The organism is Methanoregula sp., from assembly GCF_041663825.1.
Lineage (GTDB): Archaea > Halobacteriota > Methanomicrobia > Methanomicrobiales > Methanospirillaceae > Methanoregula.
Genome location: NZ_JBAYLY010000008.1, coordinates 1 through 57,671, shown reverse-complemented (window position 1 = coordinate 57,671; position 57,671 = coordinate 1). Strand labels below are relative to the sequence as shown.

At 53.6% G+C, this 57,671-nt stretch carries 53 protein-coding genes and 1 tRNA gene (1 of these 54 running past the window's edge); 27 read left to right on the top strand and 27 right to left on the bottom strand.

All coding sequences use genetic code 11. From position 1 onward, the window contains the following. From WCX19_RS05450 to WCX19_RS05430, 5 genes are all read right to left on the bottom strand, one after another. Positions 1–87: the 5' portion of an AAA family ATPase gene (locus WCX19_RS05450; RefSeq protein ID WP_373005936.1), read on the bottom strand. It extends 777 nt beyond the left edge of the window; only the first 87 of its 864 coding nucleotides appear in the window; it begins with the start codon at positions 85–87; its stop codon lies off the left edge, out of view. Positions 88–89: 2 nt separating this feature from the next. Continuing rightward, positions 90–2,048 (bottom strand): anaerobic carbon-monoxide dehydrogenase catalytic subunit, encoded by a 1,959-nt coding sequence (cooS, locus tag WCX19_RS05445; RefSeq protein ID WP_373005934.1) that lies wholly within the window; start codon positions 2,046–2,048, stop codon positions 90–92. Between the two features lie 288 nt (positions 2,049–2,336). Continuing rightward, positions 2,337–4,475, bottom strand: a complete 2,139-nt coding sequence (locus WCX19_RS05440) for a thioredoxin domain-containing protein (protein WP_373005932.1) — start codon at positions 4,473–4,475, stop codon at positions 2,337–2,339. Between the two features lie 189 nt (positions 4,476–4,664). After that, the gene (gene lon / locus WCX19_RS05435) at positions 4,665–7,067 is read right to left on the bottom strand and encodes an endopeptidase La (RefSeq protein WP_373005930.1); all 2,403 of its coding nucleotides are present in this window, start codon (positions 7,065–7,067) and stop codon (positions 4,665–4,667) included. 55 nt (positions 7,068–7,122) lie between these two features. Further along, entirely contained in the window at positions 7,123–7,542 is a 420-nt protein-coding gene (locus WCX19_RS05430; RefSeq protein ID WP_373005928.1) for a MarR family winged helix-turn-helix transcriptional regulator, read from the bottom strand. 323 nt (positions 7,543–7,865) lie between these two features. Here WCX19_RS05430 and WCX19_RS05425 point away from each other — a divergent pair, with 323 nt between their 5' ends. From WCX19_RS05425 to WCX19_RS05385, 9 genes are all read left to right on the top strand, one after another. Then, on the top strand, positions 7,866–10,220 hold the full coding sequence (locus tag WCX19_RS05425; protein ID WP_373005926.1) for a PAS domain S-box protein: 2,355 nt from the start codon (positions 7,866–7,868) through the stop codon (positions 10,218–10,220). Between the two features lie 8 nt (positions 10,221–10,228). Continuing rightward, on the top strand, positions 10,229–11,578 hold the full coding sequence (locus WCX19_RS05420) for a response regulator (protein ID WP_373005924.1): 1,350 nt from the start codon (positions 10,229–10,231) through the stop codon (positions 11,576–11,578). A 681-nt stretch (positions 11,579–12,259) separates the two neighbouring features. After that, a complete protein-coding gene (locus WCX19_RS05415; protein ID WP_373005922.1) occupies positions 12,260–12,574 on the top strand; it encodes an Hsp20/alpha crystallin family protein in 315 nt (104 codons plus the stop codon). A 482-nt stretch (positions 12,575–13,056) separates the two neighbouring features. Then, entirely contained in the window at positions 13,057–13,776 is a 720-nt protein-coding gene (locus tag WCX19_RS05410) for an SRPBCC domain-containing protein (RefSeq protein WP_373005920.1), read from the top strand. A 261-nt stretch (positions 13,777–14,037) separates the two neighbouring features. Then, positions 14,038–14,355: a hypothetical protein gene (locus WCX19_RS05405; RefSeq protein WP_373005919.1), complete on the top strand. Its 318-nt coding sequence runs from the start codon at positions 14,038–14,040 to the stop codon at positions 14,353–14,355. A gap of 59 nt (positions 14,356–14,414) precedes the next feature. Further along, positions 14,415–14,660: a MarR family transcriptional regulator gene (locus tag WCX19_RS05400; protein WP_373005917.1), complete on the top strand. Its 246-nt coding sequence runs from the start codon at positions 14,415–14,417 to the stop codon at positions 14,658–14,660. A gap of 55 nt (positions 14,661–14,715) precedes the next feature. After that, on the top strand, positions 14,716–14,943 hold the full coding sequence (locus WCX19_RS05395) for a ferredoxin (protein ID WP_373005915.1): 228 nt from the start codon (positions 14,716–14,718) through the stop codon (positions 14,941–14,943). Between the two features lie 79 nt (positions 14,944–15,022). Next, positions 15,023–15,268: a hypothetical protein gene (locus tag WCX19_RS05390; RefSeq protein WP_373005913.1), complete on the top strand. Its 246-nt coding sequence runs from the start codon at positions 15,023–15,025 to the stop codon at positions 15,266–15,268. Between the two features lie 67 nt (positions 15,269–15,335). Continuing rightward, positions 15,336–16,955: a GMC family oxidoreductase gene (locus WCX19_RS05385; RefSeq protein WP_373005911.1), complete on the top strand. Its 1,620-nt coding sequence runs from the start codon at positions 15,336–15,338 to the stop codon at positions 16,953–16,955. Between the two features lie 298 nt (positions 16,956–17,253). On the opposite strand, the gene WCX19_RS05380 is transcribed toward WCX19_RS05385, so the two are convergent. The 4 genes from WCX19_RS05380 to WCX19_RS05365 form a co-directional block, all read right to left on the bottom strand. Further along, positions 17,254–17,838, bottom strand: coding sequence for a hypothetical protein (locus WCX19_RS05380; RefSeq protein ID WP_373005909.1), 585 nt, complete (start codon positions 17,836–17,838; stop codon positions 17,254–17,256). After that, entirely contained in the window at positions 17,825–18,304 is a 480-nt protein-coding gene (locus WCX19_RS05375; RefSeq protein ID WP_373005907.1) for a hypothetical protein, read from the bottom strand. Before WCX19_RS05375 ends, WCX19_RS05380 begins: the two co-directional genes overlap by 14 nt. Beyond that, positions 18,294–18,458: a hypothetical protein gene (locus tag WCX19_RS05370; RefSeq protein ID WP_373005905.1), complete on the bottom strand. Its 165-nt coding sequence runs from the start codon at positions 18,456–18,458 to the stop codon at positions 18,294–18,296. The genes WCX19_RS05375 and WCX19_RS05370 overlap by 11 nt, the downstream gene beginning before the upstream one ends. Positions 18,459–18,542: 84 nt before the next feature. Beyond that, positions 18,543–19,046: a hypothetical protein gene (locus WCX19_RS05365; RefSeq protein WP_373005903.1), complete on the bottom strand. Its 504-nt coding sequence runs from the start codon at positions 19,044–19,046 to the stop codon at positions 18,543–18,545. Between the two features lie 139 nt (positions 19,047–19,185). On the opposite strand from WCX19_RS05365, the gene WCX19_RS05360 reads away from it, so the two are divergent. Both WCX19_RS05360 and WCX19_RS05355 read left to right on the top strand, forming a co-directional pair. Further along, positions 19,186–19,830 (top strand): hypothetical protein, encoded by a 645-nt coding sequence (locus WCX19_RS05360; RefSeq protein WP_373005901.1) that lies wholly within the window; start codon positions 19,186–19,188, stop codon positions 19,828–19,830. Positions 19,831–19,867: 37 nt separating this feature from the next. After that, positions 19,868–20,815: a restriction endonuclease gene (locus WCX19_RS05355; RefSeq protein WP_373005899.1), complete on the top strand. Its 948-nt coding sequence runs from the start codon at positions 19,868–19,870 to the stop codon at positions 20,813–20,815. Positions 20,816–20,881: 66 nt separating this feature from the next. Here the strand turns inward: WCX19_RS05355 and WCX19_RS05350 are convergent, their stop codons facing one another. Further along, positions 20,882–21,970 carry a DUF5677 domain-containing protein gene (locus tag WCX19_RS05350; protein ID WP_373005897.1) on the bottom strand — a complete coding sequence of 363 codons (1,089 nt, stop codon included), beginning with the start codon at positions 21,968–21,970 and terminating at the stop codon, positions 20,882–20,884. A gap of 147 nt (positions 21,971–22,117) precedes the next feature. On the opposite strand from WCX19_RS05350, the gene WCX19_RS05345 reads away from it, so the two are divergent. Next, a complete protein-coding gene (locus tag WCX19_RS05345) occupies positions 22,118–24,019 on the top strand; it encodes an ATP-binding protein (RefSeq protein ID WP_373005895.1) in 1,902 nt (633 codons plus the stop codon). Positions 24,020–25,168: 1,149 nt separating this feature from the next. On the opposite strand, the gene WCX19_RS05340 is transcribed toward WCX19_RS05345, so the two are convergent. The 8 genes from WCX19_RS05340 to WCX19_RS05305 all read right to left on the bottom strand — a co-directional run bounded on the left by WCX19_RS05340 (position 25,169) and on the right by WCX19_RS05305 (position 31,933). After that, positions 25,169–28,318 carry a hypothetical protein gene (locus WCX19_RS05340; RefSeq protein WP_373005893.1) on the bottom strand — a complete coding sequence of 1,050 codons (3,150 nt, stop codon included), beginning with the start codon at positions 28,316–28,318 and terminating at the stop codon, positions 25,169–25,171. A 50-nt stretch (positions 28,319–28,368) separates the two neighbouring features. Beyond that, entirely contained in the window at positions 28,369–28,608 is a 240-nt protein-coding gene (locus WCX19_RS05335) for a hypothetical protein (protein WP_373005891.1), read from the bottom strand. Continuing rightward, positions 28,598–28,969, bottom strand: a complete 372-nt coding sequence (locus WCX19_RS05330) for a hypothetical protein (RefSeq protein ID WP_373005889.1) — start codon at positions 28,967–28,969, stop codon at positions 28,598–28,600. Before WCX19_RS05330 ends, WCX19_RS05335 begins: the two co-directional genes overlap by 11 nt. Then, positions 28,966–29,379 carry a hypothetical protein gene (locus WCX19_RS05325; protein WP_373005887.1) on the bottom strand — a complete coding sequence of 138 codons (414 nt, stop codon included), beginning with the start codon at positions 29,377–29,379 and terminating at the stop codon, positions 28,966–28,968. The genes WCX19_RS05330 and WCX19_RS05325 overlap by 4 nt, the downstream gene beginning before the upstream one ends. Continuing rightward, positions 29,376–29,780 (bottom strand): hypothetical protein, encoded by a 405-nt coding sequence (locus WCX19_RS05320; RefSeq protein WP_373005885.1) that lies wholly within the window; start codon positions 29,778–29,780, stop codon positions 29,376–29,378. Before WCX19_RS05320 ends, WCX19_RS05325 begins: the two co-directional genes overlap by 4 nt. Beyond that, on the bottom strand, positions 29,777–30,142 hold the full coding sequence (locus WCX19_RS05315; protein ID WP_373005883.1) for a hypothetical protein: 366 nt from the start codon (positions 30,140–30,142) through the stop codon (positions 29,777–29,779). The genes WCX19_RS05320 and WCX19_RS05315 overlap by 4 nt, the downstream gene beginning before the upstream one ends. Continuing rightward, on the bottom strand, positions 30,139–30,378 hold the full coding sequence (locus tag WCX19_RS05310; protein WP_373005881.1) for a hypothetical protein: 240 nt from the start codon (positions 30,376–30,378) through the stop codon (positions 30,139–30,141). Before WCX19_RS05310 ends, WCX19_RS05315 begins: the two co-directional genes overlap by 4 nt. 787 nt (positions 30,379–31,165) lie before the next feature. Further along, a complete protein-coding gene (locus tag WCX19_RS05305) occupies positions 31,166–31,933 on the bottom strand; it encodes an ABC transporter ATP-binding protein (RefSeq protein WP_373005879.1) in 768 nt (255 codons plus the stop codon). A 529-nt stretch (positions 31,934–32,462) separates the two neighbouring features. Here WCX19_RS05305 and WCX19_RS05300 point away from each other — a divergent pair. The 6 genes from WCX19_RS05300 (at position 32,463) to WCX19_RS05275 (ending at position 37,293) form a co-directional block, all read left to right on the top strand. Further along, positions 32,463–33,035 (top strand): flavin reductase family protein, encoded by a 573-nt coding sequence (locus WCX19_RS05300; protein ID WP_373005877.1) that lies wholly within the window; start codon positions 32,463–32,465, stop codon positions 33,033–33,035. Positions 33,036–33,302: 267 nt separating this feature from the next. Further along, positions 33,303–34,478: an ABC transporter substrate-binding protein gene (locus WCX19_RS05295; RefSeq protein ID WP_373005875.1), complete on the top strand. Its 1,176-nt coding sequence runs from the start codon at positions 33,303–33,305 to the stop codon at positions 34,476–34,478. 19 nt (positions 34,479–34,497) lie between these two features. Further along, the gene (locus WCX19_RS05290) at positions 34,498–35,544 is read left to right on the top strand and encodes a methyltransferase (protein WP_373005873.1); all 1,047 of its coding nucleotides are present in this window, start codon (positions 34,498–34,500) and stop codon (positions 35,542–35,544) included. Between the two features lie 25 nt (positions 35,545–35,569). Then, positions 35,570–36,643 (top strand): FecCD family ABC transporter permease, encoded by a 1,074-nt coding sequence (locus tag WCX19_RS05285; protein WP_373005871.1) that lies wholly within the window; start codon positions 35,570–35,572, stop codon positions 36,641–36,643. Positions 36,644–36,880: 237 nt separating this feature from the next. Continuing rightward, complete coding sequence (locus WCX19_RS05280; protein WP_373005869.1) at positions 36,881–37,039, top strand: hypothetical protein; 159 nt, start codon at positions 36,881–36,883, stop codon at positions 37,037–37,039. Positions 37,040–37,122: 83 nt separating this feature from the next. Beyond that, positions 37,123–37,293 carry a hypothetical protein gene (locus WCX19_RS05275; RefSeq protein ID WP_373005867.1) on the top strand — a complete coding sequence of 57 codons (171 nt, stop codon included), beginning with the start codon at positions 37,123–37,125 and terminating at the stop codon, positions 37,291–37,293. 475 nt (positions 37,294–37,768) lie between these two features. Here the strand turns inward: WCX19_RS05275 and WCX19_RS05270 are convergent, their stop codons facing one another. From WCX19_RS05270 to WCX19_RS05255, 4 genes are all read right to left on the bottom strand, one after another. Next, on the bottom strand, positions 37,769–38,800 hold the full coding sequence (locus WCX19_RS05270; protein WP_373005865.1) for an ABC transporter substrate-binding protein: 1,032 nt from the start codon (positions 38,798–38,800) through the stop codon (positions 37,769–37,771). A gap of 206 nt (positions 38,801–39,006) precedes the next feature. Continuing rightward, entirely contained in the window at positions 39,007–39,372 is a 366-nt protein-coding gene (locus WCX19_RS05265) for a hypothetical protein (RefSeq protein WP_373005863.1), read from the bottom strand. Positions 39,373–39,474: 102 nt separating this feature from the next. Then, positions 39,475–40,002, bottom strand: coding sequence for a type IV pilin (locus WCX19_RS05260; RefSeq protein ID WP_373005861.1), 528 nt, complete (start codon positions 40,000–40,002; stop codon positions 39,475–39,477). 2 nt (positions 40,003–40,004) lie between these two features. Then, positions 40,005–40,721 (bottom strand): type IV pilin N-terminal domain-containing protein, encoded by a 717-nt coding sequence (locus WCX19_RS05255; protein WP_373005859.1) that lies wholly within the window; start codon positions 40,719–40,721, stop codon positions 40,005–40,007. Positions 40,722–40,940: 219 nt separating this feature from the next. Between WCX19_RS05255 and WCX19_RS05250 the strand changes: the two genes are divergently transcribed. Genes WCX19_RS05250 through WCX19_RS05230 form a run of 5 tightly spaced genes read left to right on the top strand, consistent with a single transcriptional unit; the run spans position 40,941 to position 46,908 of the window. Then, entirely contained in the window at positions 40,941–41,741 is an 801-nt protein-coding gene (locus WCX19_RS05250) for a hypothetical protein (RefSeq protein WP_373005857.1), read from the top strand. Further along, positions 41,738–43,636 carry a type II/IV secretion system ATPase subunit gene (locus WCX19_RS05245; RefSeq protein ID WP_373005855.1) on the top strand — a complete coding sequence of 633 codons (1,899 nt, stop codon included), beginning with the start codon at positions 41,738–41,740 and terminating at the stop codon, positions 43,634–43,636. The genes WCX19_RS05250 and WCX19_RS05245 overlap by 4 nt, the downstream gene beginning before the upstream one ends. A gap of 5 nt (positions 43,637–43,641) precedes the next feature. Beyond that, complete coding sequence (locus tag WCX19_RS05240; protein WP_373005853.1) at positions 43,642–45,474, top strand: type II secretion system F family protein; 1,833 nt, start codon at positions 43,642–43,644, stop codon at positions 45,472–45,474. A gap of 10 nt (positions 45,475–45,484) precedes the next feature. Beyond that, positions 45,485–45,922: a type IV pilin N-terminal domain-containing protein gene (locus WCX19_RS05235; protein ID WP_373005851.1), complete on the top strand. Its 438-nt coding sequence runs from the start codon at positions 45,485–45,487 to the stop codon at positions 45,920–45,922. Continuing rightward, the gene (locus tag WCX19_RS05230) at positions 45,919–46,908 is read left to right on the top strand and encodes a hypothetical protein (protein WP_373005849.1); all 990 of its coding nucleotides are present in this window, start codon (positions 45,919–45,921) and stop codon (positions 46,906–46,908) included. The genes WCX19_RS05235 and WCX19_RS05230 overlap by 4 nt, the downstream gene beginning before the upstream one ends. Positions 46,909–46,945: 37 nt before the next feature. Here the strand turns inward: WCX19_RS05230 and WCX19_RS05225 are convergent, their stop codons facing one another. The 5 genes from WCX19_RS05225 to WCX19_RS05205 all read right to left on the bottom strand — a co-directional run bounded on the left by WCX19_RS05225 (position 46,946) and on the right by WCX19_RS05205 (position 53,255). After that, entirely contained in the window at positions 46,946–47,161 is a 216-nt protein-coding gene (locus tag WCX19_RS05225; RefSeq protein WP_373005847.1) for a hypothetical protein, read from the bottom strand. A gap of 203 nt (positions 47,162–47,364) precedes the next feature. Next, positions 47,365–47,449, bottom strand: a tRNA-Leu gene (locus WCX19_RS05220). A 54-nt stretch (positions 47,450–47,503) separates the two neighbouring features. After that, positions 47,504–51,421 (bottom strand): DNA-directed DNA polymerase II large subunit, encoded by a 3,918-nt coding sequence (locus WCX19_RS05215; RefSeq protein ID WP_373005845.1) that lies wholly within the window; start codon positions 51,419–51,421, stop codon positions 47,504–47,506. Positions 51,422–51,506: 85 nt separating this feature from the next. Continuing rightward, positions 51,507–52,043: a HEAT repeat domain-containing protein gene (locus WCX19_RS05210; RefSeq protein WP_373005843.1), complete on the bottom strand. Its 537-nt coding sequence runs from the start codon at positions 52,041–52,043 to the stop codon at positions 51,507–51,509. 93 nt (positions 52,044–52,136) lie between these two features. Then, positions 52,137–53,255, bottom strand: coding sequence for a DUF1646 family protein (locus WCX19_RS05205; protein ID WP_373005841.1), 1,119 nt, complete (start codon positions 53,253–53,255; stop codon positions 52,137–52,139). 161 nt (positions 53,256–53,416) lie between these two features. Between WCX19_RS05205 and WCX19_RS05200 the strand changes: the two genes are divergently transcribed. The 4 genes from WCX19_RS05200 to WCX19_RS05185 form a co-directional block, all read left to right on the top strand. After that, a complete protein-coding gene (locus tag WCX19_RS05200; protein ID WP_373005839.1) occupies positions 53,417–53,614 on the top strand; it encodes a hypothetical protein in 198 nt (65 codons plus the stop codon). Positions 53,615–53,624: 10 nt separating this feature from the next. Next, the gene (locus tag WCX19_RS05195; RefSeq protein ID WP_373005837.1) at positions 53,625–53,957 is read left to right on the top strand and encodes a V-type ATPase subunit subunit G family protein; all 333 of its coding nucleotides are present in this window, start codon (positions 53,625–53,627) and stop codon (positions 53,955–53,957) included. Between the two features lie 23 nt (positions 53,958–53,980). Further along, positions 53,981–55,897, top strand: coding sequence for a V-type ATP synthase subunit I (locus WCX19_RS05190; protein ID WP_373005835.1), 1,917 nt, complete (start codon positions 53,981–53,983; stop codon positions 55,895–55,897). 892 nt (positions 55,898–56,789) lie between these two features. Then, the coding region (locus tag WCX19_RS05185; protein WP_373005833.1) for a 6-bladed beta-propeller at positions 56,790–57,671 on the top strand (882 nt) is incomplete at its 3' end.

Here is a 57,671-nt window from a genome sequence, read left to right as displayed (position 1 = left end):
GGCAACGACAATCCTCATGCCACCGGTACGGCCGGAGGGATTTCCGGTTCCCGCAATATTTCCGGAAACGGGCATTCCTGCCGGCACGTTCAGATCCCCAGCTGGGTCCGCTTGAGTTCGATGTGGTCCGTGATGAGGACTGCCGCTTTGGACGGGTCTGGTTCGACAGCGAAAGTCGCGTTAACGACGCCTTTTAACCCATCGGTCAGGAGCGATACCGTGGCCGGACTTCCTTCGATATGCGGCATCACGCCAAGCACCGTGTAAACCCCCGAAGCAACGAAGTAAGCCCCGATCGAGACCGCCTTCTGGGAGTACCACTCCGGTGCTGCACCGGCAATGGGCAGTTTGTGGATCGGCACATTGAGCGCATTGGCAAGTTCTGCCGCAAGCACGAGAATGCGGGAATTGTCTACGCAGGAACCCATGTGGAGGACCGGCGGGATCTTTAAGGACTCGCAGACCGCCCGCAGGTCATCGCCGGCAAGCGCTGCCGCCTCGGGCCGGAGCAGCCCGGCCTTCCCGGATGCGACCGCGGCGCAGCCTGTCTCGACACAGAGAATATTTCTTTTGATCAGTTCCTTTGCGAGTGTGATATGCCCGGAGTCATGCTGCACATGGGGGTTGTTGCAGCCGACAATTCCGACCGCTCCCCGGATCTTCCCGGCAGCGATCAGGTCGATGAGTGGCTTGAACGAACCGCCGAGCGCGTTCTTGATCGCCTCGTTCGAGAATCCTGCCATGACCGGGACCGGTTCTCCCGGGATCAGGACCCGCTGGGGATTCCGGTTTTTATAATTCCCGACTGCCATCCGCACGATTGCCTTTGCCGTGAGATAGGCATCCTCTGCATGGAAGTCGAAGAAATACGAGCCCGGGATCGTGGCTTTTGAACTCGTGGAGATGATATGAGTGTGGTAACAGCTCGCGGTCCGGGGAAGCGAGGGGAAGATACACTGGTAGTCCACGACCATCGCTTCAAGGGCGCCGGTCGCGATGATCAGTTCCTGGTTGAGATGGTTGCCCGTCATCGGGATGCCCTGCCTCATGAGCAGTTCGTTCCCGGTACAGCACATACCGACAAGGTTGATCCCCTTCGCACCGTTTTTTTGCGCGAGTGCGACCAGTTCGGGATCCGCTGCCGCCTTCACGATCATTTCGGAGAGCATCGGGTTATGGCCATGCACCGAGATATTCACGTGGTCAGCTTTGAGCACGGCAAGGTTCATCTTCGAGCTCGTGATCTGCGGCGTGCCAAACAGGATGTCAGAGACCTCCGTACCGATCATCGACCCGCCCCAGCCGTCCGAGAGCGAGGTACGCAGTCCCTGGAGCAGGATATTGACATAATCCGCCCCGACCCCCATCTGGACCCGGTGCATGGAGTCCACCACTTCGCGGTCGATGCCCCGGGGGCTGATGCCGGCCTTGTCCCAGATCTCCCGGGTCGCTTTCGGAGCACGGTTGAGGAATGTGAGAGTGTTCTTCCTCATGCCGTACTCGTCGAGCATGGCGCCGCCTAATTCGGCGGCGAGCTCTTCAGGTTTTTTCCCACGGGTTTCGATACCATATTCCGTACAGATTCTCCCGAGTTTTGCTGCATCGGTGATTGCATAGTCTTTGGCCTTGCCGGTCCCAAGCAGCCAGAGCGTTTCGGCAATATCGCGGCCATGGTCCGAGTGGGCTGCGGCCCCGGTGGCAATCATGTCCAGCAGGTTGCGGGATACAATAAGATCGGCATCGGCACCACAGACACCCCGGATCCGGTGGGGCGGGATGATCCGGCAGGGCCCCATCGTGCAGCGCGAACAGGAGGTCCCGGTAAGACAGTACTTGCACGGGGGCTGCTGCATCTCGAACCGGTCCCAGACGGTCTCTATCCCCTCCCGCAGCATCAGGTCAAGGATCGGCTTCGCGTTCTCATCGATTGTCCGCTCGTTCTTCTTCTGCTCGATTAAAGCCGGGTTCATGAGCGACATTCTCGCCCGGTCAAGCTCGCAGACATCGAGTTTTTCCCGGATCAACCGGGGTTTGGGTTCTTCTTCCATCTCACTCACGCCATGATACTGGATAACTGGTAATCCATTATCGCAGGATATAACCCCTTGGGTTGTACCAACCGTCCTGCCAGCCCCATAAAAAATCCCGGTTGTTTTTAAAATTTTGTTTCATACTGTGGCTTTCAGGAATGGCTCTGCCGGGTCTGACAGGTTGACGGGACTTGGTGGAAAAAATTCAATTAAATGTGACTTTTTCCGACGTAATGAATTGAAGAAAATGTCATTGGTCCCCAAGAAGTTATCAGCACCGCGCAACAGAACCTTGCATTAAAATCTTTAAGAAGAGGCTCCGTCTTTTTTATTTTGCCTGACACCCAGCAGTCCCAGCAGGATTTCAGGATCAGTGGTTGGTTGTGCACAGGAATGACCTGAACAAAGAAATGCGGTTGCCTTTCCACATTTTGCCTCAAGATCCCGCGTAAAAGGCGCGATAGCCGCTAATGTTTGCGAGAAGTCCGGCTCCAGCAAAAGAATTGTGAGCGATGGGAGATACTGCTTGTTTATTGCATCGATCAATATCCTTGTGTCGTCTGCATCGCGTTTGCCGCAGATGACAACTTCCGTTGCCGGACCCGTGGCATAATCCAGTGCGCAAAGGAACCGTGTGTAACCGGCGGGATGCTCATTTACCGCCTCACCAGCCCATCGCGCGAGATTGTCTGCCTCACGTTCAGGCGCCGTTTCCCCGGTCAGACGTGACAGCCTGACCAGATTTTCCATCGCCAGGGAGTTAGCTGAGGGGACAGCACCATCATAGAGTTCCTTTTTCCGGATGAGGACCGGCTCTGACTCATCCGATACCAGGAAGAATCCTCCGGAACGGGCGTCAAGGAAGTGCTTAATGAAATATGTATTCAGCTCAAGTGCGGCTGTAAGGAACTGCGGGTCAAAACCGGCCTCATAGAGTTCGATTAGCCCGCTGATGGTGAAAGCATAATCATCGGCAAACCCGGGGATCGCTGCTTCCCCGTCACGATAGCGGTGAAACAACCCTCCATCGGGACTTCGCATCCGCGTGAGAACAAATTGTGCAGCCTTTTTTGCCGATCCAAGGTAGAGTTCGTTTCCGAAGGCCCGTGCGGACCGGGCAAGTGCTCCGATGAAAAGACCGTTCCAGTCCGCAAGAACCTTATCATCACAAAACGGTCGCCGGCGCTTTTCCCGGGCCGCATAGAGCCGTTCCCGGATCGAAGCCATCCGCTGTTCGAGTGTTGCAACGGAAAGACCCGTGAGTGATGCGCATTCTGTATCTGATCGTGTACAGTACAGAATGTTCTGCCCTTCCCTGTTTTCTGTGCCGGGAACATTTCCTTCGGGAACCATATTGTAGACCAGAGCGGTAAGGAGCGCGTCATCGGTTCCCAATACGCGGCGCACCTCCTCAGTTGTCCAGAGATAAAATGCGCCTTCCCCTTCAGGACTGTCTGCGTCTTCAGCGGACAGGAAAGCGCCCTCCGGAGACAACAGATGCCGGAATACATAGGTAATAATCTCTTCAGCAGTTTTCCGGAATTCCGGTGTGCCGGTGGCAAGGAACGTTTCAGTGTAGGCCGCCAGCAGGAGCGCCTGATCGTAGAGCATCTTCTCAAAATGCGGTACCCTCCACCGGGAATCGGTCGAATACCGGTGAAATCCTCCCCCGATGTGGTCATGGATACCTCCATTATGGATCTCTGCAAGGGTTTTTGTAACCATCTTAAGAGCACGCTGGTTCCCGGTCCGTTTCGCGTACCGTAAAAGAAAGAGAACCGTATGGGGTGCCGGAAATTTCGGGGCGGTCCCGAACCCTCCGTACGCTTCGTCAAACATCAGGGACAGGTTCTCATATCCTTTGGTAAGGACACGGGGGTCCGGTATCGATCCCGATGATTGTTCCAGAGGAGTGACAAGTTCAGATACAATTTTTTCTGCTGATGCGAGGAGGTCGTCGCGCTGATCTTTCCAGAGACGGGAAACCCGGGTGAGGATATCAACGAGCCCGGTCATGCCAAACCTGCCCAGTTTCGGAATGTATGTCGCAGCAAAGAATGGCTTTTTCCCGGGCGTCATAATAATAGTGAGCGGCCAGCCACCCTGCCCGGTCATCAGCTGGCATATCGTCATATAGGTACCGTCAATATCCGGGCGCTCTTCGCGGTCTACTTTGACCGCGACAAAATCCCGGTTCAGTAACGCCGCCACATCAGGGTCTTCGAAAGACTCGTGGGCCATCACATGGCACCAATGGCAGGTTGCGTAACCTATCGAGAGGAAGACCGGTTTGTCTTCCACGGCAGCCCGCAGGAACGCATCATCTCCCCAGGGATACCAGTCGACCGGATTGCGGGCGTGCTGGAGCAAGTAGGGGCTTTTCTCTTCAGATAACCTGTTACTCTGTCCTTTTTGCTCGCTACGGCCCGATTGCTCATGAGGCATTACAACCACTTGGCAGCGGTATGATAAGAGCTTTTCACCAGAGGGTGCTGTCAGATCTTCGGGAGATATGATTCAATCTACGTCGAGATGAGGGTTATTACCTCCCGACAACCTGACAGAACATGATCCAAAGAGGGAGGCGGATGGGAAGAAATGCGTCCCCCTCCCGCAAATCTTTGTCCCGTCTGTTCAGACATTCTGAACGGGAACAAAACTGTTTCCGGAATGCATCGCGACCGATCGGGGCATCTCGATACCCAGCGCTTCTTTTAAGACTTCCTCGATGGACTCCACCGGTACGAACACCAGTTCGTCCCTGACATCCCCGGGCACGTCCTGCAGGTCCCGCTCGTTCTCTTTAGGCAGGATAATCTTTTTAATTCCCGCCCTGTGGGCTGCAAGGATTTTTTCCTTGATCCCCCCGACCGGCAGTACTGCACCGCTCAGGGTGATCTCACCGGTCATCGCAAGATCCGGGTCAGCAGTCTTCCCGGTAATTAAGGAGGCAAGGGCCGTAAAGAGGGTCACGCCCGCTGAAGGACCGTCCTTTGGCGTCGCGCCTGAGGGAACATGGACATGGATGTCGCTTGTCATGAAGTTAAAGCCGTTCTCCGCGTTTCCGAGACGGGAACGGATGAGGGAGAGCGAGATCGTTGCCGATTCCTTCATCACGTCCCCAAGCTGGCCGGTCAGGGTGAGCTTGCCGGTGCCGGGCATGAACGTCCCCTCGATAAAGAGGATCTCTCCCCCGACCGGTGTCCATGCAAGACCGGTGACAACCCCGGGGACGGGCTCCTTGCGTGCCACTTCCTGACGGATCAGTTCCTTTCCGAGCACGTCCGGGAGATTTTTCGTAGTGACAACAAACGGAAGTTCGGCAGTCCCGGAGACAATTTTCTCGGATACATGGCGTGCCGCTTTGGCGAGCTGTTTCTTGAGCCACCTGACACCAGCCTCCCGGGTGTACTTTTCGATTATTACCATCAGGGCCTCGTCCTCAAACCGGAGTTTGTCCGCATCGAGACCATGCTCGCTGAGGATACCGGGAATGAGGTGGTCTTTTGCAATGGCGAACTTCTCGTTCTTCGTGTAGCCCGAGATCTCGATCAGCTCCAGCCGGTCGAGCAGCGGTGCGGGGATGGAGGCAAGGGAGTTCGCAGTCGCGATGAAGAGCACATCGGATAAATCGTAGGGGACCTCTAAGTAGTGGTCCGAGAACGTGTTGTTCTGTTCGGGGTCGAGCACTTCGAGGAGAGCGCTCGCCGGGTCACCGTTATACGACATCGCCAGCTTGTCGATCTCGTCAAGGACAAAGACCGGGTTCTTCGTACCGGCTTTCTGCATGCCCTGGATAATCCGCCCGGGCAGGGCGCCGACATAGGTCCTGCGGTGCCCCCGGATCTCGGCCTCGTCCCGGACGCCGCCAAGGCTGACCCTCACGTACTTCCGGCCGAGCGCCTCGGCAATGCTTTTACCCAGGCTGGTCTTGCCCGTGCCTGGCGGGCCGGCAAAGAGAAGAAGGGACCCCTGTTTCTCCTGCCGGAGTTTCATGACCGCAAGGTGCTGGATGATCCGCTCCTTGACCTTCTCAAGGCCGTTGTGGTGACTCTCAAGTACTGTTCGTGCTTCCGCAATGTCGATACTCTTCTTCTCATTGGTTGTCCACGGGAGATCGAGCAGGAGGTCGAGATAGTTCCGGATAACTGAACTCTCATGGTTCTGGCTGCCCCCGGTCTCAAGTTTTTTCACTTCCACGAGAGCTTTCTTGCGGACCTCGTCCGGCATCGCGGATTGTCCGATCCGTTCCCGGTAGCCCTGGTCACCGGGTGTTCCTTCACTCTCGTCAAGTTCTTCCTGGATCACCCGGAGCTGTTCCCGCAGCATTGCCTCACGGTTCGATTTGCTCACCCGGTCAGTAACTTTCTTTGCCATCTCGATCCGGATACTGATGTTCTCGCGCACCCGGATGAGAAGTTCAAGGAACGTAATGTACCGCTGCCGGACCGGGACTATCTCCAGGAGCATCTGCTTCTCGGCCAGCGGAACCGGCAGAAACGGTGTGACAAAGCCCATGATCTCATCGATGGATTCCATCCGGTCTATCGGGCCGGTAAACTGTTCCGAGCCGTTAAAGCGGCTGCTGATCTCGTGGATGGTGAGCCTGATGTCCGAGAGTATACGACTCCTTAAGTCATCTTCGAGGTCCAGTACGTCCGGGACCAGCTCGTACGTGGCATAGAACCGCCCGTTCTTTTCAATAACCGAGACCGTTTTTGCACGCCCGGTGACCATTACACTGACCAGGTACCCGCCATCTATTGGTTCCATATGCTGGATCCGTAACAGGTTACCAATCCTGTACAACGATTCCCGGGTCAGGTCCGCAGGCCGGGTACCGCTTTTCACGGAGAGACCCAGAGCATGAACCGCGTCTTTGTTCTCATTATCCATGGCGGCAAGCAAAAGTTCACCGGTGGCTTGGTCAACCGGGAATTTTGTCCGGCTGTACGGGTACACGACAATCTCAAAGAGGGGTATGATGATCTTTTCCGCTGAGTTTTCTTCTATACTCTCTGTGTTTTCTGGTTTCATGATTGCCTCAATAATTTAGTTCGAATTTACCTAACTAAAGTGCAGCACAAAAAAATTACCTGACTTTCTCAAGAATCTCCACCAGGAGTTCCTGCTCGCGTTCATCAAGTGTTTCCATCATCCGTTCAATCAACCGTCGCAGGGAGGCCTGTTCGGCCTGTGCAATTGTTCTCCCTTTTTCTGTCAGGCGGATGTAGAGGATCCGGCCGTCATCGGGACAGCGTTCGCGGTACACACATTCCATCCCGACGCATTTGTTGATCATCTCGGTGATCGTGGGCTTGGAGTTCTTCGTGATCTCCGCAAGCCGGCTGAACGTGACATCCCCCTCTCTGTCGATGACTTTAAGGTAGGCGATCTGTTTCACCGTCATATCGGAGAGCCCGCATTCAGAGAAGATCGAGCAGGAGCATTCGTTACGGATCCTGACCAGATGATCCAATACCTCGAACAGGTGCACCTCTCGTTCCTTCATGCTCTGATCCTCCGTTAGTTAGGACTTACCTAATTATAAAGATGGTGGTCTGGGTATATCCCAGTAGTCCCCGGTTTTTGCAGCCAATCTTTACAGAATTTGTAAAATACCCGCATCTTTTATATGTCACCGGTCAGGTTTTATCTAGGAGAGAAGGGGGCCGCACCTGTCCGGGGCTGTTCGTACGCCCGTTGCGGCACGTTTTTTTGGGGACTAAGGATTGCGAGGCCTGCCAGATGAGAAAAGGGAGCGGTAAAAAAATACAAACAGCCCCGCCGGATCCGGGCAGGGACAAAAAAAAGGGCAGCGATGCCGCGGAACTGATGCACGACTCTGAAGATCGGGCAATCCTCGCATCCATTGTCGAGTACTCTGACGATGCAATCGTTGGCAAATCGCTTGACGGCATTATTATGAGCTGGAACGCCGGCGCCGGGAAAATTTACGGATACACCGCAAAAGAGGCGATCGGCAGGGATATCAGGATGCTCGTGCCCCCCGGGGAAGAGGATGACATTGAATATATCCTCTCCCGGATCCGGAAAGGAGAGCCGGTCCTCCATTATACCACAGTCAGGATGCACAAAGACGGTGTGCAGATCCCGGTGTCCCTGACCGTCTCGCCAATCAAGGACCGGAACGGGACGCTGATCGGCGTATCGACGATCGCCCGGGATATTACTGTACAGAAACAAGCTGATGAGGCGCTCGGGAAGGCGAACGCGTATAACCGGAGCCTGATCGAGGCGAGCCTTGACCCACTGGTCACCATCAGCTCCGATGGCACGATCAACGATGTGAACGAGGCGACGATCCGGGTCACCGGGTTTTCCCGGAAGGAGCTGATCGGGACAGACTTCTCGTACTACTTCACGGAACCAAAAAAAGCAAAAGATGGCTACGAGAGGGTGTTCCGGGACGGGGCCGTCACTGACTACGCGCTGGAGATCCGGCACCGGGACGGGCATGTAACCCCTGTCCTCTACAATGCGACCGTGTACCGCGATGCATCGGGAACCGTCATTGGGGTTTTTGCCTCGGCGCGCGATATCACCGAACGAAAAAAAGCCGACGAAGAACTCCGCAAAGCAAAAGATCTCCTGGAAATCCGGGTAAAAGAACGGACGCAGGAACTGGTGAAGTCCAATGCCAGTCTCAGTACTGAAATCGAGGAACGCAGGAAGGTAGAAAACACCCAGCGTGAGACGAGCCAGTACCTTGAAAACCTGATCAACTACGCCAATGCCCCGATCATCGTCTGGGACCCGGAATTACGCATTACCCTTTTTAACCGGGCATTCGAGCACCTCACGGGCAGAAAAGCAAAGGAAGTCATCGGTCAGCATATGGAAATCCTCTTTCCCGTCTCCTATCTTGCCCCCGCAATGGAGCTTATTAAAAAGACCCATGAAGGGGAGCGGTGGGAAAGCGTGGAGATACCTATTCTCCACCGGACGGGGGATATCAGGACAGTGCTCTGGAACTCTGCCGCGATTTTCGGAGATGACGGCAAAACCATCGTTTCAACAATCGCGCAGGGTCAGGACATCACCGACCGGAAAAAGATCGAGTCCGAGTACCGGCTGCGGGCATCCGAATATGCAAAGATGAATATCGTACTCGAAGAAGAGGTCCGGCAGCGAAAACTATCCGATACAACACTGAAAAAAACCCTGTCGCTCCTCAATGCCTCCCTTGAATCCACCGCCGATGGAATCTTTGTGGTCGACCAGCAGGGAACAATCACCAGTTACAACCAGAATTTTATAAATATGTGGCGTCTCCCCCCCCGGTTGCTGGAACCAGGAAAAAATGGAATGGTGATGAAGTATGTCCTGCCGCAACTAAAAGACCCCGATGGATTCTTGGCGAGCCTTGACGATCTCCAGAACCCCTCGGGACGCGAAAGCTTTGACATGATCGAATTTTGTGACGGGAAAATCTTTGAACGCTACTCAAAACCGCAGAAACTCGGAGACCAGGTGGTTGGCAGGGTATGGAGTTTTCGGGATATTACCGACCGCAAGCATGCAGAGGAGAAACTTGTTGCCTCCCTCCAGGAAAAGGAAGTGCTGCTCCGTGAGATCCATCACCGGGTCAAGAATAATCTCCAGCTGATATCCGGCCTGCTGGACATGACCCGTATGCGTACCGGCGATGAATACACCAACAGTATCCTGACCGACATGATGCTCAAGATCCAGACCATGGCGCAGATCCACACGCGGCTGTACGAGAGCAAGCAGTTCGGGAAGATCAGCCTGACCGGTCAGATCGAAGACCAGATCGCCGGGCTCTCGAATATCTATTCCCTCAAGGGCCATGAGATCCGGTGCGAGATTCATTCCGAGGAAGTATTTCTCGCAGTAGACCAGGCGATTCCCTGTGCGCTTGTGGTAAACGAGATCCTCTCAAACGCGTATAAACATGCGTTTGCCGGGCGAAAAAAAGGCATTATCGACATTTCTGTCGTGCAGGAGAAAGACAGGATCCGCATCACGATCCACGATAACGGAACCGGGTTACCGGAAAACCTGGATATCAGCCGTACCAATAGTCTTGGCCTCAAACTGATAAGGACACTGGTTCAGCACCAACTGAAAGGATCGCTTTCTTTTAAGAACCGGAAGGGTACTGAAGTGAATGTGGAATTTCCCGTTATTCCCGTGGGGGCTTAAAAAAAATCATGTCAAAAATACTTGTTGTCGACGATGAGGCGATCATCACGATGCAGCTGGAAGAACGCCTGAGTAAAATGGGATATACCGTTGCCGGCATGGCTGCCTCCGGCGAAGATGCGGTCGAGAAAGCGCGGCGCATCCGACCGGATCTTGTGCTGATGGATATCGTAATGCCGGGAAAGATGAATGGTATTGAAGCAGCAAAAATTGTCACGAAGGAACTGGATATCCCGGTTGTTTTTATCACAGCGTATGCTGACGATGCCATCATCGAGCAGGCAAAAAATGCCCGGCCCTACGGCTATATCGTAAAGCCATTCAATGAACTGGAAATCAAAGCAGCCATTGAAGTGGCACTGTTCCGGAAAGCGACTGAACTGGAAGAACAGAAACCAGGAAAATCTGTACAGGGAAAAAATTTGCCGGGAAAAGAAGCAGACAACCGTGAACAGGATGGCCTTGCCTGTCTCGATCTGCCGGAAATTAAAACCGTATTATTACAGGATATCTTCACCGACATTGTCCTCTTTCTCTACACGGACCAGGTTACAAAAGAACCGATATTTAAATTTGCACTGGAACAGGGATTAAAGAAGGGAGGGCGCAACCTGTTTGCCTATTTCCAGTCCACGCTCCCGAAATACTTCCCAAAAGAGATCCAGAGAAAGGAACTGTACACCCGCCGTCTCAAACGAAAGGAAGTATACACCCTGCGGGCTGCCCTTGATAAATGTACAGACTCCCTGCGGGATACAGGTACACCGGCTTCCCTGCAGATTCTGCTTGACTTTTCTGAAACCGATGAGTTTGAGGATATTCTGGCAATCAGGAAATTACTTCTTTTAAAAAAGGAGAGCGGCATTTCCATCAACGGGATCATTGCCATAAATATCGGGAACATCGATCATACCCGGATACAATCCCTTGCTGAGGGGATCCCAAAGATCATCGTGTCTACCGGCAAAGAGACAACACTTTCGTTTGCCCATCATACTTTTCCTGCCGGTGCTGTTTCTGTTGTTCCCCAGTCAACCATCGATGATGTGGTAAAAAAATCCCTGGAACCGGTGGTTCTTTCTCTTCTGGACAAACCGATATCCGGGTATGATATCGTTCATGAAATCCATAACCGGTACAGGGTTCTTATCCCTCAGGCACGAGTTTACACACTCCTCCATGATCTTATGGAGGAAGGATACCTTGAGATCAGGGTCTCAGGAAAGTCCAAATTGTATTGCCCTACGGAAAAAGGGAAAAAACAGATCAGCCAGAAGCTCGATGACTACAAACGGGTCTTCCAGCATATCATGGGAGAGGGGACCGGGACGGATGCCGGCATTCCCGATACGAAATGAACCGGCAGGAGCATCGGTCAAATCCCGACAGATAAAGTTCCTCTCCCTTTTTTACTTGCGTGGGAAAAATACACGGTTTGCCCGTTCGTGCCGATCCCCTTAATTTGTCATGAAAATTTTGAAAACTTCAGTCGATAGAGCAGGCAAATGGAAATTCGAGTTTGGAGTGCAAAATTTTCATTGCTTTGGTGCGAAATCTTTGACTTCATGCGGGTTTTTTTAATGGAACAAGATTTGCAACATCCAGTCAGGTTTATCTGCATTCCAAAAGAGGTAGTCACGGGTAGATCGTTACCCGGTGGGAGTGGACGTTCATCAGTGGGAAAACACGTGCCCTCCCTGCACACGAAAAACCATGCAAAACACCACGCTGGATCATACCAGTTATGAGGATAGCCAAAAAAAGGGCCCGGTCCGGGGAAAACGGACGTGACGGGTTCCCTTTTACCTGGAAAAATCCTCCAAAGTTACCACAGACAAAAATCAGGCCGCACCGGGTTTTGCGGAGGTGTGCCTGCACTGCAACACCGCGTGAAACCCGGACAGAGCCAGGTTGCTGCCCGATACGAAATGCGTCCCATTCCGGAGTTACCGGCACACCGGTTAATCCTGGCGGGAACGACCTCCCATGAATTATCCGGGAAAATCACTGCACAAAAAGCCAGACAAGGATGAAGGAATATGCGATCACAAAACCCGAAACCAACTACGCCGGAAAAGGCCGTGGACCCGGCTCCGGTTCTCGAACCAGCAACGACTCTTCACGATGAAGGCAAGTTCCTTAGAATCCTCACAGAACTGCCCGGCATTGCTGAGGAAAGGATCAAAATCGATCTTGAAAATTACTCGACTTCGGTTACTATTCTTGCATCCGATGCCGTGGTACAATACAAAAAGGTAATTACCGTCCCCTATGAAGTAAGGTTCATCAAAAAGCGGTTTTCCGAAGGAGTCCTTGAATTGACCCTCGAAAAAACAAATCCTGCACCACTCTGATCGCTTTTTTTATCCCTCCCCGTTTTGGCAAGAGCAGGAATATTGTTCCAGAATTTGTTTCAAAATCTGATTTTTTCGCAAGATCCTATAAGATGATCCGTTCTATTCCCGAAACAGGTGAGATGAATTCCCCTGTTCCTGACTTCAGAAGGACTCTTCACCGCCGGAGAGGACATGAACCGGATCTGGCGTGATTTTTTTTACAAAACCGGTGACCCCCGGTGGGATACCCGGACAGTACTCCACCGGTACCGAACGGCATGCCCTGTACAGGGCTGTCACCAGTGCACAAACCCGGACTGTCCGTACGCGGATTTCATCCGGCACTGCTGGAGCCATCCGCGATGCGATTAGCAGGCCCGTTTACCCGGGCGGCCCCGGGCTTAAGGAGGACCGATGAGAGCCGGAAAAATCCGAAACGAGCCGCCAGGGCAAAAAGAGAACCGCAGAAGAACCGATCAGAATAAAAAAAGGAGTGTCCCATGCAGCAGATAACAAGCAGCAAAAAGTACCAGAACGGGATCCAGGTCTTCTGGACCGAAGAGGGAGGAGAGCAGTTCGCTTTCTTTACCTATGAAGAGATCGTCGACCAGAAGATCAATGGTCTGGACGTACTGAACAATCCCCGGCTCTACCGGGTGAATGCAGCCGGTCACAGGCTGGAATCGTCTGTCGCGGGGTGCAGTACTACAAAACCCTCGTGCGCGGGAGAGATCGTCGTCACGCGCTTCCTGGATGCACCGCGCGAGCTGGCCTGGAAGGTGTGGACCGAGCCGGCGCTTGTCATGCAGTGGTGGGGACCTAAAGGCTACACGTCGCCGTCCTGCACAAGCGATCTCCGGGTGGGCGGGAGGTATCTTTTCTGTATGCGATCCCCCGCGGGCCGGGATTTCTGGAGTACCGGGGTGTACCGGGAGATTGTCCGGCCGGAAAAAATCGTCTATACGGACAGCTTTGCCGATGAAAAAGGCACGGTGGTCCCGGCAACGTATTACGATCTGGGCCAGGAAGTTCCCCTCGAAATGTTCGTGACGGTGACGTTTGAAGTACAGGCCGGCAGGACACGGCTCACCCTGCAACATGCCGGTATTCCCGCCGGAGATATGAACGATTTGACAAAGGCAGGGTGGATCGAATCGCTGGACAAGTTCACGGGTGTCCTTGCGCAGGAAGTGTTCAGGGAGAGGGGCAGGGATAAATGAGCGGGACGATCTGCGGGGTGCTGGCCCTTCCCGGGCGATCTCCCTCGGTAAAAGGCAGCCCGGTTCCCTTTCAAACTGGTTCCTTCGGTGAAAAGGACCGGTCTTTTCCCCGGGGCCCTTGAAAAACCGCCGTATTTCAAATTTTGTCTCATTGTTTGAATTTCGGGAAAGGCCCTATACCCTCGTGTTGTGCATTTCCCTGCACGTGGGGAGGATGCCAGGACGGGCAATTCCCCGGTTTTTAAAAAGAGGTGAAAAATCATGCAGAAAAAAACAGAGGAGCTCATAAAAAAATTCGAGCAGGATTACGAGATCAATGTAGGAGTAACAGAGACCCTGACATCCTGGACCGTTTTTGCACAGATACAAGAAAAATCAGAGACCGGGTTCCACACCCGGCATATCGGGAAAAGATACGTTACCGGGCCAAACGCGAACGGCAAGGTCCAGATCTTTTCCGACCCCCGTAATTCCGAGGCCTACACGGTGGAATCCTGGGGAAAGATGGAGTTGTGTGATGAGTTTGTAGAAAAAGCGCTCGCCCGTATTCTTGTAGACAGGGATGCGGCGGACAACTGATATGTGAAAGACTGCGGAACCTTCAGTACCCAAACGATACGAAATTTACGTGAATAATTATGACCCCGTTACCACCATCATCAAAAACCGTACTTAAGATCCTTCACAAAGGCGGTGCAATGACCCATAAGGATATTGTAGAAAAAGCTCATTGCTCGCCGAGGACAGTACGCTATGCGTTGAGAAAACTAAAAGAAAACCAGCTCATCATTGAGAAGATGAACATACAGGACATGCGCCAGATCATTTACCAGGACCTGAGTGTTCCGCTGCGACAGTCCTGGGTGCCGGACCTCTTCTCATGAGGATGTATGGTGTTCCTGACCAGATAGGACGCCGCTACGAATGAGGCAAATCATCATGAAAGTTACTATCGAACGTTCAAACTGTACCAGCTGTGGAAGCTGCTGGGAAACGTGCCCGGCATTCTTTGAAGAGAATCCGGACGATTCGTTCAGCCAGGTTATTGAAAAATTCCGGTCAGAGGGAAATATCGCAGAAGGCTCTGCCCCGGATGACCTGAATTCCTGCGTGACAGAAGCGGCAGATCTCTGTCCTGTACAGATCATAAAATTCGAAGAAGCATGAAGGACACGTATCCTTTTTGGATCTGATGATCGCACGAATGTAAAAAAAACCCAAGAATCAACATTAGGGTGGAAAAAAGATGCCAAACCGAAACGACGGAAGACTGGGACTGCTCACGGACAAAAACAGTGCCCTCGTGCTCGTGGACTACCAGCCCACGATGTTTGCCGGTGTCGCGTCAGGAGACAAGACGATCATCCGGAACGCGGCGTATTGTGCTGGCAAAGGCCGCAAGCATCCTGAACGTGCCGGTCGTTCTCCCGACCATCAACCCGCAGCACAATGGCAATTTCATCGCGGATGTCACAAAGATCTTCCCCTATAAGGAAGTGTTTGCCCGGGCCGGTCCTGTTGGGTATGCGGTTGAAAGGGAAATTCTTTTGAGGTGAAAAATGACGCAAACATACGATTATATCATTGTGGGGGCCGGCACATCCGGCCCGATTGTTGCATCCCGGCTGAGTGAAGACCCCAGGGTTTCCGTTCTGCTGCTGGAGGCAGGCGGGGAGAATACCAACGATATTTCCCGGGCACCGGGAGCCTTCTTTAAAGTCTGGGGGACTCCTTACGACTGGCAGTATGAGTCGGAACCTCAAAAGGGGTTGAACAACCGGAAAATCTACTCTCCCCGGGGTCGTGTTGTCGGGGGATCTTCGGCAATCAATGTCGGGTTCTGGATGAGGGGGACAAAGGAAGACTACGATTTCTGGGAACAGCAGGGCGCTAAAGGCTGGAATTATGAAAAGGCGCTTGAAAGGTTCCAGAAAATTGAGGATACCGATTTGGGGCCGACCAGGTACCGGGGAAAAGGCGGTAAGGTACACCTGGAAAATTCTGCATACCCGTCAGAATTTATCCATACTCTGCTCGACGCATTTAAGGAAGCCGGGTTTGGCGATATCGGGGATTTCCAGGCCGAAACCCCGTACCGTGCGGATATTGTCCAGAAAGATTACATCAACCGGGTCCGGCACACGCCTGCCGACAGTTACCTGTCTGAGGAAATCAGAAAAAGGCCCAACCTGACCGTTCAGATCGACACCTTCGTCCGCAAGGTTATTTTTAAAGGAAACCGGGCGGTGGGCGTTGAAGTCGAATATCAGGGAAAAGTCCAGCAGATCACGGCGGGTGCCGAGGTCATTCTTTCGGCAGGCTCCTATAACACGGCACAGATCCTGAAATTATCAGGAGTAGGGCCAAAGAAAGAACTGGCAAAGCACGGTATACCAGTGGTTGCGGATGTTCCCGGGGTCGGTGAAAACCTCAACGATCACCTGATGGTAAACGTGCGGATCCTCTCCTCCGTTCCCATCCCGGATACCCATTTCAACCCCGCGAGCGATGAGTCGATAGCAGAGTGGCGAAAAGAGCGGACCGGACCTGCCTGTTACTATCCCGGTCCGGCGGCCGGCCTGGTTTCGAGCGACGGGACACACACCGGCCCGGACTTTGAAGTGATCTTAGAGTATGTCCATACCGCAAACGGCTCTGAAAAAGAGTTCGCCGGAGTGAACAATATCGCCGAAAGGAGTGGATACTGCCTTGTCGTGATTCTTATGATCCCGAAAAGCAGGGGAAATGTCCTCCTGGCATCGGCAGACCCGCATGACAAGCCCCTCATCAATCCGAATTATTTCAGCAACCCGGATGATGTGAAGAGGTTTATCAAAGGCATCCGGTATGCATTGCAGCTCACGAAAACGAAAGCGCTTCTGCCCTATACGGAAAAAGTGCACCCCGCCCTCGACGCAAGCGACGCGGATATCGAAGCCTTCCTCCGCAGCGAAGCCTCCACCGTGTTCCATCCCGTGGGCACCGCACGTATTGGCGATCTAAATAAAGACCCCCTGGCTGTAGTGGATTCCCATTTGCGGGTCCGCGGCGTGGAAGGGCTGCGTGTTGCGGATGCATCCATCATGCCGCAGGTGAATCGCGGGCATACCATGGCACCGGTAACCTACATCGGCGAGATGGCCGCTCAGATCATTTTGTCGGGAATACATCGACGGTAACGGTGTTCATCACCCGGCATGAAGCACGAAAAGAGTCCGGATAGATGCGTCGGGTCGTATCGGTGCAGTGAGGATACTAGACGGAGGGTTCTGTCAAGTTGTCGGGGAGGTATCCCTCTTCTCGATGGAGATTGGAGCATTTCTCCCGCAGACTTGACAGGACCCTGAAATTTTCCCACAAATCAAATATCTGTCCTTTCCCGGACGGAGACCGCCACCCCTGCATCTGGTGAACTATGATTCCAAAATATCTGACATCAGTTTCAGAGATCGACAACCTCGTCGGGCTCTCCCCAGATTACACCCCCATCCCCGTAATCACCCCCACAACCTGCTGAGCAGTCCCCGGGTCCACAACCCGGGTGAGAATCAGCCCCGCCATCGCCACAAATACCGCCCAGAACACTTTTTTCACCTGCTCATTCTTCCCGAACGCCTCGATCGCTGCATCGGCATCCGCCTTCATCGCCCGCTGGATCAGTTTAGGCAGGAACACAAACAGCGGAAGGAACAAAACCGCCGCCCCGATGAACGCTAAGGTGATCTCCGCCCGGCCCGCAAGGAAGATCCCGACCGGGAGGGCAAAGAGGCCGGCCAGCATCGCAGCCATCCCGACCTCACCGAACCAGAAGTAATGCCGCTTCTCGGCGTAGTTCAACCGTTCTGCATCGGTCAGCGCGGAGAGATCGAAGATACCGAGCATGGAGAGCATCCCGTACCAGACCGCGTGCGTCTCCTCCGGGTCTGCAACAAGACCGAGGAAAAGGATCCCGACCGGTATGATAAGAAGGAGAAGAGGGAGGTGGGCCAGCACCAGGACGCCCCCGAGCAGCAGCCCGGTGCCGCAGATGGCGCACCGGGTCTGCATCTCATTCTCGAACATCGGTATCCTCCGCGATCCGGATCTCGAACACCGGGCTCGTGTACCCGCCATTCGTCGGGCTAAAATCCCGGACCCGGCCCATCTGCGCGAACTTGCGCCGGCCGGTCCGGATCTGGACCGTGTGAATGCCCGGGGCACGGGGATAGACCCGGTGCCCGTCAAGGTCGTGCATCTCATCATACGGCGGGATGTCGAACCAGTCCGGCCAGAACCGGACCCCTCTCGGGATATCGGTTCCCCGGTACAGATCCTGCAACCGCATCGGCGAAAGGTTGTCGTAGATCAGATCGATAATCAGGTTTTCATCACCCTGCTCCGGGTGCAGGTCCAGTTCATAGAAAATCGGATTGCGCCGCACTTCCTCGCCCGAAAGCGGGGTGCTTGCCGTCAGCGGTTCGAGGCCGCCGAACTTTCCCCGGTAGAGTCCGGTCACGGTTGCGACCGGCTGAATGTTTTCAGTATCCATGATATTTCTCCTTGTACACTTCGTGCTCGTCCCGGAGTTTCTTGAACTCCTCGACGACCTCATCGTATCTGCCGATCTTCTGGTAGATGGCAAACAGCAGGGGATAGATCGGGAGCACGGCCCCAAGCACAATCCCCAGAATTTCCGTTTCCATAACGGTCCTTGAAAAATGACGAGAGAACTATAAAGAGATGGGACCGGAGGTCTCCTTCCCTCCGGTTCTATTCGTCAAGCGATTTTAGGCAAGAGCTGCCACGGTGTCAGCCCATGTCTCAACCTTCGTTCGGATTGCATCGTCCGAGTACGAGGTGATAGTAACCCGGGTGCGGCTGAAGTTCACATTGTAGAGCTCGCCGTTCGCATCATGGCACTTGACGGTCGCGGAATACGTATCGGCATCCGTATCATGGGCCGGGACCCCGCCGTGAGCGGTGATGTTTGCGGTGTTCGCGAGGATTGCGGTGATGCCGACGTTAAAGCCGGAGATCGTGTTGTAACTCTCCGAGTTACTCCCGATCTTCTTTGCGTCATCGTCCTGGTACACGAATCTTGCCGTGTAGGTCTCCTTTGTCTTTTCCACAGCGGGATGACTCTCGCCGGCGGTCATATACTCTACACATGCAAACGGGTTGTCGGTGAGGACCGACTGGACGATCGTATTGAACGTCGCCACGTCTGCAATTGGGTTGGCAAGGGTGCGGACTGCACTCTTGACATTTGCATTCTGTACGAAATCTGCCATTCTTTACTCCCGCCCTCGGGCGCCTTTGGGCTAAAATATTACTCTGTAGGACGGGGGGCTTAGGTTTTACTGAAGGAAAGGGTGCGGTGGGTTCTAAAAAGAGACAAATATTATCTTTGTCAGATTCAAAGAGAGATCAATGTTAAAGTACCTGCGAGAGATTTTTATCTCGGTTATTGTATCAATTATTCTCTTTGCAGTTGTTACCTTTTTCACCGGCAGTGTTGTTGCGGGCATTTCCGTTTTCACCGCAGTTCTCGTTACCATTAATTTTATTCTGAATCGATATGAGACCAGGAATGATGCGACCGTAGAATTAAAAATTACGAATAAAGAAAACACCCCATTTTTTTCCGTTTCAATAGTTAATACCGGTGGAAAAATCATATATTTGGACAAAGGAGGGGTGAAAACAAAAGAGGGAATTATTGTCGATTTCGATGAAGAAGTAAAAACCGAAATAGTCGCAAAGAAAGAACCGAAAAAGCCGAAGTCAAGTTTTCCCTTTCTAGATAGCCTCCCGGACTATAATCTTAAACTCCCCGCGTTAAAACTCCCCGCGTTCTTCATTGTAAATCCCGGAGATGCAAAAACCTTTAGTAAAAAAGGAGCGGAGGTCCTTACACTCCTTACCAATAAAAAAGTTCAGCCTTCAAAGATTTTGGAACTGAAGGGTTTTTTCACGGATCAATTAAATCATGAATATGAGTCTGAATGGGTACAATTTGACGTTAAACCGCTTGTTGAATCTATCCTTCAAGATATGAATAACAGGGAGAAATAACCATTTTAATGATACGAAGACGGGATGCAATTGAACGATGCTTGAAAAAAAAGTAATTGACGTTACAAAATATTCTCTTGACGATTGGTTACGATTAGTCTTCGCGAAACCTGACAAGAATGTAATCTATATTGATTATATGTTCCCGACCGACAAACTCCGGGAAAAATATCTCAAGACGATTCAGAGCCGCAGTGACGATGAAGTAAAAACACTTGTCCGTAACTTTTTAATCCCCGCTGGCTCATTGGGGAAAGACGAATTCAGCTTGGAATATCTTTCCCATTGCCTTAAAAATGATAAAGAGACAGCGAAAAAACTCCTGGGTTTTGAATATTACCGACGTCTGTTGAAATCCATGAGCGGGAAAACGCAACCCTGGGAGGGACTTACCTGGATCTTGGATCTTCTTCCTCACGATCCCCGCCACGCGATTAATGCAATACGTGCATATACCATTGCCCAAATCCAGTTCCTCCCTGATGGCCGGATAACCGGACTTGGGGATGCTGTTGCGATCATCAGGGCTAAATTTATTGAGTCGCCGCATTCTGTTGATTTTTTGGAGACAATCGATCCGTATGAATTTGAACATCTTGTGGAATCACTTTACACTGAAATGGGTTATTCCACTATGATGACCCGGAGAACACATGATGGTGGAAAGGACATCATCGCAGAAAAAGATCAACCCGGTCAAAAAGAAAGAATACTGATCCAATGTAAAAAAACGCGGAAGAACATCAGTGTCGATAAAATACGGTCTTTAGAAGGTGTTGTGTCTCATGAACGAGCGACAAAAGGGGTTCTTGTTACTACTGCCGGTTTTACTCCGGATTCAAAAAAGACGGCAGAACAAACCGGTCGCCTAGAACTTATTGCTCTGGCAGATTTCCAGAGGCTGATGAACGAACACTTCGGGGCAAAATGGCAGGCACATCTGGATTATTTGATTTCGGAGAGCATTAAAAGGCAAAAAGAGTAACAACCACTTCATTTGAACCCGAATTCTCCCCCGTTTAAACCATTATTGGACCTGTGCCCCTCTCCTTTACGATATACGCACCTCATTCATATTGATCGAATCATGAACCTCGCTGAATGCCTTATTAATCTCATTCACCAGAAGTATCATTGATCGGATCCTCGTCAGATTTTCGATACTTATTTTTGAATTCAGGAGTGCGAAATTTATTTGCAGCAACGATATTGCAGCACGTTGGCCGGGCTCTGCCATGCCGATATTGCTCTCCCCGGTAAGAATATATTTTTCATCGGGAGAAGCCAACTTGAACATCAGGCATTTAGCATTCGCATGAATTGCCCAACTTGCCATGCTGTATGGGAATAACAGACGACTAAAATCTACATCTCGCGCGAGATCGGAAAATTTCGGATTTGGAAGGTTTAATGCTTTTGCAGCCCAACCGTAACCTTTGTTAAATGTTCTCTTTGTAAATGGTTTTTTGTACTGCTCAATGAGCGTCTCACATTTTTCATTCATTTTTTCCATTTCTTCATTTGAAAATGGGATATCGCCTGTTATTTTACAATACTCCTGGTATTCTTTGGCAGCCCGGTATTCTTCAATAGCTTGATAATTTATATAACGTTCAGCAACATCGTTCCCATGCTTTGCAATGAAAAAACTGATGACCGCAAATTCATAAAGTGTCCGGCACCGTGCATTGGCTCCATCAGAATAACCGCTTTTCATCAGTGCAATAACTTCTTTTGCAACAATGCAAGCTTTTTCATGGAGTCTGAAAAGTATGCCAAAAACCAAATCTCTTTCTTCTGTTGCAATTTTCCCGAATTCTTTGTGAAACTCCTCATTTATCTCCTGAGACTGAATAATGAGATATTCGAATAATGAAAACGGCAAAGACCACCGGTAACACACCCGCTCTTCAAACCCATATAATTGTGAATGATATTCATCAATTTTGCGGGACAGATCCGTAATACCATTTTTGAACAGCTCCTCCCCGGCTTTTGAACAAAAGGATCGGGTAATATTATTGAGCAATGTATGGATATCATCACAAGTTTCAACCTCTATGCCTTCTTTTTTCAGTACTTCTGAAATCTCCAACAGTTTTTGCCGTGTCTCATCATCGTTGGCAGGTGATTCACTCATACGATCTCCAAAAACATTTGAGTCTTATTAAATAACGTGTATCGCAGTCTGAATCAAATAATTTTGTGTGCAAACAACCATATCCCCAAAATTCATACGATTGAATTGAACAAAAAGGATCTTTCCCCCATGCCGCCCCCATCGCAAATGAGTGTCGAGGAAATCGCCGAACTGCTGAATATCGAAGATCTCTCCGAAAGTACTTACATTGAGATCAAAAAAGCAACCGGCGGGGATGGAAGAGGTCAGTTACCCGAATCGTTTTTTTCAACCTACAGTGCATTTGCCAATACCCAGGGCGGAATCGTCCTTCTCGGATTTCAGGAAGTCTCTCCCGGCGAATTCATCCTCATCGGGATCGCCGAACCCGGCCGGGTCATCGACCAGCTGTGGAGCAATCTGAACAACCGTGAAAAAGTCAGCATCAACATCTTAAAAGACGACGATGTTTCTGTTGGCACTCACGAGGGGAAACAATACATCAGGATCGTTGTGCCACCGGCACGGCGCGAGCAGAAACCCGTATACGTTGGGAAAAATCCCCTGACCGGGACATACCGAAGAAATTTCTCCGGGGATTACGTCTGCGACGAATCCACGGTCAAGAGAATGATTGCCGAGCAGGTCGAAGAATCCCGCGATGCAAAGTTGCTGCCACATTTCACCGAGAATGACCTGGACAGCAATACCCTTCGGGCCTACCGGAACCGATTCAGGAGCACCAAACCGACGCACCCGTGGAATAACTATGATGATCATGAATTCCTGCGGTCAATCGGTGGGCTCACACGGGATCGGACATCGGGAGAGGAGGGCCTGACCCTTGCCGGACTCCTGATGTTTGGCAAACTGAGGCCAATCCTCGATGCAGTCCCCCATTATCTTGTCGATTACCAGGAGCGCAGACCTGAAGATGATGACGGGACACGATGGGTAGACCGGATCACCACGGATGGTACATGGTCCGGCAATCTCTACGACTTCTTCCAGATTGTCATCCAGAAACTGTACCGGGATCTCAAGGTGCCGTTCAAACTGGCAGGGCCCTCCCGCATTGATGATACCCCGGTTCATGAAGCCTTGCGTGAGGCACTGACCAACACGCTTGTTCACGCGGACTACAGCGGCACGGTCCCGATCCTTGTCATCAAGCGACCCGATATGTTTTCGTTCCGGAACCCGGGTACCATGAGAGTTCCGGTTGAGGATGCAATTCGCGGGGGTGTCAGCGATTGCCGGAACAGGAACCTCCAGACGATGTTCGATCTCATCGGTTATGGTGAACGGGCAGGTTCGGGTCTTCCGAAAATTTTCCAGAACTGGAGAGAACAGCTCTGGCGTCTCCCGGAACTCAAAGAAAAATTCAATCCTGAACAGACGTTCCTCGTCATGCGGATGATGAGCCTCCTTCCCGAGGCCGTCATGAAGAGTCTCGAAAGCCGGTTCGGATCGGAATTCAATGAGTTGTCCGAAGAGCAGAAACTCGCACTTGCTACGGTCGCCATTGAGGGCAGCGTAACCCATGCACGAATTAAGGAGATGTCGGATATCCATCCGCATGACCTTTCGAAGGAATTAAAAGACCTTGTCACCCGCAGATTCCTCCAGTCTGCCGGGGCAACCCGGGCGATGGTCTATACATTCCCCCGGCCGGGAGTGCCAGGATCTGATGATACCGTCCAGATACGGCTCGATGCGATAACGGAACAAAAGGGAGGTAGCTCCGTGCATTTGCCGGACAGCTCCGTGCATTTGCCGGACAGCTCCGTGCATTTGGTACCGGGCTCCGAGCATTCAGCATTGCGTACACTGGTTGATGAGCGGTTTCTGGGCCGGAAAAAAGTATCAAACACATTAATGGTGGAAACAATCCTCATCCTCTGCACCGGACATTTCCTGACGCTGGATCATCTTGCCGATCTCCTGAAGCGGTCCCCGGACACGATCAGGACACATTATCTCAACCAGATGGTAAAGAAAAATTTACTTGAACTGAAATATCCCGATAAACGCACCCATCCGGATCAGGGATATAGGACACGAAAATAACAAAACCGGGAACTTTTCGATGTTGTCGAAGTCCACGCCTGCCGGGATCGTACTTGAGTTTGTCGAAAAAGAAATATTTGAAACGAGGCACGATAAAGGAGTGCATTACGTCTTGGGTAAAAGAGCCAGAAAAGCGCCATAAGCGCCATTCCGGATTGTGGGGACGGCGAACCCACAATTGCCGGAACACAATATTTTCTCCGGAGCAGGTTCCATAATTGTGCACTCAGTGCGTGCAAAATCGGGATAACGTGTCCTCACACATCTCGCCATCATTCCCTCGCCTTCCGTGCAGCGAGCCGCTCCCGTGCAATCGCCACCGCGGCCTTCGAGTTTCCGCTCCAGCACTTTTGCGAGGAACTATCTGGAATTTCCAGATAGTTGCCGGAGAGAGTAGATGCTCACTCATGCGGCGCCCTATTATCCTTTTGAACAATTCGGAATTTCCGAATAGTTGCATTGGGGTCTGATTCCTTTTCTTCGCAGATATTCCGGATGTGTTCATTATTTGTCCCCAAAAATCCGGTGATTTCTTGACCGGATTTTCCAATTATCACTGATACCTTTATTATCGTATCACCAAAATGCAATACCTGCTAAAGTCATATGTTACATAAATGAATCAATTGGCCGGGCATGTCAGGCCCTTCTCCTCCGGTGGAGGCTGGCATTTTTGGCCTTTCTATGGCCCTTCTGTTTAAAAAAGTTCATGTCTCATTTATCCTGATTCCTGCGAAGGCCCCTTAGGCCCCTTTCTGGCCCCTTTGATCAAAGATTTTATTGTTTATGTCGGTATCAAAATTGTCCACCCACTGAGTGGATAATTGTCTCTACACTGTGTAGACAATTGTCTCGACACTGCCGGGACTATTATTCCAGACACGGTCTGGACTTTTTGTCTGGTCGTGAGAGTGAAGTGCTTGAAAACGATGCGACACGCGGAGCGCTCCAATTGTCCCACAGCTTGTGGGACGAATTCGTTAACAGGCCGACCGTTACGGTCCCTCTTCCCTTTCCGACCCCTCGTTTTTCCGGGAATTCCCCAGACACTGTCTGGGCAATTAAGGAGAATCGGGTAAATTCAATTGGGTAAACAGTGTCTGCCAAATTTATCAGGAGCAAAATTGGCATTCAGCGCCGGCGGGACCGTCACACCACCCCCGCCTCCTGAGCATCCTCCCTCACCTCCCTCCCGTAACAATGCTCGCAGAGTTTCACGCCCGTCTCCCGATCAATCCACACCGCCTTCGCAATCCCGCAGACCGAGCACTTCCCGATATCCGCCGTCACTCTGGCGCACCGGGAAACATCCACTGCCCCAGGCAGCGGGACCGATGCCATCTGCTCCGCTTTCACCGCCTCGTTGTAACACGTGCGGCAGATCCGCCGGGCTTCCTGCCGGTCCCTGGGCCGGGCCCGCCGCTCCGCCGTGAACTTCTCCACATACCTGGAGCCCTTCTTCCCGCAGGAATGGCACGGGGTCTTCGGCTCCGGGATCCCGAGTTTTTTGTAGTCACGGGCCTGGACACTCCGTGGCGGCCCTTTGTTTACAGCAGGAGGGTCCGGATCCGGGCTCATTTCAGCAGTTTTACAGCACGTGCTGTAAGAGCCCGGGGGCAGCTGCGGGGCCGGATTCGCGTTCTTTGCCGCTCCGGTCCGAGATCGATTTTTGTTTACAGCAATTTCAGAATCATGGAGACACTGATCAGAACTTTTTCCGGAATTTTTGTCACCTCCATAATTCCGGTTTTGCTGTAAATGACCTTTTCTTAGTACAGAAATATTATCAGAATACTCTTCTTTGCAGGAACCGGGCGCACCGGGTTTACCATTTTGATTTACAGCAGTTGCTGTAAAACTGCTGTAAACGTGCTGTAATGCTGTAAATGACTCCGCGTCATCCTTGCTCTTTTTATTGTCCTTGTCATCCCCATCCTGATCGTCATCGTGATTCTGATCGTCATTGCCGCCCTTCGGCTCGCGGTCGAGCCAGCAGGCCCCGCCGTTCGCCCACTGCCGGTAGATCTCGCGGCTCCACGTGAACGCCTCGGTCCGGCGCCGGACAGAGAGACCTTCGTCCTCCTTTATCATCACGGTCCGGTCCGTGAACGAAAGTGCCGGGCACTTCTCTAAAAGGCCCGTGTAATTCTTCCCCCGGCTCTCGTAGCCCTTGAGCATACGGTAGATCGCCATGTAGGACCCGCCGGTATAATGCTGGAGGTCCTGGATGGTGAATTCCGGCAGGTCTGCCTTTTCGATGACCGCAAGCAGATCTGACTCTTTTTTGGTCATCTTCGATTCCTGCCCGCCCGCCGTACCGTTTAAGAGCGTGAAGACATCGTTTGCGGCCGAGAAATCCTCCTCGTTTGCGTACACGCAGAGCGTGCCGTCCTCGCTTGTCTTCTGTTGGCGCTGCATAAAAAAGAGGGCCGCATGGCTCTTGACAAGATCGTAGAGCATATCGGGGTTGCGCCGGTTGCAAATCAAGGAGAACCGGATCCGGTCCGAGTAAGGGATGATCACCCAGATCGTCTTCTTGTGCAGGTGCTCCCAGATGGCCCGGCAGGTCACGAGCTCTTCGGACTCCTCGACAAACAAGTCCGGGTCCAGCATCTCCCGGTCCTGCTTTGCCGCCAGCACCCGGGCGTCCTGCCCGGAGGACTCGTCGATCCAGCAGGTGAGCATCCGGTTCATCACCTGATCGTCACCGGTTCCTTCTTTCTTCGCAATCCACCAGACGCACCGCTCGGGGATTGTGCAGACCCGGGAGGTAAGGTCTTTTGTGACCGTCGTATGCGTGATCGGTTCGTGAAAGTTCGAGGTCGCGGACTTCAGGATCTCCTGAATCCCGTCCGAGAGCTCGGTGTCGTCGCTCATCAGGACTGTGCGGGGCCGGAGATCCTTCATGTAATAGAGCGCCTTGTTGCTCACCGTGCCCTTCACCTTGTACGCATCCGGCACCTGGCGCATCATCTTTCTGAATGCGTGGGTTTTGCCCTTGCCGGATTCCCCGGTCACGGACACATGCAGGCCATCAGAATTTTTCACGGCCTGCGACGCCATCGAGAGGATCATGCACCGGGCGACAATCTCGTCACCGACATGCTCCTGCGCGAAGGTCGCGAGCATCAGCGCGACCGGGTCGCCATGTTCCAGCACATTGAGCGCCTTTGCCCGTGCATCAGGAGAGGCTGCGACCGGGGCCGGCTCCGCAGTCCCGTCCTGCCCGGTTTTTGTCTTCGCCCGGTCTTTCTGCCATTTTTTCTGTTTCTGCTCCCAGTCCTTCCGCTTCGCTGCCCGGTCCGGTTCGAACCGCTCGCGGAGTTCCTGCCACCGCTGGGTACTGCCGCCGCAGGAATTGTGCTTGCAGCCGGCGAAGACCGCGCCGCTTCCGAACTGGATCGCAAAAGCCCCGTCCTTGTGTGCCGATGAGAACGGGCACTGGTCGAGCACGAAGAGCGTCCCGCCGCCGTACGGTTTCTCTGAGCGGACTCCGAGCCCGTGATCGGAAAGCCAGTGACGCAGATCGAAACCCTTACCCTTCGCAGTCGCCGGCTGTTGCTGTGCGTGCTGCTCGGTCGGGAGCCGGGCCGCGAGATCGCGAAGTTGTTCAATCGTTGCGACGATCAGCTCAGCCGGGGCAGAGAGAATCCGGCTCCTCCGGTGCGGGCGCTCGGGCGTGCTGTCGCCCTTCCGCGAGACCGTGCCGTAGAGTTTCCAGATGCGGGCCGCATTGAAGTTCGCCGTGTCCACGGCCACCCGGTCATCGGAGAAGAGTACATCGAGCGTCGCAAGACAGTTCTTCACGAGCGCGGTCGCGGCCTCGTCGTTTGGCAGGTCGATGCGGTAGAGCAGGTGAGCCCCGTTGCCAGAGTCGGCCCGGACCGGTTCCGGGAAACCGAGCCCGGCGATCCAGCGGGCCACCTCCTCGGCTTTCGCAAGCGCTAAGCCGTGCTCCTCATCCGTGCTCGACACACCGCTCGGGCGCAGCGGATCGATATCGACCGGCAGCCAGTGGCGGCGCATGATATCCGCGTCGCTTGTCGTGCTGTCTTTCTTCCCGAGGCGCATCTTGATCCGGTTTGCCCGGCGCGAGAGCAGGGCCGGGTTCACCACGTTCAGCGTGACATAGATGCCATGCACTGAGTTGTCAGTATCGAGCGGCTCCACGGCACGGATGAGCGCAGCGGGATCGCTGAAGTAACCGCTGTGGGTGTACTGATCGGTGAGCGCCCGGACCTCGACGACCTGCCCGGGCCCGGCTAACCGGGCGACTGCATCACGGAGCAGACCATCCACGGGTCACCACCCGGATCCCTGCTCTGGTCTGCTGCGGGGAAACTGCGAAGTCAGTCATGCCCGTCGCCTTCATTCCGGACTGGCTCCACCAATTTTACCCGCTCCGTGTGCTCGTCGAATGTTTCGACATTCACGGTATAGCGGTGATGGAACTTCTTTTCAACGCGAATCTGGAAAACCGCCTCACCTTTCTTCTTGATCTGGTTCGCGATCGTTGCGGAGATCAGATAGAGCGGAATGCCCTCGATCTTCTCGGTGGAAACTTCCGGCTTCTGTTCTTTACCGGGCATAGGCTGCCACCTCGCGAATCTTGTCAGGCGATACTTCGTAACAATGGGTGGAGCCGTTTGGCGACACGACCCAGATCTCGCAGCGGATGAAAATGTTGCCCGGGTCCAGGGTCAGGAACTTGCGAAACTGGCAGATTTCGAACCGGCAGAACGATTCGACATACGCCTCACTGACACTGCCATAGACCATCCGGAGTTTCACGCCGAGCGCCTCGAAATCTCCCCGCAGCCCGACAAGGTGGAGCGGAATGTAACGCGAGAGAAAACTGCTCTCGACCGGCAGCACCGGTTCATACCCCCGGGAAAGGAGCAACTCGCCCGCCCGTCGTTTCGATGTATCGAATGCACGCTGCGCAATCATGTCACGCCTCGCGTGAACGATGCTCCGTCACCAGACCGGATCTCCAAAATACCCTCACGGGAAATCTCGAACATCTGGAACCCGTCACGCGGAACCGATACCCAGACCTCGAACCGGGAGGGTTCTTCATCCGGCGTCACCTTGTCGAAAAATTTCCTCACGCTCAAAATTTCATCCCGGCAGAACACCGCTGCCTCGGTAAGAGATGCAATCGGGTGCAGGGAGATTTTGAGTTTCACCATCACGGTGTCGGGCGTCCCTTCACCCGGTCTCTTCCGGGCGGTCAGGTTGAACGCGATATACCGGCTGCTCCGGACAAAATTACTCACGATCACGGGCACATAGCCCATATCCAGGAGAATTTTTCCGGCCTGTTGTTCCAGTACCCGCATACGGCGGATGGCAGTCATTCTCCACCCCGGGCGCGGGAAGTCACCGGGTCATCCGGTGAGTGTTTCGGGATCTCACGGATGCTGTCCATCAGGACCTCGAAGCACCGGAAGCCGTACGTCAGTGAGTAGATCCAGATCTCATAGCGAAGCCCGGCTGCTCCGGGATGGCCGGCGATATGCTTTCGGAACTGCACGAGATCGGCGGTGCAATGTCTTTCAATGAAATCAGCAGTGGAGGGCAGGCGTGATACTTTCCGGATACGGATGAACCGGGTCTCTCCCGATGGCCGGGTGGCGATGAGATGTACCGGGGGGAGCCTTTTATTAAAACCCGGCGGAAGAATACGGACCGTGTAGCCGTGGATCTGGAGCAGCTCGCGGGCCCCTTCCTCGACCAGCGTACCGCGACGGCTGGTCATGAAAGAGCACCTTCCTTGTGCGGCGAGATAATTTCGATTGCCGGCTCATCCCCGGGCAACTCGAAGAAATCGCAGGAGGCTTCCTCCCCGAGCGCGACTGCAAGGAACTTATTGCGGGGCACCATGTACCGCTGCGTATCGATCGCGATGATGACGGCCTGCCCGGAGGGGGCGAGGCAGACCTGGCCGGATATCTGATAGACCTGCAGGGCCGGACCCTTCTTCAGGAGCGGCACGCGATCGCCGACAAAGAAGAGCATGCCGAGATCTTCCGGGCAGATCTGGTACCGTTCTTCCCAGATGCTGATATGTACGCGGCTATCTTCCCCGTATAGGATATGGCCGGCTGGACATGCGCTCAAGCGATCCCTCCCTGGCGGGACATCATGCTCCGGTTCGTGTGTTCCCGGGCTCTGGACCGGATCCGCTCTTCTTTTGTGACGATGATCCAGTGCCAGTCTTCGACAATGATCCTCCCGATGCCATAGAAGCCGGTCCGCTTTTCGTATGCCTCGACCGCTTCCTGCGTGACCATCAGGAGTTCTCTTTTTGGTTCATCGTGCGATGCACAATTCGCTGTCGTGTCTGGGGGTTTCAATGATTCCTTCTGTTTCTCCGGGATGCCTAAGCATCCCTCCGATTGGGTAGATCTCTGCTGCATGTTCTCACGGTCCTTTTGCTTCCTCGTGATCGTTTTTGTCTGCTGTTCGGGCGATACGCAGGTCTCCCTGACCGCATATCGATTGAGACGAGTTTTGGTCCGGTTTAACGGGACTTGGGCCAAAGCGATTGTCCGGTTATACGTTACAGCCGCTATGTGGCAGGTACGCTATTCTGACAATCCCTCTGGACGGTCCTGTACTACCGGTTACCCGGCGTTACTGTCCATCAGGAACGGACGTAAAGACTGAAAAAACAGGAATGTTAAAGAGCGAAAACATAGGGATGTTGCTGCACATCAATCTCCACCACAATATCTCGCTCATCGCACATCGTGCTCCAAATGCACGGCAGTAGTGCTTCATGGTCGAACAGTTTTCAGGGGCATCAGGCTCGGACTTGTTGAACAAAGCGAGGATTTTTCCTCCTTTTAACTTTGCATAGGTCTTTATCCGGGCGCACACCTTCTTGAAAAAACCTAAAAGCATCGTAATATTTTTTAATTTCTCGTTTGCATATATGATTTGCTGAAGCAAATCGGGCAAAAATCTCTTTTTGGAAGGTAAAAATTACAAAAATCGAGTTTTTTTCTTTAAAAATGAGCGGTGATTGGTGAAAAAACTTTGAAAATTACGTGTATAGTGCCAGAATTTCTGTCCTAAAACTACACGTTGAGGTTGAGAGCAACAGGCGCGCGGAAAGTGACGTGAATAGTTCTCTTTCCCCTACGCTATCTTACAGGTACCAGGAATGACACACCGGAAACCGCCGAGTTCTCCGATCATGACGGGAAGACCGTACACCTCTTCGATGACGGTGGGGGTTACGATATCATGACTGCCGTGGCAATACACAGTTCCGTTTTTAAGAAAAATGAACGTATCCGCAAACCGCAGTGCCTGGTTTAAGTCATGCATCGTCATGATAGCTGCGATCTTATGGTCACGGACAATGTCGCGGATGGTGGTAAGGATGTCAACCTGGTTCTTCATATCAAGGTTGCTGGTAGGTTCGTCAAGCAGCAGGATCTTCGGCTCCTGGACCAGTGCCCGGGCAATGGCAATTTTCTGGAGCTCGCCGCCACTCATCTCATCGATATATGCAAGGCGGAGAGATTCCATGCCGAGCTTAGTGAAAATAGCGTCCACGACCGCAAGATCGCGGGGGGTGACATCCCAGCCAATGTGCGGGCGACGACCAAGTAGTACCGCGTCGAACGCGGTCAGGCGCCCGGTCTCCACCCGCTGCGGTACGTAGCCGACCCGACGGGCGATATCCCTGGTGCTGAGATGGAGCAGGTCCTCCTCATCAAGAAGCACGGTTCCCTGTCGTGGCTTTAAGATCCGGTTGAGACATTTCAAGAGCGTAGTCTTCCCGACTCCGTTGGGACCGAGCACGGCAACCACCTGTCCCCGTTCGATCGAAAATCCGATCTTCATGAGGACATTGTGGTTCTGGTACATGAATTTCAGTTCATTTACCGATAGCATCATCACTCATATCCCCTGAACAGTAAGTAAATGAATATGGGCGCTCCCATAAACTCCGTCAGTACGGTAACCGAAAGAAGTGTTTGTGTTTCTCGTATATCCGACACACACCGCTAATACAAGGATAATTATTGTCACGACAAAGGGAAATATCCATAATTTTTTCATACGGATCTGTAATTTATTAAAATTAAGTGTTATTAAAGTACGATCATGTAAATTCTGTATTACGATTTTTTAAATCTGATATAAAAATATGTAACTATAATTGTTTGTTGTTACATTTCGGTAGTAAAAACAAAAAAAAGATCCCCTTTTACAACGGTTGATCGAGCAAGAACCCTGCTCATCAGATTCAACACCATTCGAAGAACTGTTCAAATAAATTCGATCCGGATGCTGAAATATTGAATGAATAAACATCGTTTTTTTCGGAATTCTTAATCTTCCTTTGCCCGTTTTTTTAAGCATTTTTCTCTATTGCGAACAAAAACCCTTCGGTATTTATACAATTAACAATCACAGTCGCCGTATGAAAATATCACTCGGCGCTCAACCGATAGCCTATCCCCTGCCGGTTTTTGTCATCGGCACCTATGATACAAACGGAAAAGCGGATGCAATGGTAGCTGCATGGGGTGGCATCTGCGCATCGGAACCTCCCTGTATTTCCGTTACAATCAACCCAAATCATCAGACATTCAAAAACATCCAGGAAACAAAAGCATTCACGGTCAGCATTCCTGACAGGCAGCATATGAAAGAAACCGATTATTGTGGCATGGTCTCCGGGAAGGACCGGGACAAATTTCAGGATACCGGCCTTACCCCGGTCAGGGCCGAGCATGTTTCCGCTCCATATGCCGGGGAGTTTCCGGTTGTCCTTGAATGCCGCTTGTTCGACATACACGAGATAGGCACAGCCCGGCAGATTATTGGCGAGATCGTTGATGTAAAAATTGAAGAAGCGGTTCTTGGTTATGACAGGAAACCTGACCTGCAGAAGATCGGGGCATTCGCATTCGATGTTATGAAGATGGAATATTATTCGCTGGGAACCCCCATTGGCAAGGCATGGGATGCAGGAAAAAAGTTCAAGCAGTAGGCATGGACGTACCACCTCCCTTTTTTTACAGTCCAGATCAGCATTCTGTTACTGTTCCCCCTCTTAATGAAACACTACTCTGATACAATTATGTAAAATCGCCCTTATTCGGAGGGGTGGTGATAAGCGATGAGGAGATTGTAAAATGCAGGATCGTATCAGGCTGATTTATATACGGACAGTAACACCTGTGAATAATTATGGAATAATTATACTGGTAAAATCACAAAAATTTCTTTAAATAGTATGAAAATTTGTACATTGTGTATGAAGAAAATCTTTAGTCTATTATTTTTCTGCGTACTCTTCCTTGCAGCCTGTGTCATAATCTCCGGTTGTACTAGCCAGAGTGCCGGCTTGTCATCAGCACAGCCTCAGGCAACTTCCGGGACATCTTCTGCTGCAACCGGTGCAACCCTTACTGTTACCGATCTCACGAATAGGACGGTTACGGTACCTGCCTCTCCCCAGAGAGTCGTTGGTGTCGGTGCCGGGGATGTCCGGATGCTTGTTTATCTCCAGTCATCCGATAAGATTGTGGGAGTTGACCAGATGGAGAAAGGTCCATTCAATGCTACTGCGCTTGGTATGGGATTACCGTCAGGACGGGACAATCCATACAGTATTGCGCATCCGGAACTTGGTGAAAAGCCCTACATTGGAACAAACCGGGTTGATAACCCTGAACTAATTATTGCCCAGAAACCGTATGTCATTTTTGCAACATGGCGGACCGGTCAACAGGTGGACGCACTTCAGGAAAAAACCAACATCCCGGTCGTGGCGCTGGTCTCGGGAGATCTCGGGAAGGACAAGCCCCAGTTCTATGAGTCCCTCCGCACCATGGGCAAGATCCTGGATAAAGATGAACGTGCCGAATCGGTCATCACTTACATGGACAACACCATAAGCGACCTGAACCGCCGCACCAAGGACGTCTCGAAGAACCAGACAAAGAAGGTCTACGTCAGCGGTGTCTCATTCAATGGCGCCCATGGTCTCCTCTCGACCGAACCCACCTATCCCTCGCTCAAGATGATCAACGGGAATAATGTGGCATCTGCTGCCGGAACCGGCGGGCAGGTCATGATCGACAAGGAGCAGCTCCTTGCCTGGGACCCCGATGTTATCTTTATTGATGAATCGAGCTACGCGCTGGTTGCAACCGACTTAAAAGATCCGGTATACAAATCCCTCAGTGCAGTGAAGAACAACCAGGTCTATGGCCTGATGCCGTACAACTGGTACGCCAATAACTACGATACTGTGCTTGCAAATGCCTATTACATGGGGAAGATCCTTTATCCCGACCAGTTCTCCGATATCAGTCCCGAACAGAAAGCGGATGAGATCTATACGATGCTTGACGGGAAACCAGTGTATTCGGACATGAAACAGCTCTTCGGGGGATTTAAACCCCTGAACCTGGCTGCTTCAACATAACCGGTTGGAGTGATAAAAAATGCACGACACTCCCCGCGTACTACCGGACGGGTTTGCTGTTCCGGATGCCGGTACAGGAAACCCTGCAGCAGTCTTCGAAAATACCCTCTCCGGGCTCCGCCGGTTCCGGCTGCTGGCTGCAGCCTGTCGGCTGGGAATTTTTGCGCAGTGCCATGACCCGGCGACAGCCGATACAATAGGCGCCAGCCTCGGTCTGCGCCCAAATCTGGCATCGTTGTTTCTCGAATCTCTTGCTGCCCAGCATCTCCTGGAAAAAGAGAGTGAGCAGTACAAAAACACCCCCTTCTCGGACCGATACCTGAACCCGTCATCACCCTACTGCCTGCAGGACCATATAACCCTGCAGGTACACCTGGCCGGGCTCTGGGACGATCTCGGTGAGATTCTCCGTGATGGTCCAAAGACATACGAGCCGGAAGCATGGTTCTCCGAGCTGATCATTCCGGCAATGGGTGCAACAGCCCGGTGCGGGATTCTCCAGAAGACCGTGAAGGCCGTCACCGCTCTGCCGGAGTTCCGTAATGCCCGCAGGCTCCTTGATATTGGCGGGGGTCACGGTCTCTATACCCTCGCGTTCTGCCAGGAAAATCCAGATCTGAACGGGGTAGTTTTCGACCTTCCCGGTGTATTGCCTGCCACCCACAGGTATATCGCTCAGTACCGAGCTGATCGGGTCAGCTGCACGCCCGGCAACTTTTTTACCGATCCGCTCGGCTCGGGATTTGACATCATCTTCTCATCTTCAAACCCCGGTGGCAAGGCGCCGGCGCTTATCCCGAAGATCCGCGATGCACTCAGGTCCGGAGGCCTCTTCATCAACAAGCAGGGGAATGACAAAGTCCTGGATGACCCCCTCATGAACCTCGAATGGAACCTCTGGGCCATAAAAGGTGTACAGAAAGAACCGAGGCAATACTCATTTAGTCATAGCGTCCCCTTCGAGGATTATAATCGCCTTCTCGGCGAACAGGGTTTTATTGTCCGTGACGTTGTTGCCCTTGATGAACAATCTATCATGACTATTGCCCAGAAAGGAAATCCGTGACAGGATTTTTTGGATCCGGTGAAGCATGCATCTCGATCTCCCCTCAGGAACCGGCGTGGAAGAATACACCCACTATACCTCCAGGAAAGTACTGTTCCTTCTTCTCCTGTGTGGTATAGCACTCGTCCTCTTTTTTCTGGGGATCATCATTGGGAGCATGACACTATCGGTACAGGAGGTGCTCTCCTCACTGATCACTCCAGAAGCGGGAAATGCATCCCTCATCCTCTGGAGTATCCGCATTCCCCGTGTCCTTGCGGCCCTCATATCAGGCGCCGGTCTTGCAGCTGCCGGTGTTGTGATGCAGTCCGTGCTCCGGAACCCCCTCAGTTCCCCTTATACACTGGGGATCTCCCATGCTGCTGGTTTCGGTGCAGCGTTCGCGATAACGATATTCGGTGCCGGAACCCTCTCCCACAACCTGTCGGATGCCGTAACGATACAGAATCCCTACATCATCACGGTCTGTGCATTTGCGGGGTCGATGATCGCGACCGCCATTCTTCTCGTTGTCGCCCGGTACCGGAGTTCCCGGCCTGATGTGATCATCCTCCTTGGCGTTGCGCTCGCTGCGCTCTTTACGGCCGGGACAACTTTCCTGCAGTTCTTCTCCTCTGCCGATCAGATTGCAGCGATCGTCTTCTGGACGTTTGGGGATGTGGGAAGGGCAACGTGGAGTGACCTTGCCATTATCGCCGTTGTTGTCATCCCTGCCATCGGATACTTCTTCTTGTCGCGCTGGGATTACAATGCGGTGGATGCCGGCGATGACACTGCCCAAAGTCTCGGGGTAAATGTCGCGCGGTCTCGCGCGGTCGGGATGTTCCTTGGCTCGCTCATCACCGCGGTTGTCGTCTCGTTCCTGGGCATCATCGGGTTCATCGGTCTCCTCGGGCCCCACATGGTCCGACGCATCGTGGGAAATGATCACCGGTATCTCCTTCCCGGGGCCTGCCTCATGGGTGCAATTCTTCTCCTTGCCGCAGATATTGTTGCCCGGGTCATCATTGCCCCGGCTGTGTTGCCGGTTGGCGTGTTGACGGCATTTCTGGGCGCCCCTCTCTTCGTCTATCTTATTCTCGGAAGGCAGGGGATGTAAATGACGGGAAATCCGTTACTCCTGGCTTATCAATGAAATCCTCACAACAAACCAAATCCAGAGCAGAAAACCAGTTAATCCAAAATGGCAGGTTCAGGAAATAATGATCCGGGGAATCATTTACGTATTATATTGCTGGAGCCTGACGCAACTATGGGGATTGTTGCCCGGGGAAATCCGGCTTCCATGAGGACGAATCCTGCCGGACATGAACCCCGTAGGGTTGCCTGATGATGGTTGTCCTCATTCACGACAGGAAAATTCTGGGACGGTATATCCGATGCCCCGCCCGGTGCCCGCGATATCCTGGTACAGGACGGTTTTATTAAATCGGTTGCAGAAAAAATCCCGATACCGGAAGGTGCGAAAGGTATCGATCTTCGCGACCGGATGTAATGCCGGTCCTCATCGTACCAACAGGGCAACCTAGAAAAAGCAGCGAGGTGATGTGAAGCGAGCCGGAGCGAGGACGAGCGAACATGACGGAAGCGTCTGCATGCCAGCCGGATCCGATGGTTCCCGCCTTCGGCATGGTGGGCGGTCCGGAGGATAATCACCCGCAGATCGCCGCCCCGCTCCGCACGCTTCGTGCACCTTCGGCGCACTCGCACTTGCTCCGCAGACCGGCTTACCTTATGCAACTGCCCTAAACCCCATTTTTGAAGTCTTCGTCGGAAAAAACGACCTTCATATTCGCGTTCTGGCGGCCTTTCCGGGGGCCGGATGGGTTAAACAAGGTGGCGAAAACCGTCTCGATTCCAGGGCCATTAATGGCCATTGGGCGAGGTCGAAATCAGCCGTATTTTGGCAAATGGAGCGACATATGGGTTTATTTTCCACACGAACAGGAAAGAGGGAAATTGCGGGGATTTCTGGCAGGGGTCTGAATATGAAAACAGGAAAAGAAGCCCAATTTGGGCGTATTTTCCCCCATAGTAATTACGCTACACCCAGTGGTCTGATCCGGGGGTTGATCACCATCTGTTGGGGATCCGGTATGCCGGATCTTCGATTGCTGAAAGGTACTCAACGCTCTTCCCGTACTCATCAGGGTCCAAGCACTCGATGATCCGGGACGCGGATGCCGGCAGGAGCGTGAGGAGCGCGGCAGAATCCGGGCCGGGATTATCTCATCCTTCGCGCAGCGATAACAATCCCCGCCGCCAGCGCAACAAGTGCCGGCATAGTCTCAAAGCCCGGGGCCGCATGGGAAGACGTCGCAGTTGGTGAACCGGTGTCAGCACTCCGGATATCCCCGGCAACGATCTCCAGTGCGTCCACGATCCGGGGCCCGGCCCGATCGACCGTGTCGGAATCGATCACGTAGACCCGGTGGTTCTTGATGGCCCCGACATTCGCGAACCGGGTCTCGTTCTTAAAATACTGGGCAATGGAATCCTCACTACCGCCCATCCCGGAACCGGAATTGACGATAAGGACATCCGGGTTGGCCGCGATGAAGTCCTCGGTGCCGATCGTAGCATAGTCCTTTTTGCCGGCAAACGCGTTCGAGCCGCCGGCCATCCGGATAAGTTCGTCCTGGAACGTCCCGTTCCCGCTCACGTAGATGGGATCGTTCCAGAGGATGTGGGCAACTTTGGGCCGGGACGTTAATGCCGAGGCATTCTTCTCGGTGTTCCTGATCCGTGCGGTGAGCGAATCTACGAGTGCCGTTGCATTATTATCAGCCCCGGTCGCTCTGCCTACGAATGTGATGTCGTTGAGGATACCGCTCACATTCTCCGGGTTGGTGACGATCACGGTCAGGTTGAGTTTTTTTAAGTGATTGACGAGTTCAGCACCGTTCCCGTACGAGGCGACGATCAGATCGGGTTTCTGCGTGATCACGTTCTCGACGCTGACCGTGCTGTACCCACCGATCTTTGGTTTTACGGTAGCTTCAGGAGGATAGTTGCAGTAATCGGTCACCCCGACCACGCGGTCACCGAGGCCGAGCGCAAAGAGGATCTCGGTATTGGTGGGAGCGAGCGAGACGATCCGTTGGGGCTCTCCATGGATGGTGACCATGGTACCGTAATCATCGGTGACGGTGCGTTCGAACGCGGCGGTGGTATTGGCCGGTGCCGCTGCCTGTGCCGGGACTGCGGCAAGGCAGAGGACGGCAAGAAGAAGGATGAGGGAAAGTGAGGTTTTCATTGATATCAAATCCGTTGGTGAGGGGTTTTAAGGATTTTTATCAAAAGACATTTTTCCGTGTGGCCCGTCGTGTGTGGAATGACAATTTAAGGGACGGGACGGCCCGCCCTTTAGTCCTGAAGAACATCGGCCCTTCGAAACAACCGCCCAACCTGATGCCGTCGTCGCCCGGAAAAAAAGGATGTCGTGCCTTTTTTGCGCTCGTATCAGGCTTCATGGTTCACGACGCCCCTCTCGTGGTCGAGGGCATACCGGGCAAAACTGTCCGGGCTGGTAAACGGGCCGGCCCCGAGAGTCGTCACGGTGCCGTTGTCGGAGCGGAACATGTTCATGGTCCCGTTTTCCGTTGGCGTGTACGTGTATCTCACTTCAAGAGCGTTCTCGTGGCCGTGAAGTCCCGGGGCACGGGTCTGGTTATACGCAACAGCAACCGCCCATGCGGTCTCCTGCATGTCGAGATAGACCGTCCCGACCAGCATCTGGCTGTCCTGCCGGACCATCACTTCGTTCTCGAACTTCTCTACTGCCTGCCGGGTTGGCCCGGCCGGTTTGCATCCGAAGAATTTTGGCATGTTTGTCCTCTTAAATCCTCTTTTCGTAATCGCGGAAAAAGGGGGGGTTTTCCTAGCATTTCCCGCAAACGATGTGTGTATGAGCTGAAACGGTATTATCGATCATGGCATAACGGTTACCCGTGTGGTTGCAATTTCCTTACCACTGGCAGAGTCATAGATTTCGATATCTACAGGCTCGCCTACCGAGGGAGCCATGGGCCCGTATTTAGTCACTTTAAACGCATCTGCCCAGTTAATCTTGAGTTTGTCCCCTGGCTGGATCGTGGCCCAGCCTCTTCCCTCATATGTTGCAGGATCGTAATCGTACAATGGCTTGTTGTCCGGCAGGTAAATCACGCTGCTCAGATTTACCTGATAACTCATGTCCTTGTACTTGCCTGAAGGGATGTAGGTCTTGATCGTAATCGATGATCCACTAATCGTATCCCCCCCTTTGTGATCGAGAATAATATAGGTGTTGTTATGCGCTTCTGCCCCGAGACTGATCTGAGGGGCCTTCGGTGTGCTCTGCGCAACGCCACCGGAAAATGCGGAGACGACTGCGGCAATAATGATGGTCACGACAAGCATCAGCATGACGCCGACAACCGGTGAGACTGCATCATAATTTCGGGCATTCTTTTGCATAATTACACCTCCACATTGACATTCTTGTCATAGATGGTCGTGCCGGATTTCAAATCGATCAACTGGACCTCAACGATACTGTTTCTCGTGAGGAGAGTTCCGTACTTGATGATGGGTGTTGCCTGGTTCTGGGCAGATCCCGATCCCGATACCGTGTTGTCGGTATTTGCCTGGATCACGTCGCCCGCTTTGAAGACATAATTCCCAAACCAGAGTGCGGTATCGTTATCTGCATAACCGGTTTCTGTCGGATAACTTCCCGGTACTACCAGATAGGGGGAATTGTAGTACTGCTCGTCGCCATAATACGTGTAATGGGTGTTCAGCGAAGAAAGCGTGTAATTGCTTGTCCCGGGGGAGTGAGCAGTAGTATAGGTTTCTGCGGTTGTCCCCCACGTGGGTGCGACGGTTGACTGAATGTTATAAACCCCGGTCTCGTTTGCCCAGCTGGTTACAAGCTTTACGTTCTTTGTGTTGATCGGATCTCCGCCTACATGCTTCATCGTGAAGAGGGGGCCGGCATTGCCGGACATTGCACCATCATCCCATGTGATGTGGCAATCCAGTGTTGCCTGCGGTGCCCGTTCTTTCTGTGCTACGAGTCCTCCCGCAAACGCGGAGACAACTGCTGCAATAATAATCGTCACGACAAGCATGAGCATGACGCCCACGACCGGTGACACTGCATGTTCGTTCTTTTTTATTCTCTGCATCTTCATTAAACACCTCTGCACCGTTACCCGATCGGCGGGTCACCCTTTACGTTCTCATCCCCAGTTCACAAGGGGGGTGCTTTATCCGGGTAGCGATGGACAAATGTACTTTCTCTAATACTATTTTAATTGATCATTATTTCTTGCGTTAAAACAGATACACTTTTGTTATTGCGGGAGTACACCACTTATGGCAGACCGGGTCTGCCGTATGGGGAGCACAGGATGTCGTTTGTCAGGGGAGGGAACCCCCCGCAGGTATGCCGCAGGAAAAAAACCGGGATCATTATTTTTTTTCTGATCCTGGTCTGCCTTTTGACCGGCACCTGCGGCTGCGTGCGGCTGATGCAACAGTCAGGCGACAGCGGGAAGGATGCCGCAGCCCAGCCGGAGGTGATCGTCGCTCCTGCATCCGGGTCCGCTGGAGCGGTGCCGCATACAGGTACGACAACTGCGGCCCGGCCCGTGCCTACCGCGACACCGGGCTCCGGTCTTCAGGTGTACAGTGCAGCACCCGATGTCACCCCGGATCTCTACCCGGTCCAGCACGGGACACGGATCAACCAGACCGGCCTCACGTCCCGGTATGTTACGCCGTCGTTTACCCAAACTTACTCCCTTGGCGGCGCACCGGTCGGACTCGGGGTCAATGTCACAAAGGCCCCGTTTTTGATCTATTTTACCATCAATCCGAAGTATGACTGCCTCAACGATCCGGATTCGTGCCGGGGCACCGTGCTCGTCACGGTGAACCGTCCCTACTGCACGATCACGGTAACCGACAACCAGACCCACCGGGTTGTCGCGCAGGACGGGTATGCCCGGGAGTTCAGTTCGAACAAAACCGACCGGTCGATTACGATATACGGGACCGGCGAATATCTCATCACCCTCACCGGCAACTATCTTGACATTACCCTCTCGCTTGCAAGCGGGGATCCCACACCGGTTGCAACCGCTGCGCCCGCCGGGCAGGCCACACCGGCAACACGGCGACCGCCCGGTCCGTGGGGGCAGAATACATGAACGTCCGTTTGCTTCCCGCCCGGGCCCGGGAATTTTTCGTATCGTGCCGCAGCCGGCTCTACACCGCATTCCCCGGGAAAAAAGCGTCTGCGCCTGGAGATCAGGACGCTGTAGGAAAGAGCGGGTCGGCGCCCGTTCAGTACGGGAAAAACATGTACGCCCGGATCCACAGTCTGCCGGAATATATGGGCGATCGCACGGCACGAGGTGATTTGCTCATTGCAGCATCGGTCAGTACAACGTTCGTAACCGGCTACGTGGCGCTTTTTGCCGATATTACTGTGACCGTTATAGTCCTCGTCAGCATAGTCTCGCTCCTGTTTATTGCCCTTGCCGTATCCGCCATGTGGTGTCGTCATCGCATCGCTCCCCCTCATGACTCCCTGCCTGCTCCGGGATTACCGGCCGCCGGCCAGCCCCCTTCGCCAACGGGAAACGTGGTACGTCCCGGGTATCCCGACATCCCGATCCCGGAAGTCCGGACGCCCGGGACGCTTGACGAATATTGGGTAGAGTCTCCATACGTCTTTGTAAAAATTGTCCGCAAAGGCAACCTGGGGTTTACCTATACGGTCGTCGAACCCTCGATATCTGCCCGGGAAAAGGTCGTGCTGCGGGAAACGTACGCCCACATGCGCAAGATCATTATCTACGATGATCCTGATCATCCCCCGACCCGGCAGCTCAGCGAGGATTTCATCTCGCAGATCATCCGCGTGTTTTACCCGGACATTGCAGACGACCGGCTCAGTGTCCTCTCCTATTACCTGCGGCGCGATCTCTCAGGCTTTGGCACTCTCGAACCCCTGATGCAGGACCCGGCGCTCGAAGATATCAGCTGCAATGGCGGCAACCTGCCGGTCTTTGTCTTCCACCGCAACTACGGCAGCCTGCCGACAAGCATCCGCTTTTGCGAGGAAGAACTCAACCAGGTTGTCCTCAGGCTTGCCCAGAAAGCTAACAAGCAGATCTCGCTCTCGAACCCCATGGTCGACGCGACGCTGCCGGGAGGCTCGCGGGTGCAGGTGACCTACAGCAACGTCATCTCCCTACGGGGAAGTTCCTTTACGATTCGCAAGTTCCGTGCAGAACCCATGACACCGCTCGATCTCATCCGGAATGGCACGTACAGTGCAGAGATCCTCGCATTCCTCTGGCTGGTCATCGAGCACCGGCGGAGCCTCATCATTGCCGGGGGCACCGCAAGTGGCAAGACCACAACGATGAACGCAATCTCCCTCTTCATCCCGCTGAATGCAAAGATTGTCTCATTAGAGGACACCCACGAGATCCAGCTCCCGCACAGCAACTGGCTTGCCACACAGACCCGGGAACTCAACACGCCCGGTGTGGCAGGAGATATCGATCTTTTCTCTCTCCTGAAATCTTCCATGCGGCAGCGGCCCGAGTACATCATCGTCGGGGAGGTGCGGGGAAGGGAAGCCCAGACACTTTTCCAGGCCATGAACACCGGGCACGCCACGCTTTCGACCATCCACGCGGGGAGCGTCCAGGAAGCGATCAACCGGCTCACCCATGAACCCATCCGTGTCCCGCCGGTCATGTTTACGGCGCTCGATCTCGTCATCAACCAGTCCATTTCCACATTCGGCAACAATCGTATCCGCCGGTGCCTTGCAATTCATGAAATCACGGTGGACAGCGAGGGTGCCATCGTCCCTAAAAAATTATTCGAGTGGGATATCCGCACCGATACGTTCCGCATGGTCGCCGATCGCTCACGGGTACTTGACGAGATTGCAGTGATGATGGGATGGACACCAGAGCAGGTAACCGAAGAACTCAATAAGCGCGAGGAATTCCTGAAAATAGCCCTTGACGTACCCACACCGGATATCCACGACCTCGCCCATGCGATCTATGATCTCGGGTGATCAAAATGATCCTGCCTTCAGTCTCTGATGGTGCCGGATCGTGGTGGGAGATGGCCGGGATGACTGTATTCGGCACGCATCTCGGCCGGGACATGCTGGCCGCTCATATTCCCCAGACTCCGGAACAGTACCTTCGCACCGCCCGGATCAACCTTGCCGCGTGCGGTGTAATCTATCTGGGATTTTACCTTTTTGTCACAATCTCCGGCTGGGACTTCGGGCTTTTCACCTTTATCCCGCCGGTCCTGTTCTGGTGCCTCCTCTTTATTGGCATGGTGCCCGGGCCATACCTGTACCAGCTCTTTTACCCGGCACTGGTGGCACGGGGCCGGAAGACAAGGATCGATCTCGAACTCCCGTACGCGGTCTCGTACATGCAGGCGCTCTCCACGACAATGTCGCCGTTTGCCGTCATCCGGCGCATCTACGAAGAGAAGGCGATGTTCGGCGAAATCTCCTGTGAGTTCGGCCAGATCGTAAGGGACGTGGAACTGTTCGGTGATGATCTGATCACGGCCATGCACAACCTCCAGCAGACGACCCCGTCCCCTCTTATGAGGGATTTTATCAACGACATGGGGATGGTTTTTGAAAGCGGTGGCGACATCACTGCTTATCTCGCGTCAAAAACGGATTATTTTCATGAACAGGCGCGGCGCGAGCTCGACCTGGTGCTTAAGACCATCGAGATCATGGCAGAGGTTTATGTATCGGCGTTTGTCGCCGGGCCGATTGCCCTTATCATCATGATCGTCGCCCAAGGGATGACCAGCCAGGGAACCATGGCCTGGCTCCTGCCGTTTATGTACCTGTGCATTCCGGTCGGGGCGATTCTCATGATCTGGATCCTGTCCATCATGCTGCCCTCAGAGAATATTGAGATCAGCCGGCGCGAGATCGTGGAGTACGATTCCGGCACCGGTATCCCGGTAACGGAAGATCCTCTCCAGGGCGATCAGGAATTTTACCGGCAGATAGAGGAAAAGAAAAAACGTTTCGGGATCTACGACAGGCTGCGCCATCCGCTGCGCACCTACCTGTCCAATTACCTGTACGGGATCGTCGCGGGTGCACTCTGTGCGGGAGTCATCGCGCTCCTCTTTTTTATGGGCGCCTGCGACAGCGTGTTCCCGACAAATACCCTTGAAGCGGGTACCTGTATGATCCTGGTAGGATTCATGGCGCCCCTCTCCCTTGCCTACGAAGGGCGCCGGTGGTATGTCAACAACATCGAGGAGCACATCCCGGAATTTTTGCGGGAACTCGCGGACATGACTGATATCGGCCTTACCATGCCGGATGCGATCCAGCGGATCGCCACCGCAAAACTGGGCCTGCTCAGCTCGGAGCTCTCGCACGTGTCGCGGGATGTCGGGAGCGGTGCCTACGTGAACTCGGCGCTTGTACGGATGGAGGACCGCATCGGTCTCGTCTCGGTCAAGCGTGCGATCTCGCTTCTGGTCAAGGCAAGCGAGATCACCTCGAACCTGCGCGTGATCTTCCTGATCGCCATTGTCGATTTCGAACACTATCTCAAGATGAAGCGCGAACGGGCCAACACTACTATCGTCTACGTTATGATCATCTACCTGTCGTTTGGCATCTACCTCTACACCGCGTTCCAGCTCAACGGGCCGTTCATGTCCAGTTTTTCCACGTACAACCTCAACTTCAATCTCGCAGAGAACGTCACCGACATGTTCAGGATAGGGATCATCCTCGGCCTCTTCTCCGGCATCATGGCCGGGCAGTTTTCTTCGAACAGTATCCTTGCCGGCTTCAAGCATTCCATCGTGCTGCTTGCTGCGGCAACAGCGATGTTTGTTTTTATTGTGTGAGGATTTCGTTATGCAGTCTCGTAGCAAACAAAATGCCGCAGTCTCTGAAGTGGTGGGTGAAATGCTCATGATCGGGATCGTGCTGATACTTGTCGCGGTCTTCTCGGCCTCGCTCTCAAATTATCTACCCTCCGAACGCAGCCCGACCGTGACCATCAGGATGAGCAACGATACCACCGGAAATATAACGCTCTGGCATAAGGGCGGCGACTGGGTGAAGGCAGATACGATGCGGGTGATTGTCTCGGATGCAACAAATTCGGTAACCAAAACCTACACGATAAAGAGCAACCCGCCCTTTCTGGCTGTACCCTCTGCAGAAGCATTTGACCTTGGCGATAATCTGACCGTGGACTGGGGCGGACCGCTTGACGGGAACGAGAGCGTGGTGCTCGCCACGGATCGTGCCGTTATTTTTTCCGGCAGGATCGAGGGGGGAACGCCATGAGGGATGACGGGGTAGCACCGGTCATTGCCGTGATGCTGATTCTTGCAGTCGCGGTCACGTTCCTTGCCGTCTTTAACGGGATCTATATCCCGTCATTAAAACAGTCAGCGGAGATCGATCATATCCAGAATGTGGAGGCCGCATTCCTGAAGTTCTCATCCGATATCACCTACGCGGCGTCTTCCCGTCAGGACCATCTGTCCTTTGCCGAGCCGGTACAGCTGGGCGGGGGGAATGTCGTGTTCAATACGCTCAGGTCGGGAGGGTTCCTCTCCATCCAGATTGAAGAGACACCGGTCTACAATCTCACACTGTACGATGCGAGCGGCACGTTCCTTGCCGGTATGAACGGAACCATGGTCAGTGTCACGTACGAACCGCAGGGAAATTTCTGGCAGGACCAGGGATACCGCTGGCAGTACGGGTACATCAATGTGACCAAATATCAGAGCCGCGAGAGTCCTCTCGGGTATACGAACATGACGGAGGTAATGAATGTCTTCGCGGATACCAGCAGGGCGTTTCCTGCAACCGTCACTGTGGACGCGGTACAAAACATCTCGGCACAGGTGAACTGTATGAGCAGTAAAGACGGCGAGGGAAATCTCGTGTACACCTGCAATTACCAGCCTCTTTCGGGGATTTGCTCCCGCATCGATCTCTTTGCGGTCAATGTCACCGCATCGCCCGCTCACTCCTTTATGAGTAGTAATGGTTTTGCTACGCTCGGGATAACCTCGACAGTACGCCAAATCAACACAACGGATGTTTCGGTATCTGCGGTATCCTTTGGAGCCGGGGAGGGTCCATTAAAAAATGCGGCCTTCGACCGATGGAACCAGAGTTTTTCGGATGCGGCCCGAACCTGCCCGAACACGGTTCAATTTGATCCTTCTGAAAATTTCCCTCAATATCGCATCCGCCAGGATATCAGCCCGGTCAATGTTACCCTGAATGTTGTCAGCATCGAGATAAGTGCGTACTAAAGTGCATGTTTTCGGACTCTGAAAAAAGGTGTTCCTCTTAAATCCCCATCCCCATAATCACCCCCACAACCTGCTGAGCAGTCCCCGGGTCCACAACCCGGGTGAGAATCAGCCCGGCCATCGAGACGAACACCGCCCAGAACACTTTTTTCACCTGCTCATTCTTCCCGAACGCCTCGATCGCTGCATCGGCATCCGCCTTCATCTCCCGCTGTATCAGTTTCGGCAGGAACACAAACAGCGGCAGGAACAAAACCGCCGCCCCGATGAACGCTAAGGTGATCTCCGCCCGTGATTAGTGAAAAAACTTTGAAAACTACGATTCAATTAATGTATCTTGTGGCCAAGTGTTTTTGAATGATTGAACGTGCCGCAAAAATGATCGGTGTAAAACAAACAAAACGTCAGCGAGATGGGTAATTTAAAAACAGGAATTCTGCTTAACGTTCACCTTAATGCGAGGGGAGGGATTTGAACCCGCGAACTTCTTCAAGAACAGATCTTGAGTCTGCCTCCGTTGGCCAAGCTTGGATACCCTCGCGCCTGTGTGGAATTATGTTGGCGACGGGAATAAATAAGGTACCTGATCGGGAGATCACATAAAATCCGCGAGGCCCAGCTGCTCCTGCTTCTCCTCGCCAAATGTGGACTCGATGGCAAGATCGAGCACTTCAACCCGCTGCCGGCAGTATTCCGACACCTTGTATTTTTTCACCATCGCCCGGGACACTTCGAGATATTTTTTGACCGATCCTTCGTGCACGGTCGGGATGATATTCCCGTTGCAGATCCCCTTGCCCTTGAACTTCGTGCATTTGCCGGCAAGCGGCATCCGGCGGTAACTCGTGTTGCACTTGGTGCACCGGAACTTCTGCTTGGAGAACGCGGAAAGATTGCCCATCAGGTCCCGGATGAAGTGGGTGTTTAATACCCTCTCTGCCACATCGTCCGCATCGACCGCCCGGATCTTCTCGGCCAGATCGAGTTCTGCCTCAAGTTTCTCGGCCATGGACTTGAGCTGCGTATAGGTTGACTCCAAGGGTCCTGATGAAATGTCCGAAGTATCGTGCGTGAAGAAGAAACCTTCCAGCTGTCGGGGCGTCCCGATCCTCCGCTCGACCCGGTCGATGAGCGACTCGATATCCTTTGCCTTTGCATAGATGAGGCCGGCCTCGTAGAGTTCGATCGGGTAACTCTTCCCGACATCCACGTTTAAGGCCTCCTTGTCAATCTCCGCCGGATCGATCCGGCTCGTGAGCACGAGGGGAGCATCCATCGTCCCGCCCCGGTTCTGGGGCAGAAACGAGCGCGAGAAGTTTAAGAGACCGTCCATGAGGAGCATGACACAGTCCTCATCGCCATCGCACTGGCCGGTGAAGATGCCGTTTGCGACAAGTGTGTGATCGTCTGCGACCGTCAGGCAGTACACCCGGTCCTCAAGGGAGGCGACGGTTTCCACGTTCGCGATCCGGTCGGTGATCACGGCCCCGCCTTCATAGACCGGCACGGCGTCCCCGGCCTTCACCTCCAGGGCCTTGATCTTTTTTAAGTATTCGACATCCCAGACCAGCATCGCGTGGTCCGGGGTGACGGTCAGCTGCCGGTTCCGGGATGTGGTAAATCGGATCAGGTTTGCCGGCGCCCGGTGGATGGAGACCGAGGTAATCTTCCGCAGGTGCATCGCACCCGTAGTATCCACGGTACGGGTGTAATACGTCTTTTTCGGGTCTGAGTAGTAGGTACCCAGCCGGTCAATCCCGGGCTGGCTGATGTCGAAGTTTTCCAGCACGAATTTCCTGATGGGGAGATGTGTCCACGCCTTCCCGTCATTGACCTCGATCTCCGTGTCACCGTAGAAGCAGTTCCGGCGCTTTGCCGCATGGAAGAACGGGTGGGCATACCCGACGTTTGCCCGGGTAAACCCGATGACCCGGGCGAGCACCCCGGCGCTCGTGTGCGGGGCAAGGCCGATCATGAGCTGGCCCACCAGATCGTCCCGGGTCTTTATGTTGTAGAATGCAGGAAGACCGTAGAGTTTGGTGAGTTCATCGTCGATGAACTGTGCGACCTTGATCATATAGTCCGCACACGAATCGGCGAGGAGGAGGTCCTGCGGGTGCATCTCGATAACCTGCGTCCCGTTCTGGAGATCGTAGCCGTTGATGTCCTTGAGATACCCGAGCGACCGGAGTTTCTCGACCGACACTTTCACCTCGTCCGGCCGGATATGCGTGAGCGGGAGATCGATCATGTCGAACCGGGTCGTGCCGTCTTTAAAGACGTAGATGTCCTGCACCGCCCGGAGAATGCCTTTTTCCATCGCCTCGACCGTTCTCTCCTGAGAGATCACGCCCTTTACGCCTTTCACGAGCGCGATACTGTCCTTTTTTATCCCGAGGCGCCTCATCGCCTGCGCGTATTCCTCCTTCACGTTCAAGGAGATCCGCTGGCTGCACTTGGTCGGGACATCGCAGTTCGGGCAGCGCTGTGTCACCATTTCGTGCCCGCATTTGGGGCAGGTATAGACCGGGGTCGTATGCGTTTTGCACTTCTCGCACCGGTTCAGGTACGTGATCTCACCGCAATCGGGACAGCGCCGGCGGCCGACTTCAATCTCGATCATGCCGCCTTCTTTCTGGAAATCGATCTCGGTCGCGCCGGCATCGGATTCCTCGGTATGGACCGATGCTTCCTGGAACGAGCGCCGGGCACCCCCGGATTCCCCGAGCGGGAAGAGCGCGTGCGGCGGCGGGCTCATCTTCCGCGGTTTGGACTTGCCGGGCCGGCCCATCCGCCCCCCGATCCGTATCCCGGACCGGGACCGGAGCTTAAGACCACTCACGTGCATGACGAGTGCAAGCTGACCGGCATCGGCAGGTACCGTGTTCCATGTCTCGCATTTTTTCAAGTGCTCGTCAAGACCGAGGCAGGCGACAAATGCCCGGTGGGTACGGATCCGTATGTCTCCCCCGATCACTTTGTGGGGGAGGAGCAGGAGCTCTAACGGCTCTTTTATTTTCGGATCGAGAGGAAGGACCAGCGTATCCTCTTCGATCTTCCCGGTGTTCGATACGGTATCGGCAAGAAGCCGGATCTGGTCGACGCTGATATCATCCCAATACCAGGTATACTCAGGGAACAGGGATCCCCCTGCCCTCGCAAGGGCGAGCGCTTCAGGTTCATCCTGCGGCGGTTTTGTTCCCGGTTTTTGTTCAAGCAGCCACCATTCCTCGCAGTAGCCGGCGGGAACGAGCGGGTGGTTGTTTTCCAGGAACTCACCGTACGCGATCAGGATCTCCCCGACATCGAGGATTCTCTCGACTTTGTTCATCAGGGTTAACGCGGTCTTTTCATCGTCCACCCGGAGAACTTCGCCGCCGATAAGCCGCACGGTCGGCCCTTCAATGGTATCGACGGGAACAACCCCGCAGGCCTTGCCCGGACGTTCCAGTTTCATCTGGGTACCGACGGCAAGAAACCCGCCCAGCAGGTACAGCGTCGCCGGGTTAAACCCGGCCGTGGCAAAACCGGTATTGCGGGAACGGCCGTACCGGAGCCGGAAACCTCCTTTCCGCATCGGGTAGGAAAAGACCGGCCTGCCCCCGATAAGATCCCTGAGATACTTGTCGAGCGGCTTGATACCGGGAGTATGATCTTCATCCCCGGATTTTGCTGCGCCGGCGATGAGCTTGTCCAGCCAGTCCCAGCCGGGCATCTTCATCTTCTCGACCTTGCTCTTGAGTTTGCGGGCCTTTCCTGCGATACCTTCGGCAAGGACTAGCGCCATCCCGCCCCGCACCGCGTTGGTCTCGACGCGGGGGAGGTTCCGGTGCCCCGAGACCTCCTCTTTTTCCGTCGCTTCCCCATCGATGCAGACCGGGCAGTTCTCCACGATCAGCCGGATCTCGGCTTCGCTGGGGAGGTACTGGAGGCTCATGATGGTATTGTACTGCCGGATCTCCTCGATGTACCGCTCGACCTCGTCCTGCCGGGGATGGTACTGCCCGATCCCAAGCTTCGCCCGCACGTAATCCCCGACAAGCACCGATAATGCCTGTGCCGTACCGCCGGCACTCCGGATCGGCCCGGCGTAATAGATCATCAGGTACGTGGTGCCGTCATCGTTCTTGCCAATCCCCACTTTTGCTATCCCTTCGGTCGGGGCCGAAACGACACCCTCGGTGAGAAGTGCCATCGCCGTCCGTATGGAATGGTCAAGAATTTCGTCGGTGTTTTTCTCCCCGAACATCTTTGCGACAAAGTCGTCGCCGATCTTAAGTGCCGCCTCCTCACGGGACATCTGCGCTTCCAGTTCCCGGATCCGGGCTGCCACTCCTTTGATCCCGACAAGCACTTCGACCCGGTCGGCGAGGTCGCTTGCGATCGGGATCTCGACCGTCATACTCGGGTCAATTCCACGGGAACGTGCCTCCGATGCGATGGCAATCTCACGGGTAAGCCCCTCCATGAGGGAATTCCCGTACGCTTCCATCTCAGGGGAGAGTATGAGCATAGTGGTAACTTAGCGGCTTTTAAAATTTATACTGTGGTATTTTGCAGTTCAGCCGTCAGAAAAAGAGGATGCGGCGGGACGGGGATCAGGCCTGTTTATCTTCCCTGATCTCATCGATCATGGAGGGTAGGCCGGTCTCGCCCATCTGCCAGAGCGTGAGGGTGGCGCACGAGCGGAGAATATCATCGGCATCCGAGAGCCGCCGGGTGAGCGGGGCGACCGCGGGTTTCCCGATCCGGCAGAGGGCCCGGGACAGAAAGCCCCGCAGTTCCTTATCCTCGCTTGCCATCGCATCGATGAGAGGGTCTACCGCCGGTTCTCCCATCTCGCCAAGCGCAGCCGCTGCATAGCGCCGGAACTCGCGGTCGGACGTCTCTTTCATCGCGGTAATGAGGGGCACAATCGCGGGCACACCCGTTTTTGTGAGGGCAATCGCACGGTACCAGCGGCCGTCATCGTTTCCTGCAGCGGCAAGAGCGAGAATCAGGGGCTGTACCGCCGCCTCGCCGGCCTCGGAGAGCGCGAGAACTGCATGATGGCGGTTCTCCATCGAAGGGTCGTCGAGCTGGCTGATCAGGATGGCAATACTGTCGTTGCCATCTTTATTGGTATCTGGAGTCATGGGAACACCGTTATCGTCCATATTAGCGTGTGACAGTTCATGTGTTTTGTTATCGGCATCGGCCCAGCGGGGGATTAGACCTCCCCTTAAGGGTCAGGCAATTCCCAGCCACGCGGGAATAAAGAGGATGCAGAAGAACACTGACATCAGGACAAGGCCCAACGGGATCCCGATTTTTGCCCATTCTTTACTGGTGATCCCCATCTTCCCTGCCGCGATGATGTTGGGGATGTTCCCCGGGATCAGCATGCCTCCTGCAATCAACAGGCCCATGAGGGCACTTGTGATCTGCTGGGACGAGAGTGCCGGGTTGATCTCCGCGGCAGCAAGCGTCGCGTTGTCTAGCACCGCAGAGACGATGTTGATCCAGTACAGTCCTGCGGAGGGGATCGAGACGACAAATTCAAGGATGAGCGGCTTGAAGCCCTCGCCCAAAAAGACGAGCGCCATGATAAAGAGGTAGACCTTTCCCGCCCGGATCAGGATCTCCCGGATCGTTTCGCGCTCGACGCGGCACTCGAGTTTCTCATCGCCTTTATGGCTCCGGGTAAAGAGGAAGACACCGACAACCCCAAGGACGAATATGGCAGGGATAATAAAGATCCCCAGCCGGTCGAAGAGGAACGTGAACCCGGCGTAATAGGGGGCGCCCGAGAGCTTTGAGATCACGATCGTGGAGAGGGGCTCGCCGAGCGGGGTGAGGCCGGCCCCAAGACCGATGGAGAAACAGGATACCACCGCGATCTCCACCTTCGCTTTTTTGACTACGGGGAGGGCATTGACTATCTCGACAAGGATGATTGCGGCAAGGATGGCGGAGATGATGCTCGATACAAGGCCGAGGACGACGATGAGCAGAAAGATGATCCATTTTAAGGAGAACCGGTCGACCATCCCCACGATCGCAGACTGGAGCCGGTGGTAGAAGAAATAGATCACAAGGCCGAATACGAGCACGATCTGGACAATACCGATCGGGATCCCAAAGAGGCTCGTCACCTGCAGCGGGGAGAGGAGTGCTTCCTGTACGATCGCCAGGTTCCAGCCGGTCTCCTCACCCGGGATAATAATCAGGCCGGAGAGCGTCAGGGCCACAACCCCGCAGGCAAACAGGAACACTTCGAGGTTGTGCTCGATGACCTTGACCCGGAACGGGAGGATGAGGACGAGGATGAAAATAATCAGCAATCCGACGTTTGCGAGCATGTCCATGATGATCCCTCCTAAAACAGCCGGCAAAGGGTATACAACCGGTTCCTGATAGAAGGATGGGGCGCCTGAAAGATTAATGGATTCTCTTTTGCAAAAATAAGGAACAAAGTATATATCTCCCTATGATGGTATAGACCAATTGATACCGGGAGGCCGTCAGTATGGCACAGAACATCATCGATACTGTCAGCACAATGCGGGATGTGGCACTGGGAAGATGCCGGAAACGAATAGAGGATGCGGCAAAAAAAGCAAAGGGGATCATCCACAAAAACCCGGTGGAAGAGGAAAACTCAGAACTGTGCTGTGAACCGCAGTGCGGCGTTACCGCAGTGCTGAAGCGTAAACACGGGCTTTAAAGAGGGGGTTATGATGGATTCTGAAAAATCGCTGCTCCAGCAGATCCGGGACAGGGAGCAGGAATTTGCCGTAAAGATCGAGACCGCAAAACGGGAAACCGAGGCTGAAATCGCGGCTGCATACCAGCAGGCCGATACGATTATCACGGAGGCCGGACAGCGGAAGAAAGCAGCAGCTGAGGTGCTACTGCACGAGGAAACGGCAACAACCGGTGCTGAAGTTGACCGCATAAAAAAAGAGGCGGCCGACAAGGTAGATGCTGCCCGGAAAAACGGGGAGAGACACCTTCCCTCTGCCGTGGAAAAGATCGTCGGGTATGTGACAAGCATCCAGCCCGGATAACCGTCCCTAAAAAAAGGAGTCCTATGCTCCAGCAGATGAAACGGATCCAGGTCATCGGGCCAAAAAAGGAGTTCGGTGCAGTCATCGACCTGCTCTATCACGAGGGGACGATCCACCTGGAAGATGCCTGCCAGTGCATCCAAAAAGAGGAGATCAGCCTCATCCCCATGGAGAGGGAAAAAACTGCGGAAGTTACCGAGATCCAGGGAAGGATCACCGGGATCCTTTCGACACTCCCGGAAGCCCCGGCCGATCCGACACTAGAGGAACAGATCGCAAGCGAGCTGCAGGACAAAACCCGGGATGACCTGATCACCCGGGCACACGAGACGATCCGCGAACTTGAGTTGGTTACCCGGGAACTGGCATCAAGGAAAAGCGACCTGAAATTAAAAATCACGACCTGGGACAGGTACGCAAAAATTCTCAACTTTATCCAGCCCATGGAGCGCGAGCTCCCGGTCCTCGAAAACTATGAAGTGACCATCCTGCTGATCAAGAAAGAGTTCAGTGAGGTCCTTGACCTGGTAAGAAAGGAGATCACCACCATTACCCACGACCAGTTCGAGATGAATTCGATGTCGGTGGATGCGGAGACGCTTGCCACGATCATGGTATTCAACAAGCGATATTCCCAGGCGGTCCACTCCTTTGTATTCTCCGTCAATGTCAACGAGGTCCGCCTCCCGCAGGAGTACATGGGTAAGCCGTTTTATGCGATGTTCGCCCAGATCGAGAGCGACAAGGCACGGGCGGCAGAAGAGATCCGGTTGATCGACGAGAAACTTGTCGCCCTCTCCCACCGCTGGTTCCATGAACTGACGTACCTGAAGAAAATGTTTGAGGATATCAGCGAGGAACTCCTCTCATTCAACAAGTTCGGGCATTCCGAATATATGTTTGTCGTGATGGGCTGGATCCCGAAAAAATTCCTGAGGCGGATGAAGGAGGCGGTAAAAAAGACATTCGGGGACCGGGTAATTGTCAGCGAGCTCGGGGCGGGAGCAAAAGAGATGGAGAAGGCTCCCACATTTTATGATAATCCCCGTTGGATCAAACCTTTCGAGACGATCATGCAGCTGGTCTCCCCTCCGGCGTACCGTGAGGTTGACCCGTCGCCGGTGCTTGCGATCTTCTTCCCGTTTTTCTTCGGGCTCATGGTGGGAGATATCGGTTACGGGCTCGTCATTCTCGCCTTTGCCCTGATCGTAAAGAAAAAACTCGGGGCCAACGCCTTTGCAAAAAGTATCTCGGAGATCCTGATCATCTCGTCCATCCCGACCATCATTTTCGGGTTCCTGTACGGGGAGTTCTTCGGAGATTTTGGGGAGATGATGGGCTGGATCCAGCCAGTTCACCTTTTAGGCATCACCTGGAACCGCGTGGATGCAATGATCCCGATGCTGGTCTTTGCCATCGCCGTGGGGGTTATCCATGTCTTTTTGGGCCTTGCAATCGGCATCCGCAACGAGATGATCCGGAAGAACAAAAAGCACGTTGCAGTAAAAGTGGGGATGCTGCTCGTTATCACGGCAATTATCCTCCTCCTCACGCTCTACCTGGTGATGATCCCGTCATGGATGATGTATCCCACTGCAGTGATGGCCATCGTGGCAATTCTCCTGATTATCTACGGCGGTGGGGCGCTGGGCCCGATGGAGATCATGAGTTCGGTAGGGAACATTTTGTCCTATGCGAGGCTGATGGCAATCGGTATGGCATCCGTGATCCTCGCTATAGTGGCAAACAGGATCGGAGGAGCGATCGAGATTGCGATCATCGGTGTCATCGCCGCTGTGCTCCTGCACACCTTAAATATTATCCTTGCCATGTTCAGCCCGTCCATCCACTCGATGAGGCTGCACCTGGTGGAGTTCTTCTCCAAGTTCTACGAAGGCGGGGGAATAATGTACAAGCCGTTTAAAAGGGTGATACCGTAGAGGTGTTGCGCGAGGACATATGCCGTTTTTAACATCCTGCCACCACATCTTCATCCGACTCCCCTCTGATGGGATTCCCCCCAACACCTTGTATCCTCAGTACTTCCCTGTTTTCAAGTTTGAAAGAACAACCGCCAAAAATTCGTATGAACCTGATCTGGAAGCGGGAGTACCCTTTTTTGGCAGCCGCCACCCTCCCTTTATGCCAGGAGGGGGTACCTCCCCATTTGTACAAAGGTGGCACCCCCCACTCCCGGGCCACAAGAGGGGGTGGGGGTATCATGCTTTTAAAAAATCGGTCGGGGGGTGAGGGTACCTCTCCTTTTTGGGAGCGGGGGGTACCCCCTTAGCAGGAAAAGAGGCCCCTACCCCCCCAAGCCCTCGGCCGGCAAAATATACCTTCAGACGATAACTCCACGCGAAGCACAGGTTTTGGAAATGCAGGAATGGGGGGGTAGGCCTCCTCTTATGCCCGGACCGGGGGGGTGGGGGGATCACGCTATTAAAAAATTGGTCGGGGGGTGGGGGTACCTCCCGGTTTTGGGAGCGGGGGGTGCCACCCCGGGCTGGAGGGGGTACCCCCAGTGGACCGGGAATTGCTTTGGCAAGTCCTACTAAAAAATTCTGATGTTTGCAAAGGATAATTTAGAGAAGTACTGGGGATCTATGACCGTTGTTTTTCCGGTTCAATATGATCTAACGGTGGAAGTCCTAACCGGTAGTAAAAAGAGAATTTCGGAAGATATAATAGCCATCAAAAAATAACCGGGACGTAATTTTCGATATTTGAGCATAATCTGTACTTTTTCCGGTACCAACAGGGTGACCAGCAAGGTAATAACGACAACGTGGGATTGTGCCCATCATCGAAATTTTGGGCTTTGTGAAAAACATGATTAAACCAATCGGGCATTTCACACGCAGGATCGTTTTCATCCTGTGCATGGTTATTGTCGTGGCTGGGATCGGTGTGCCGGTCTGTGCTGGAACAAACGGGAATAATTCCGTGGCAACCTCTGCCGTTCAGGAGAATGTGGCGGTTGTAACGCCAACAAGTACACTGATCGATAAAACCACGGGTTCAACAACACCAGAAACGCTGATGACACCTGCTTCAACCTCCATTTCTGCGCCTACGGTATCTGGTAGTTCTGTCGTTCGAATGTCTCTCCAGGATCGGTTCAGTTCGCGTTCGGCATCGGGTATCGGTCTTCAAAATACCCGGCATCGGTTCAGTTCGCAATCGGTATCAGGTGCCGCTCTACAAACCAGCCAAGAGAGTGGATCCACTCCCGTATTCCAGTGGGCGGTGCCTTCGGCTGTCGGAGTGCATCCATTGCATGTTGCGGTGGACAGCTCCGGAAATGTCTATGCCACGGATTGGATGAGTAATAGTGTCTGGAAATTCACATCCGATGGAACATATATGACAAAATGGGGATCCTCGGGTACTGGCACCAGCCAGTTCGACTATCCGATGGGCATAGCAGTGAACCCGGTGAACGGGAATGTCTATGTCGTTGATACGAATAATGACCGGATCCAGGAGTTCACATCTACCGGCACCTATGTGCTACAGTGGGGGTCAAAGGGTACTGGCACCAGCCAGTTCAACTATCCCAGGGACATAGCGGTAAGTTCGAGTGGGGAGGTCTATGTCGTTGACTCCGAGAATAACAGGATCCAGGTGTTCACATCAAATGGCACGTTTGTGGCACAATGGGGGTCAGAGGGTACGGCTAACGGCAAGTTCGAGTATCCTACGGACATAGCG

Bases quoted from the DNA above. Each gene is read 5' to 3' on its own strand.
- WCX19_RS05215 (WP_373005845.1), bottom strand. From the start codon at position 51,421: ATGCTCATACTCTCCCCTGAGATGGAAGCGTACGGGAATTCCCTCATG.
- WCX19_RS05265 (WP_373005863.1), bottom strand. From the start codon at position 39,372: ATGCCAAAATTCTTCGGATGCAAACCGGCCGGGCCAACCCGGCAGGCA.
- WCX19_RS05405 (WP_373005919.1), top strand. From the start codon at position 14,038: ATGCAGAAAAAAACAGAGGAGCTCATAAAAAAATTCGAGCAGGATTAC.
- WCX19_RS05260 (WP_373005861.1), bottom strand. From the start codon at position 40,002: ATGCAAAAGAATGCCCGAAATTATGATGCAGTCTCACCGGTTGTCGGC.
- WCX19_RS05325 (WP_373005887.1), bottom strand. From the start codon at position 29,379: ATGACTGCCATCCGCCGTATGCGGGTACTGGAACAACAGGCCGGAAAA.
- WCX19_RS05410 (WP_373005920.1), top strand. From the start codon at position 13,057: ATGCAGCAGATAACAAGCAGCAAAAAGTACCAGAACGGGATCCAGGTC.
- WCX19_RS05420 (WP_373005924.1), top strand. From the start codon at position 10,229: ATGTCAAAAATACTTGTTGTCGACGATGAGGCGATCATCACGATGCAG.
- WCX19_RS05355 (WP_373005899.1), top strand. From the start codon at position 19,868: ATGCTTGAAAAAAAAGTAATTGACGTTACAAAATATTCTCTTGACGAT.
- WCX19_RS05360 (WP_373005901.1), top strand. From the start codon at position 19,186: ATGTTAAAGTACCTGCGAGAGATTTTTATCTCGGTTATTGTATCAATT.
- WCX19_RS05415 (WP_373005922.1), top strand. From the start codon at position 12,260: ATGCGATCACAAAACCCGAAACCAACTACGCCGGAAAAGGCCGTGGAC.
- WCX19_RS05430 (WP_373005928.1), bottom strand. From the start codon at position 7,542: ATGAAGGAACGAGAGGTGCACCTGTTCGAGGTATTGGATCATCTGGTC.
- WCX19_RS05285 (WP_373005871.1), top strand. From the start codon at position 35,570: ATGCATCTCGATCTCCCCTCAGGAACCGGCGTGGAAGAATACACCCAC.
- lon (WP_373005930.1), bottom strand. From the start codon at position 7,067: ATGAAACCAGAAAACACAGAGAGTATAGAAGAAAACTCAGCGGAAAAG.
- WCX19_RS05275 (WP_373005867.1), top strand. From the start codon at position 37,123: ATGACGGAAGCGTCTGCATGCCAGCCGGATCCGATGGTTCCCGCCTTC.
- WCX19_RS05375 (WP_373005907.1), bottom strand. From the start codon at position 18,304: ATGGATACTGAAAACATTCAGCCGGTCGCAACCGTGACCGGACTCTAC.
- WCX19_RS05385 (WP_373005911.1), top strand. From the start codon at position 15,336: ATGACGCAAACATACGATTATATCATTGTGGGGGCCGGCACATCCGGC.
- WCX19_RS05300 (WP_373005877.1), top strand. From the start codon at position 32,463: ATGAAAATATCACTCGGCGCTCAACCGATAGCCTATCCCCTGCCGGTT.
- WCX19_RS05320 (WP_373005885.1), bottom strand. From the start codon at position 29,780: ATGACCAGCCGTCGCGGTACGCTGGTCGAGGAAGGGGCCCGCGAGCTG.
- WCX19_RS05370 (WP_373005905.1), bottom strand. From the start codon at position 18,458: ATGGAAACGGAAATTCTGGGGATTGTGCTTGGGGCCGTGCTCCCGATC.
- WCX19_RS05365 (WP_373005903.1), bottom strand. From the start codon at position 19,046: ATGGCAGATTTCGTACAGAATGCAAATGTCAAGAGTGCAGTCCGCACC.
- WCX19_RS05210 (WP_373005843.1), bottom strand. From the start codon at position 52,043: ATGACTCCAGATACCAATAAAGATGGCAACGACAGTATTGCCATCCTG.
- WCX19_RS05200 (WP_373005839.1), top strand. From the start codon at position 53,417: ATGGCACAGAACATCATCGATACTGTCAGCACAATGCGGGATGTGGCA.
- WCX19_RS05335 (WP_373005891.1), bottom strand. From the start codon at position 28,608: ATGCCCGGTAAAGAACAGAAGCCGGAAGTTTCCACCGAGAAGATCGAG.
- WCX19_RS05270 (WP_373005865.1), bottom strand. From the start codon at position 38,800: ATGAAAACCTCACTTTCCCTCATCCTTCTTCTTGCCGTCCTCTGCCTT.
- WCX19_RS05190 (WP_373005835.1), top strand. From the start codon at position 53,981: ATGCTCCAGCAGATGAAACGGATCCAGGTCATCGGGCCAAAAAAGGAG.
- WCX19_RS05390 (WP_373005913.1), top strand. From the start codon at position 15,023: ATGCCAAACCGAAACGACGGAAGACTGGGACTGCTCACGGACAAAAAC.
- WCX19_RS05350 (WP_373005897.1), bottom strand. From the start codon at position 21,970: ATGAGTGAATCACCTGCCAACGATGATGAGACACGGCAAAAACTGTTG.
- WCX19_RS05250 (WP_373005857.1), top strand. From the start codon at position 40,941: ATGTCGTTTGTCAGGGGAGGGAACCCCCCGCAGGTATGCCGCAGGAAA.
- WCX19_RS05395 (WP_373005915.1), top strand. From the start codon at position 14,716: ATGAAAGTTACTATCGAACGTTCAAACTGTACCAGCTGTGGAAGCTGC.
- WCX19_RS05295 (WP_373005875.1), top strand. From the start codon at position 33,303: ATGAAGAAAATCTTTAGTCTATTATTTTTCTGCGTACTCTTCCTTGCA.
- WCX19_RS05330 (WP_373005889.1), bottom strand. From the start codon at position 28,969: ATGATTGCGCAGCGTGCATTCGATACATCGAAACGACGGGCGGGCGAG.
- cooS (WP_373005934.1), bottom strand. From the start codon at position 2,048: ATGGAAGAAGAACCCAAACCCCGGTTGATCCGGGAAAAACTCGATGTC.
- WCX19_RS05195 (WP_373005837.1), top strand. From the start codon at position 53,625: ATGATGGATTCTGAAAAATCGCTGCTCCAGCAGATCCGGGACAGGGAG.
- WCX19_RS05345 (WP_373005895.1), top strand. From the start codon at position 22,118: ATGAGTGTCGAGGAAATCGCCGAACTGCTGAATATCGAAGATCTCTCC.
- WCX19_RS05380 (WP_373005909.1), bottom strand. From the start codon at position 17,838: ATGTTCGAGAATGAGATGCAGACCCGGTGCGCCATCTGCGGCACCGGG.
- WCX19_RS05245 (WP_373005855.1), top strand. From the start codon at position 41,738: ATGAACGTCCGTTTGCTTCCCGCCCGGGCCCGGGAATTTTTCGTATCG.
- WCX19_RS05235 (WP_373005851.1), top strand. From the start codon at position 45,485: ATGCAGTCTCGTAGCAAACAAAATGCCGCAGTCTCTGAAGTGGTGGGT.
- WCX19_RS05400 (WP_373005917.1), top strand. From the start codon at position 14,415: ATGACCCCGTTACCACCATCATCAAAAACCGTACTTAAGATCCTTCAC.
- WCX19_RS05425 (WP_373005926.1), top strand. From the start codon at position 7,866: ATGCACGACTCTGAAGATCGGGCAATCCTCGCATCCATTGTCGAGTAC.
- WCX19_RS05240 (WP_373005853.1), top strand. From the start codon at position 43,642: ATGATCCTGCCTTCAGTCTCTGATGGTGCCGGATCGTGGTGGGAGATG.
- WCX19_RS05290 (WP_373005873.1), top strand. From the start codon at position 34,498: ATGCACGACACTCCCCGCGTACTACCGGACGGGTTTGCTGTTCCGGAT.
- WCX19_RS05305 (WP_373005879.1), bottom strand. From the start codon at position 31,933: ATGATGCTATCGGTAAATGAACTGAAATTCATGTACCAGAACCACAAT.
- WCX19_RS05255 (WP_373005859.1), bottom strand. From the start codon at position 40,721: ATGAAGATGCAGAGAATAAAAAAGAACGAACATGCAGTGTCACCGGTC.
- WCX19_RS05440 (WP_373005932.1), bottom strand. From the start codon at position 4,475: ATGCCTCATGAGCAATCGGGCCGTAGCGAGCAAAAAGGACAGAGTAAC.
- WCX19_RS05230 (WP_373005849.1), top strand. From the start codon at position 45,919: ATGAGGGATGACGGGGTAGCACCGGTCATTGCCGTGATGCTGATTCTT.
- WCX19_RS05205 (WP_373005841.1), bottom strand. From the start codon at position 53,255: ATGGACATGCTCGCAAACGTCGGATTGCTGATTATTTTCATCCTCGTC.